The organism is Chryseobacterium sp. MYb7, from assembly GCF_002979455.1.
In the GTDB taxonomy this organism is placed as follows: Bacteria; Bacteroidota; Bacteroidia; order Flavobacteriales; family Weeksellaceae; genus Chryseobacterium.
Window position 1 is genome coordinate 1 of the sequence record NZ_PCOU01000030.1, and the last position, 57,671, is coordinate 57,671.

The following is a 57,671-nucleotide window of genomic DNA, read 5'->3' on the forward strand; positions in this document are numbered from 1 at the left end:
ATTACCCGTAGATTTATAGCCTGATATGGCGCACGAAAGTGCAGCAAGGTTAGCTCTTTGTGAAAGTTTTTATCGATTAAAATGCAATAAGCTTAAGGCATGATGCCTAATGCTTAAAGCTATATACCTTCTTTAGGGTGGTTTTAGCGGTGGGGCTCACCTGTTCCCATTCCGAACACAGAAGTTAAGCCCACCAGCGCCGATGGTACTGCGAAAGCGGGAGAGTAGGCCGCCGCCAGTTTTTATTTTATTTTTAAAAAATCCTTTATCTGATGATAAAGGATTTTTTTGTTTTATACCTATACCAAAAACAAAAACAAAAATAAAAATAACCCCAAACAACCCAACTTCTCTCACTTCCAGCACCCAGCCTCCATCATTTATTCTCCATCCCATACCATTGTCACTCCGAAGAAGTCTGAATAAAGTTCTCCCATAGAATTACAATAGCAGAAATATAATTCATCGTAATTAAGATGCTTCATGAACTATGTTCGTAAACCTTTAGTTTATGCTCAGAATGACACTGCTAATACTAAGTGCTAAAAAAAGCCTTAGACATTTTACTGTCATTTAGCATCTAAAACTATCATCAATAAGCCTGGATTCCTGCGGTAATGGCACAATTGATAAGAAGGAGGTCAATACACTATTCATTCTATAGAAATCTGAAGTATTGAAAAGTCCGAATTGATAGCTTTTGTAGCTCTGCAACCTGAAACTCGCAATCTTGTAAAGCAACTCTGTATAACCCGCAACCCGGACCCTGTATTATTCAGTGTCTATCTTTTAAGCTCAAAAATGGCTTATCACATATAATAACTAGACTTTGTTTATCAAAAGTATTTAAAGAGCAAAAATCCATCTTATTTTAATCCAGAAGAAATAAAAAAACCGTCTCTATTAAAGAAACGGTTCAAATTTTATGACATTGTGATTGTAAAGATTACATATCGCTGTTTGTGTCCGGGCATTTGAAATCATCACTGCAGGTAGCACATACAATTACTCCGTTGCAATAATACATGCAGAAATCTTGTTCAGGAAGATTAGCACCTCCTGAAATGTTTTTTAATTGTCCTTTTTGTAGTTTTTTTAAATTTTTCATATTGTTTTAATTAAAAATTTGTAGGTATAGTAAAATTAAGTAAATATTTTTAATTGAATAGTGTTTATTTGTTTAAAAATAAAAATTTAATATAATTGATCCTTCTTATCGTTTTATGATCAATGATTTTTGTTTAAATGTTTGATTATTAAATGAATAAATGCTATTTTTAAACAAGCGTTATCCGAAAAGCTTATAGAGTAGGAAATACCAAAAACTTAAAAACTATGAAAAATCTAAAAAAATTGTCAAGAGAAGACAAAAGAAGTATTGTAGCAGGAATAGACTTTCCTGCTTATTGTTTTGAAGGTGGAGGACCAGGAGAAGGAGGCTGTTCTGCCGGAGAAATTTGCTCAGGTGGAAAATGTGTGCCTTACGGAGGTGGACCTGGGGAAGGAGGGAATCCTGGAGGCGGTGGAGATACGTATACCTGTATCTGCCCGTGGGGAACTTTCACTCAACCGACACCGTGTCCTGAATTTTATTGTATAACAGGATAGAAAAAAATAGATAATCATTAATTCATTCTCATAAAAATCTATTAATTCTCACAAGTAAACAATTATTGATTTTTATTTAATAAAAATTATTACTTTAGGCAAGCGTTATCCGAAAAGCTTACAGAGTAGGAAAAATTAAAACTATAACTATGAAAAATTTAAAGAAAATTGAGAGGAAAGAATTGAAAAGTATTTCAGGAGGAATTGATAAGTGTTACGATCTGAGGGATTCACCTGATGACCTTTGTCAGGAACTTAATGATCAAAATAATGGTTGTTACAAAATGAATAGCTGCACAATGTTATGTACACGCGTTTCCTGTTTAACTGGAATGTAATATAGTAAAAACGGCTGCCTCTAGTTTGAGACAGTCGTTTCTTTTTATTTTTTAATCAATCCCAGTTCGATCAATCTTTCATGCAGGAATTCTCCGGCAGTAGTATCTTCGTATAATTTTGGATTGTTTTCATCTACACAATTCTCAAGTGCATTTAAAGACATTGCACTGATTGGATGCATAAAGAAAGGAATTGAATATCTTGAAGTACTCCACATTTCTCTTGGCGGGTTTACCACTCTGTGGATTGTAGATTTCAATTTGTTGTTGGTATGTCTTGAAAGCATATCCCCAACGTTGATCATTAGTTCATCTGGTTCTGCAATAGCATCAATCCATTCTCCGTTGTGGTTTTGAACCTGAAGACCTTTCCCCTGTGCTCCCATTAAAAGAGTAATAAGGTTGATGTCACCATGAGCAGCAGCTCTTACAGCATCATCGGGTTCTTCAGTGATTGGCGGATAGTGAATTGGTCTTAGAATAGAATTTCCTTCTGCGATTTTGTCATCAAAATAAAATTCATTTAAACCAAGGTGTAATGCTAAAGCTCTTAGAACATACTGTCCTGTTTTTTCAAGCATTTGGAAGGCTTCTTTACCTACTTCGTTGAACTTTGGTAGTTCATCAACGATTACATTGTCGGGATACTCAGTTTTATATTTTGAATCATCAGACAAATATTGTCCAAAGTGCCAAAATTCTTTTAAGTCTCCCTTTTTGAAACCTTTTGCAGTTTCTTTACCGAATCCTACATAACCTCTCTGGCCACCAATTCCTGGAATCTCATACTTTTGTTTTGTTTCCACTGGCTGTTCAAAAAAGTTTTTAACCTCTCCATACAAATCATCCACTAGGTTGTCATCAAGAAAGTGGCCTTTTAAGGCTACAAAACCAATTTCTTCATAAGCTTTTCCGATTTCATTTACAAATTTCTGTTTGCGTTCCGGGTTGTCCGAAAGGAAATCACGCAGGTCTACACTAGGTATTTTATCCATTTTTAGAAATTTACGAATAGCAAAATTACATTTTTTTTAATTTAAATGATTTTAAAATCATTATTTATAAGTTAAATTTGCTGTATGAAAAAATATTCTTCTAAGAGAAGTATCCAAATACTTGCACATCTTCTTCAACAGTACGGAATTGCTGATATCGTAATTTCTCCGGGGTCAAGAAATGCTCCTTTGGCCATCCATTTTTCAGAGGTAGATAGTTTCAACTGTTACAGCATTGTAGACGAGAGAAGTGCTGCTTTCGTGGCAATGGGAATGGCAAAAAGTGAGAAAAAGCCTGTTGCCATTACCTGCACCAGCGGATCAGCGGTGGTAAATTACTATCCGGCGGTTACTGAGGCGTTTTATCAGAATGTACCACTTTTGGTCCTTACCGCAGACCGACCAACTGATTTTGTTGATATATTTGATGGGCAGACGATTAGACAGAAGGATGTTTTTCATCAACATTCTTACGGTGATTTCCAGCTTTTGGAAGACAGTAAGGAGAATGCAGAAGATATTAATTTCGATATTATTAAAAAAGCGATTGAACTTTGTTTTGAAAAGCAGGGTCCTGTACATATTAATATTCCTTTGGAAGAACCTTTGTATGAGCTGGTATCAGAACTTCCTACTTTTCCTACTGTGGAAAAAACAATCAAGCATAAAGAGTATGAAATTCCTTCCAATCTGATTGCGGAATGGCATACATCACAAAGAATTTTGCTATTGGTAGGAACAAGAGATTACAGTCCGGAGCTGGAAAATCAATTGACTCAATTGGTGAAAAACCACTCCGTAGTGGTATTGAGTGAAGCCAATTCAAATTTACATCATGAAAAGTTCTTCAGACATATAGACCGTTATATTTTCAACTTTACGGAGGAAGATTATAAAACATATGCCCCGGATCTGTTGATTACAATTGGGCAGAATGTGGTTTCCAAAAAGGTAAAACAATTCCTGAGAAGTGCACGTCCGAAACAGCACTGGCATCTTGATGAAGTGTGGCAGCCTGATACTTATTTCTCCCTTACAGAAAAGGTAGAGGTGAAACCGGAAGTTTTCTTCTCAAAACTGTTGAAATTTATCAATCTGGAACCTAGACCTTATTTTAATCTTTGGGATGTTTTAAGGGATAAAAAAGATGCTAAACACGAGCTGTTTTTGAATACCATTGAATTCTCAGATTTTTATTTTTTCAATAAGGCATCACAAACGATTCCTGAAAACTATAATATTCATTTCAGTAATTCTTCAGGGATCAGATATGCACAACTGTTTGATTTCGGAAAGAGAAAGATGTACTGTAACAGAGGAACCAGTGGTATTGATGGTTCTACTTCCACGGCAATGGGATTTGCCATCAAAAATGAAAACCCTACTTTACTGATCACAGGAGACCTGAGCTTCTTTTATGATATCAATGGACTTTGGAATCAATATATCCCACCATTTGTAAGAATTATGATCTTCAATAACGGTGAAGGAAACATCTTTAAAATCATTCCGGGACCTGGAAATGCAAATCCAAATACACTGGATGAGTTTATTGCTACAAAACATCGTAAGAATGCAGAATCTCTGGCAAAACATTTCGGATTCTCCTATGTTAGAGTAGAAGATGAGATTACATTAGACAGAGTTCTTGAGAATTTCTTCAAACCTGATGCACAGCCAAAAATCCTGGAAGTAAATACTCACGGGAAGAATAGCGCAGATGTGCTGAAGTCGTATTTTGAATTTATGAAATAGATTTAAAGATCAAGATATTCTTCATTCCCCGGCAGATTGATAATTCTGTCGATAGGATAGATAAACATATCATCGAAATCATTCAACGCATTAATGATCTGGAAATGGGTGAATTGTTTTATGTTCTGTAAAGTGATCTCCGTTTCTTTGATCTTTTTATGCTTTAAAAGATGTTGTCTTTGCACACCATTCAATAGATAGGTAGAAGGGGTAAACCAATCTTTTCCTTTTAAGAACAGAAGGTTAGAAAAAGAAGTGTCGGTGATATGATTATTTTTGACGATGATGATTTCTTCAGCTTTTGCTTTCATTTTCATCTTATCCAGCTCTTTTCGATCTTCAAATTTGAATGAATAATCAAAGCTGTTATTTTCTACCAGCTTGAAATCCTGTATTTCAGGAATCGCATAAGGAATCATCTGTGTCCTGATTCTTTTGTCAAGATCATAGGCAATTCTTAGCTTGAAAAGACCATCCTCATCATGCTGCAGATTTTTATAGATCTTAGCCAGATCAATAGAGTCTTCCTTCCCGAAATGGGAAAATGTTTGATTAACACGTTTCTGATGCAGATCCAATAGAAAAATCTCCTGATCTTCTACTTTAATGCTTTCAATGAATTGGGACATAGATTTTATTTTTCATTTCCTGATATTCGTCTTCTAATTTACTCATATGCGTTATACCGCCTCCGCTTTTGAAATAAAGTTGGTCTCCTTCTTTTTCTATAAAGCGTATCATTACACAACTGTCAACATTTTGGCCGTCAAACCAACCACAAACTCCTGTATAATATCCTCTGTCGTATCCTTCCGCATCTAGAATGATTTCCAGTGTTTTAGGTTTGGGAGCTCCTAAAATAGAGCCTGCGGGAAGCAACTTTTGCATAATACTTCCTACTTTTCCGTCAAATTCAGGTTTTATCATTCCTGAAATCTCAGAACTCATTGCATACAAATCCTTCTGCTGGGTTTTGATGAAGTCAATATGCTGGAACTGGTCCACTTTTACATCATCTGCCACCATGCTCAGATCATTCCGGAGCAGATCTACTACGGTGTAATGTTCTGCCTTTTCTTTTTTGTCATTCTTCAGAATTTCTGCTGCATTTTCAATAGAAGCATCAATGGTACCTTTCATGGGATAGGTTAAAATTTTTCCGTCAATGATTTTTACAAAAGTTTCAGGAGAAAAAAATACAAAAAAATCTTTATAAAATACTTTATACTTCGCATTTGAGTGATAAAAAATTTCTTCTAAGGTTAAATTCGTCTCTATTTTTGTCTTTCTAGTATAATTTACTAAATAAGAGTTTCCTAAACGAATATTTTTCTGAACTTTATCAAAGCCATCCTGAAAGCTTTCCAATGTTTCCGGAAATGATTTCCATACTACTTTTTTATCTAATTCTTGTGCTTCTTTTGTGTTTGAAAAGTATTGAAAATCAATAATTAAGCCTTTTTTTTCAATTTCATGTTCCTGATATATTTCAACATTCTCCGATAGAAAGTCGATGACGAAAAAATAGGGAACCTTCCGAAGAGAAAGCTCGTCCATTTCCATAAATTTTTGATGATTCACTGAAAACATTCTGCAAAAATACTTATTGATGTTTACTTTTGCATAAATTTTTTTATGATGCAGAACAAATATCCTCAGAAACCGGGAATTGATTTTATATTGAAGCAGGCATTTTTTTATTGGAATAAAACACTCGTTTTTCAGTTGATGTTTTCCATCGTCTTTTTTGCAATATTGCTGACTGCGGTTATGCTTTTCGGAGAGAAATATGACGTTTTTTCTTACAACAAAGAATTGCAGGAAGCCTTTCTGCAAGGAACTCAGGTTTATTTGAAAAAAATGGAGGCCATAACAGCTACGGAAAATTATCAGATGTTTACATTAGCGATTTGGGGAACCACAGCATTTCTGTATCCGTTGAATCTCGGAATGTTCCAGATCTACCGTAAGCTTGATCTTAAAGAAAATATCGTAATTGGAGACCTGTTTGCAGGATACAACGGGCTTAACTTTTTTAAGTATGTAGGGTATTTCCTTTTCTGGTTTTTTATTTACAGGTTCACCATTCCTACTGTCGTGCTGGCTGTGATTTGGGTTGCTGTAACACTATTTGTTGCTCCGCTGATGTTTTTTACCAATAAAAGAATCTTCGAGGCTATTTCTCTGAACTTTAAAGCTCTTAAAATGTATTTTGTAGAAATAATGGTATGTGTCATTGTTGCTTTTCTATTTAAATATCTAGGTTTTGCTCTGTTTTTGATTGGAGGACTTTTTACTTTTCCTTTTTGGAATGCTATGATTTACTCTCTTTATAAAACAGTTTTTTCGGAGAAAAGTTAAAATTTCATTCATATTTAATGTATTGTTTTGCCAAAAAAAACTAAATTTGGTAAAATCATTAAATATTTAAACTATGTCTGAATTTAACGAATTTGATCAGCAAGGCTCTGTACCAAACAGGGATACGGGATCAATTATTTCTCATGCTTTTGAAATGTACAAGGGCGTTTTCGGCTACGGAATCGTGGCCATGATTATTTACCTGATCGGAGGTACTGTTATTCAAATGCTTACAGGGTTTGATTCTGCATCCATGGTTGAAGAGATGAAATCTTCAGGAGGTGACTTTAATTATTGGAGTGCGCCTGGACTTCCTTTGTATATGGGAGCTTCCAGCCTTTTCGGACTTTTATTATCTCCTTTGTATGTAGGATTGATCTATATGGTGAATAAATACAATACTAAAAACCCGATTGAGTTTTCTGATCTTTTTATCGGATACCGCCAGAATTTTGTAAACATTTTGATTTACAGTCTTCTTGCATGGGTTATTTCGTCCATTGCTCTTGCATTGTGTGTTTTGCCTATCATTTTTGTATATCCCTTCCTTTTAATCGGATATCCGATTCTGTTATTTGAAAATGCATCAGCTACAGAAGCCTTATCAAAATCTTTCAATATTGCTAAAGAAAACTACGGAACGTTCTTATTAACAGGATTTTTAGGATTCCTGATCTCTATTGCAGGGGTTATCCTTTGCGGAATTGGGGTTATTTTAACTGCTCCGTTTATTATGATTGTAATGTACTCTACTTATTGTGCTTTCTTAGGAAAACCAAGACAAATTATGTTCGGTAAATAAAAATATAAAATACATGATGAATAAGGACAAACAAATAAGCAGTGTTGCGATAAAACAAATGTCATTATTGGCCATTATTTTGGTTTTGGCGGGACTGATCTGTTTTAATCTGGCATTGTTTATTCCTTCGGTTCTGGGGGCGATTACCATTTATGTAGTCTGCAGGAAATATAATTTTTATCTGCAGGAAGAAAAAAAATGGAAACCGTCACTGGCAGCCTTTGCATTAATGTTTGCAAGTCTTATTGTTCTTATTCTTCCGATCTATTTTATTGCTGATCTGATTATTGATAAACTGGGAAATGCACAGGCTTACATGGCTAAGTTCAATATTTTCCTGGATAAAATTCATTCTTATATTTTCTCTAAAACAGGATTTGATATTCTGAGCAAAGAAAATATGGCAAAATTGAAAGACAATGTAGGAAAGTTTTCTACATCTGCAGTCAGTGGTACATTCAATACGCTTACAGTAGTGATGTCTATGTATTTTATTCTTTATTTTATGCTGGAAAGACCAAGGCTCTTCGAAAAGATCCTGACCTCTTCCGCACCATTGAAGAGATCCAACATTTCTTTGATTGGCGATAAAATGAGAAAACTGATCATGGCCAATGCTATTGGTATTCCGGTTGTTGCCATTGGGCAGGGGATCGTTGCACTCATTGGTTACCTGATTTTTGGGGCACCGGGAGCAGCATTGCTCTTTGCATTAACGGCTGCGGCTTCTGTGATTCCTGTAGTAGGAACAGCAATCATATATGTTCCGGTGTGTATCTTTATGATTGCAGAAGGAAATACGGGGCAGGGACTGGGCCTAGCAATCTATTGCGTTGTAGTGGTAGGGCTTACGGACAATCTTCTTCGCTTTACCCTTTTAAAAAAGCTGGAAAATATTCACCCATTGAATACGGTGTTCGGAATTATCATGGGAATGAACCTGTTTGGATTTATGGGACTTATTTTCGGGCCTATTCTGATCTCTCTGACCCTTCTTTTGGTTCAGGTATACAGAAATGAATTTTCGGATGAAGAAACCCCTCCGGATCTTGAATTACCCGGGCAGGATGATATTAAGGAAAAATTAATTTAATTATATAAAAGTGGAAGGACTCAACCCGGAAATATTAAAAGAGATTTGTGTCATGAAAATGCCTTTCGGAAAATACGAAGGAACAATTCTGATTGATCTTCCGATCAGTTACTTAGAATGGTTCAATAAAAACGGAATGCCAAAGGGAAAACTGGGAATGCAGCTTTCAACAGTTTATGAAATCAAATTAAATGGACTGATGGATCTTTTGACTCCTATCAGGGCATCGGTAAGAAATGGATTGTAAAAAATAAAATACAATTATTCAGTATAAAGTTTCGGCGGCATCAAAGATGCCGCCGAAACTTTTTTATATCAATTCTTTTAAGCTTTCAAAGCTAGAATCTCATCTCTCAGCTTAGCTGCTTTAATGAAATCGAGATTTTTAGCTGCTGCTTCCATCTCTTTTTGCTTTTGCTCAATCATTTTCTCTATATCTTCACTTGCATAAGTTGCCTTTGTTTCAGCCACTTTTTGCATGATTTCTTTTTGAGTGTATTTCTGATCAGGAAAATCCTTACTTCTTCCAACAAGATTTTCAGAAATCTTTTTATTTAAAGCGGTAGGTTTCTTTCCATTATCTTTATTATACTGCATTTGTTTTGCACGGCGATATTCGGTTTCATCCAAAGTAGCCTGCATAGATTTTGTGATTTTATCGGCATACATGATTGCCTTTCCGTTTACATTCCTTGCGGCACGTCCTACGGTTTGAATCATGGATCTCCTGCTTCTAAGCATTCCTTCTTTATCAGCATCCAGAATGGCGACTAATGAAACTTCTGGTAAATCCAACCCTTCTCTTAATAAGTTGACACCGATAAGCACGTCAAAAAGGCCTAAACGAAGATCCTGCATGATCTGAATACGTTCCAACGTTTCAACGTCCGAGTGGATGTATCTTGTTCTGATTCCGAATTTGGTGAAGTATTTGGTAAGTTCTTCTGCCATTTTCTTCGTTAAAGTCGTAACCAGCACTCTTTCATCAGCATCAGATCTTTTCTGGATTTCTTCCATTAAGTCATCAATTTGATTTAATGAAGGTCTCACCTCAATAATCGGATCAAGAAGTCCTGTCGGTCGGATAATCTGCTCAATATATGCTCCTCCTGTTTTTTCCAGTTCATAGTCTGCAGGCGTTGCAGAAACATAAATGACCTGATTCTGAATGGCTTCAAATTCTTCAAACTTTAGAGGTCTGTTATCCATTGCTGCCGGAAGTCTGAACCCATATTCCACTAATGCTTCTTTTCTGCTTCGGTCACCACCATACATGGCATGAACTTGTGGAACGGTAACGTGGCTTTCGTCGATGACCATTAAAAAGTCCTTAGGGAAATAATCGATCAGGCAGAAAGGCCTTGTTCCCGGAAGGCGACCGTCCAGATATCTTGAATAGTTCTCAATCCCAGAGCAATAACCCAATTCTTTGATCATTTCAAGATCCAGCTCTGTTCTTTCCTGAAGTCGTTTTGCTTCCAATGGTTTTCCAACAGAACTAAAGAAATCAACCTGTTTTACCATGTCGTCCTGAATGTCTTTAATAGCACCATTTAAAGTCTCCTTCGAGGTTACAAAAAGATTGGCAGGGTAAATCTGTATTTGATCAAAATTATCTTCTACATTTCCTGTAACAGGGTCGAAACTTTGGATTTTTTCAATTTCATCTCCAAAAAACTGAATTCTGATCGCATTATCAGCGTAAGCTGGGAAAACATCAATGACATCGCCTTTCACACGGAATGTTCCTCTTTGGAATTCGTTGAGTGTTCTGGCATACAGAGCATTAACCAGTGAGTGCAAAAGTGCTGTTCTTGTCACTTTCTCACCTATCGCTATAGAAATTAAAGATTTGTGAAATTCCGTTGGGTTCCCGATACCATAAATACAGGAAACGGATGCTACAATCAAAACATCCCTCCTTCCTGAAAGAAGGCTGGCAGTCGCAGAAAGACGCAGTTTTTCAACCTCTTCATTGATGCTCAGATCTTTTTCAATATAAGTTCCTGTTGTAGCAATATAAGCTTCAGGTTGGTAGTAATCATAGTAGCTGACAAAATATTCCACGGCATTTTCCGGAAAAAATTCTTTAAACTCCATAAAGAGCTGTGCAGCAAGAGTCTTATTATGTGCCAGTACTAAGGTTGGACGTTGTACATTTTTTACAACATTTGCAACAGTAAAGGTCTTTCCGGAACCTGTTACCCCCAGAAGCGTTTGATATTTCTCACCGATCTCTATTCCTTCGGTCAATTTTTCAATAGCTTGGGGCTGGTCTCCCGTAGGTTTATATTCTGATTGAAGCTTAAAATCCATAGAAAAGAATGTATATAACAAAAATACGAAAGAAATTATTAGGCAGTATAATGTTTTGGAGATGAATATTTTGATAATAAAATTTTAACACATTGTAAGCGTTGAGAAAGGATTATTTATCTTTTTTCAGGATAATTTTTTTATTTATTTCTAAAGAATATTATTTTCAGACCAGATTTTATGGCATTATTTTTCCATTCATTGAGTACAAATCACCTAATCACAATACTATGAAAATCAATCAATTTTATATTCCTGTACTGACTCTTTTTCTTATTTTGTCATCATGCAAAGAAAACAAGGCGAATGCTCAGAAGACCGGAAACGCTGGAAGTGTTGAGACGGAGAATCCTAATTCTGACAACAAACCTGCTTTTAAGGGACAGACAAGAATCAATGCAGTGAAGACAACAACAACCTATAATGTGGAAATATTGAACAAAGATTTGGGAAGGCCCTGGGGGATAATCAATTTACCTGACGGAAGATTTCTCATTACAGATAAAAAAGGCTCTATGAATGTTGTTTCCACAGATGGAAAACAGGTGTCTAAAATAGAAGGTTTCCCAAAAGTAGATTCAAAAGGGCAGGGAGGAATGCTGGATGTAGCTCTTGATCCTGATTTTAAAACCAATAATATGATTTTCTTCAGTTTTTCAGAACCTTTTGGAAAAGGAAACTTAACCTCTGTGGCAAAAGGTAAGCTATCAGCAGATCTTAAAAATATTTCAGAGGTCAAAGTTATTTTCCGTGCCGAACCTTCTTACGACGGAGATAAGCATTATGGAAGCCGTCTTGCTTTTGATAAAGATGGACATTTATTTGTCAGTACAGGAGAAAGATCAGATAAAGTAACCAGAGTATATGCTCAGAAAACAGATAATTATCTTGGAAAGATTTTAAAAATTACAAAAGATGGTAAACCCGCTCCAGGAAATCCTTTTATAGGGAAATCAGGCTATAAACCCGAAATCTATGCTTACGGTGTCCGAAATCCTCAAGGTATGGCAATAGATCCTAATGGAAATCTTTGGGATGTGGAAATGGGACCAAGAGGAGGAGATGAAATCAATCTGATCCAACCTGGAAAAAACTATGGCTGGGGTGATGTAACCTATGGAATTGAATATTCCGGAGATAAAGTAGGAAAAGGAATTACCCGGAAAGAAGGTACCGAGCAACCTGTTTACTATTGGGATCCTGTGATCTCACCAAGCGGGATTACTTTCTATACAGGAAACATCGAGGAGTGGAAGGGAAATCTCATTATCGGATGTCTTAGTGGTGAACATATTGACAGAATTGTCATGAAAGATAATAAAGTAGTAGGAGAAGAACGTCTTCTTGCAGATCAAAAAGAACGCTTCCGGGATGTGCTGAATGGAATGGACGGGAATCTGTATGCAGTCACAGACAGCGGAAAGCTTTATAAAATCTCAAAAAAATAGAAAAAGCCTACAGAAATTCTCTGTAGGCTTTTGTATGAAAGCAGGTTTCCCTCATTTCTTAAAACTTAAAATTAAGTCTGGCAAAAACCTGTCTTCCGGCAAATCCCATCTGTACAGGATCAAAAATACCTCCGGATTCAGTATTCCCACTGGATACCTGAGTAGTCTGTAAAGTAGGATATCTGTTGAATAAGTTTTTACTTCCTAAAGTCAGATTCAGGTTCTTACAGAATTCGTAGCCGAAAGAAAGATCGGTTGTTACTTTTGGATTATAGAGCTGTTCTGTACCGTCATAGCCAATCAGGGTTACTTTATCAAACCTTACCATCTGCAGGTTTACATTAAATTTACTCAGCTTATAATTAAGGTTTAAATTAACTTTGGTTTTTGGAGCCGAAGCAAGGATGAATGCCTTTTCTCTCTCGCTCAGATAAATATCTTCTTTTCCAGCCAGCTGTTCTGAAGTATTTATTTTCGTAATTTCCATATCATTATAGTTACCAGCCAGAGTAGCAGTCAGTTTTCCGGAACCTATGTTTTCACTATAGCTTAAGATAAGGTCAACCCCTTTTGTTTTCGTATCAATAGCATTGGAGAAAAACTGTACCTGGTCAATAAATGGATTCTCTGCCTGAACCTCTGCCGGCAAGTCTGCTTGTGCAAAATATCCGGTAAGGACAATTCTGTCTTTCACACGAATATAATATCCATCTACGGTTGCCGTTAATTTTCCTGTATTGAAAGTAAATCCGGCACTTCCATTCACAGAGGTTTCTTGTTTCAATTGAGGAATTCCAAGACTGCTTGCCAGTTTGCTATCATTAGAAGCTAACTGAATCGTAACCAATTGACCGCCCTGAAAATTGGTAAACTGCTGGCTGTAATATTTCTGGGCCAGAGAAGGCGCTCTAAATCCTGTAGAAACAGATCCTCGGAAAGCAAACTGTGGCGTGATAGCATATCTTGTAGCAAATTTACCATTCAAAGTACTTCCGAAATCATTATAATTTTCAAATCTTCCGGCAATACTTATCATCCAGTTTTTTGTCACATCCAATTCAGTGTCTACATAGGCTGCAAAGTTGTTTCTGCTCTTGCCAAAATCAATAGAATAGCCGGGAAACCCTTGTGATCCCCCTGGACGATAACGTAGAGGATCAGAACCAGGAACTGTTACCCATAAATTTTGAGGAGTATCTTTTGTAACTACATTTCCATTGATATCATACATTGCATAGGAGGCTTCTTCTCCTTTGATGATATTAAATTTTTCATATCTGAATTCTGATCCGAAAGCAACGTTAAGTCCTTCCAATACTTTGAATTGTTTCACTGCGTTAAAACCGGTCGTATTCTGCAGCAGAGAATGTCCACCAGCATTAAAGCTTGTAGGAGATTTGATTCCTAAAGTAGCATTAATCGTATTATCTATCTGGTAGGTAAATCTGTTGTTGCCAAAAGCATTGTAAACATCTACATCCCAATCGGCAACCTTGAATTTTAAGCCATTGTCAAACGTGAAATCTGTAATACTGGTATCTTCAATCGGGTTGAATCCTGTAGGATAAACTTCAGGAATATTGCCGTCTGCATCCGGTGTTCTGGTCCAGGCATAAGCCTTGGTATTTCTGTGTGAAAAACCTTGACGGGAATAGAATTTCAGACCATCAGATAAAGGGAGCTCAATGTTTCCGAAAAAGTAAATATTTTGAGCTTTTGCATCCCCGAAACGCTGTCTTGGGGCTGTATATAGATCCGGATTTGCATTTCGGATAGCGTAATCTTTATTGATGAATTCTACGGTAAAGTTTCCAAAACCGCCTTTTGAACCTATTTTGGTTCCTAAATTTCCACTGAAATCAAAGGTGGTGCCGTCTACTTTGTGATCAGAAACCACATCATTGTTTCCTGGGCTTTTAAAAAGGTTCATACCTGTGAATAAGTTTCCTTCAAAACCGTTATTTCTGTCATTCAAAATAACATTAATTACCCCGGCGATAGCATCTGAGCCATATTGTGCAGAAGCTCCGTCACGAAGCACCTCCACTCTTTTTATGGCACCAATCGGGATGGTATTCATATCGTATCCCGTATTTCCTCTTCCTTTGGTTCCGAAAAGGTTGATCAGTGAAGACTGATGGTATCTTTTTCCATTTAACAAAAGTAAGGTCTGATCGGGACCAAGACCTCTTAAAGTGGCCGGATCTACGGCATCAGCACCATCAGATCCTGATTGTTTATTGGAATTGAAAGAAGGTGCAGAAAACTGTAAGAGCTGGTTGATTTCAACCTGTCCCGTTGACTGGCTTACCTGTTTAATATCTATAATGTCTATAGGAACGGGTGTATTTACCACCGTTCTTTTTTTATTTCGGCTTCCGGTAATGGCTACTTCGTCAATCTTTGATTCTTTCAAAGTATCCTTTACCTGTTGGGCATAGGAAAGGGTAGTAGCTCCAAGGAAAAAAATGCTGATGTATTTTATTCTCATAATGATAATTTTGAGTGATGATTCGATCAAAATTATCATTATTTATTTTTAAATCAATATGAAAGTTAAATATTTAGTATGAAAATCTTAATCTGGTGTTAATTTGTGCTAATTTCGAAAAAATAATAATCTATTGTTTGAATTTGATTAAAATTTTTAACATTAAAAGCTGGTAATGATTCTGTTAATTCCTTCTTCTAAAATTTCCTGGGAAGTCGAAAAGCAAATTCTGATATGTCCTTCTGCTCCTTTTCCAAACCATCTTTCTGAACCGGGAACAATAGCTACTTTTCCTTGTTTTAAGACATGCTCAGCAAATTTATCGCTGGACATTCCGTTTTCAATCTTTGGAAACAGTACAAAAGTGGCCTCAGGAAGATTGGGCGTTACAATTTCTGAACGGCTTAATAATCTAAAAGCAAGGTCTCTGTTGTTCTGTAAGTGGGCTAAAAACTCTTGGTACCAAGGCTTTGACCTTTCCAGTGCTACACTTCCGGCAATCTGAGATAAAGTGGAAACCCCTTCTATAGTTGAGTTAAAATTGGATTTCTCAGTAAAATCTTCAAGAATATCCTGATCATTGCACAGTACCGCTCCGATTCTTAATCCCGCTATTCCGAATGATTTTGAAAAGCCATACACGGTAAAACTTTTTTTCTTAGCCTTCTCCGAGACAGAAGAATAAGTATGGAAATCTTTTTGGTCATAAATAATATCACTCCAGATTTCATCACTCATTACCCAAAGATCATGAGCAGATGCTATTTCTGACACTTTTATTAAAACTTCTTTAGAATAAACTTTCCCAAGCGGATTGTGTGGATTGCATATGCTGATCAGTTTAGTCTTGGGATTGATTAATGAAACAAGTTTTTCAAAGTCAATTTCTCCTGTTATCGTATCAACAGGGCAGAGCATTACTTTTCCGCCTGCTGTTTCTACAGATTTTTTGAAGAGAAAATCTACAGGGTCCAGAATAATGGCTTCATCTCCGGAGTTAAGAACATAGGAAGCTATCAGAAACATTCCCTGAGCAGCACTGTTAACTGCCAGTACATTTTCAGGTGAAAAGCTTCCGTGTTTTTCTTGATTGAAATGATCGGCAACGCTTTTCTTAAATTCCGGAATTCCGGAAAACGGTCCATAGCTGAGGTAGCCGTCTTTCAGGTATTCAATAATTCCCTGTTCAATTTCGGGAGCGGTTCTGAAATCCGGATCAGCTGCTGTAAGAGGAATGATTCCGTCTTCCAGGGTAGCCCATCTTCCGTTATAGGCCTTTCTTTTCAGGGCTTCAAAGTTGATATCGTTGTTGGTGAACATATTTATTTATAGGATATGGGGATAATATTTTCTGTTTGTTGGCTTAATGGAAGTAAAAACTGGTTAAGCAATATTCTCCCATTGCTGATGTGAACTTCAATTTCGGGTTTTCTTTCTTCTTCATACTTACTGAAAGCTTTGTGTATATTGTCTTCTTCAACTAAATATTTCGTTAATGAGAAAGAGTCTTTCAATGCTGAAGTAACTCCCTGACTTGTAAATGGAATCAGTGGATGTGCTGCATCACCGATAAATACAAAGTTTTCATGATAAAAAGGATTGAGATTTTCTAATTCATAAACACTCCATAAATGTACATTTTTATAGTTTGATTTTTGTATGATTTCCGGGACTAAAGGATGCCAGTTTTCAAAAACTTCAAGCATGTATTTCCTTAAATTCTCCGCTGAACATTCATTAATCATGTATCTTTGGTTATCAAACTGTGAATACCAAAGAAGGGTGTCATCAGAAAGTTTAAGGATTCCGAAAGTAAGACCGCCTTCTTTATGATGAAATTTTATAAAGTCATTTTCAATAGAATCTGCAATTTCTTTATTTTGAATGATGTTAACCACTTCGCTTTCCTGTACTACTCTCATGGATTCATCCTTAAAAAAATGTTTTCTGATTCTGCTTCTGGAACCATCGGAGATGACAGCGATGTCTGCATCAATGTACGTTCCGTCAGAAAGCTTCAGCTTTCCGTTATGTTGATCATCAGGAATAATGGTTTCTTCGTAGGTAATCTTTTCCGGAGAAATGTTTTGTGCCAGCAGATCAATCAATGAATGTCTCGAGATGGCAAAAACATTGTCCAGTTCCTTTTCTGCCAGAATTTTTCCCGTATGGGAATACTGGGCGTATTTTTTCAGAAAACTTCCATGTCTATGAATAAGATTCGGATCAATTATTTGATAAAGATAATCCATCCCATCCTTCGGAATGAGAAAGCCGTGACCTGCCAGATCTTTCTTTTTTCTCCTTTCGTAAATGTGATAGTCAATTTGGTGCTTTTCTAAGTAATTCGCCATGCTTAAGCCGGAAATACCGGCGCCCACGACAGCAATTTTCTTCATTTCGGAATAATGTATTTTTCAGGTTGGTTTTTTAAGTATTTTTTAGTCTCCTTTAAATAAATACAAAATTAAAATTAAAAACATTCACTATTTCAAAAAATGGATTAATTTGATTTTGGTTTTATGAAAAATAAGATGAAAAGCATAATATATCATTTATGATAAAAAAATATGAATAGTATATATTTATTTTTAAGGCCTGTTTATTTGTAATATGTGAATGATTGTAAGTGGGTTACATAAGAAATGCTGGTAAGATTATAAAAATATAAAACAGATCTTGTTTAATGAGCTTTTGAACGATCATGCATAAAAAAACCGGAAGAAATTCCGGTTTTATGATTAAGCTTTTTCAAGCTGAACAGTAAAGTGTCTTAAGATTTCCGGTTCCCAGGTGATTTTATATCCTTTTGCTATTTCGTCACGTCTTTCATATACGTTTTTGATGGCTGCAGCAATATAATCCATGTGGTTATTGGTGTAGGTTCTTCTAGGAATTGCCAGACGTACCAATTCTAATTTCGGGTATCGGTTTTCTCTTGTAGCAGGATCTCTGTCTGCCAGTAAAGTCCCGATTTCTACAGTTCTGATTCCTGCTTCCTTATAAATTTCAAGCCCTAATGTCTGTGCTGGATATTCTTCACGGGAAACGTTTGGAAGGAAGTTTAAAGAGTCGATGAATACAGCGTGTCCTCCAATAGGTTTCTGAACAGGGATTCCGTATTCAATCAGTTTATTCCCTAGATATTCAACCTGAGAGATTCTGCTTTCAAGATAAGCAAATTCAGTAGCTTCATCAAGACCTACTGCCAATGCTGCCATATCTCTTCCAGCCATTCCTCCATAGGTAATAAACCCTTCATAAATGATCGTGAAATTAGAAGCTTTTCTGAAAACTTCTTCATTATTCAAAGCAATGAATCCTCCGATATTTACTAAACCATCTTTTTTAGAACTCATGGTCATTCCGTCTCCGTAAGAGAAAATTTCCTTACAGATTTCCTTAATGCTTCTGTTTTCCTGTCCTGCCTCTCTTTTTTTGATGAAGTAAGCATTCTCTGCAAATCTTGCCGAATCAAAGAATACAGGGATTCCGTATTGGTCAGAAAGTGCTTTTACAGCTTTCATATTTTCCAGAGAAACAGGCTGTCCCCCCGAAGAGTTACATGTAATGGTAATTAAACAGAAAGGGATGTTTTCTTTAGGATGGCTTTTGTAAACTTCTTCCAGTTTTTCAAGGTTGATATTTCCTTTGAAAGGGTGAAGGTCATTAATATCAAAAGCTTCATCTATTGTACAGTCGATGGCATGTGCCTTTCTGATTTCGATATGTCCTTTTGTGGTGTCAAAATGCGAGTTTCCGGGAACTACGTCACCTTCTTTTACCAATACTGAGAAAAGAACATTTTCTGCAGCTCTTCCCTGGTGAGTTGGTAATAAATATTTGAATCCTGTGATTTTTTCCACAGTTTTCTGTAATTGTTCAAAAGAACGTGATCCTGCGTAGCTTTCATCACCAGTCATCAAAGCAGACCATTGTCTGTCAGACATTGCTCCGGTTCCGGAATCGGTAAGGAGGTCGATGTAAACATGTGAAGATCTTAAATTGAAAAGGTTATAATTAGCTTCTTTAAGCCATTGCTCTCTTTCTTCTCTGGTGGATTGATAGATTTCTTCCACCATTTTAATGCGGAAAGGTTCCGCGTACGGTAAATTCATGAGTTAAGTATGTTTTAAATTGTTTGTAAAGAAAATGTGCTTGAAAATAATTTTTCAAAATTCATCAATGTATAATTAAGACGGAAAAGGGGATTATTCCGGAGCCTTAAATATATTTTCATCAGAATGGAATCCGGCTACACCGCCGCTCACTGCAAACTTCATAGCAGAAGCCGCTGTCATTCCCACTACAGGTTTGATGTTTTTTTCTTCAGTAACAATTACCCAGCCCGAGATGGCGTACGAGTGGGGAAGGTATACCGCAACGTAATTATGCTTGTCAACGTCCGACATTTCTTTTTGGGTTAAAAAGCCGATTCTCCAGATTTCCGGATTCTCGTTGGTTTTTACCCATACAGGATCGTTGAATTTTTTCTTGTCGCCTACGAATGAAGACATTACGTCTTTCGTAGGAGTGTAAATATGTTTTACTCCCGGAGTTTTCTCCAGTAAGCTGTCCATCGTGTCGAAAAAGAATCTTCCAACCACGAATTTATTTCCCAAATATCCTAAAATAGCAGTAAACAGAATAATAGAAACGAATACAAGCCCGGGAATTTGTTTGGCCAAAGAAGGAACAAGATTGTCAATCGCACTTACAATATACCAGATTACAAAAATGGTAAGTCCGATAGGACCAATGATAACTAATCCCTGAAAAAAGTTTTTCAGGAATAAATTGGCGATATTTTCAAAGCTTGGCTTCTTCAATGTATATTAATCTATATTCTTTATTATTTTTATTTTAACCGTGGATCGTTTCTTTATTTCCGTAGGACTTAATAATGCTGGCTTCATATTCCAGCCATTCTTCCCATCGTTTGTTTACTTTTTCCGGATCTCCGAGCTGTCTTGCAAATCCTATGAAAGTAGTATAATGATTGGCTTCAGAAATCATCAGTTCTTTGTAGAAAACTTTAAGCTCTTCGTCTTTGATATTTTCGGTAAGAACCTTGAATCTTTCACAACTTCTGGCTTCAATCATAGCTGCAAAAAGCATTTTGTCTACGATGAGGTCTTCTCTTGTTCCCTGTACGATAAATTTCGCCAGTTCATTCACATAATCATCTTTTCTTGCTCTTCCAAAAGTAAAACCTCTTTTCTTTATGATCTCATGAACCTGATTGAAATGATCCAGCTCTTCCTGTGCAATCGCAAGAAGTTCGGTCACAATTTCAGGATATTCCGGAAGCATTGTAATCAATCCTATGGCGTTGGTAGCTGCTTTTTGCTCACACCAGGCATGATCTGTCAAAATTTCTCCGATGTTTCCTTCTGCAATATTTGCCCACCTTGGATCGGTAGGTAGTTTCAACTTAAACATGTTGTAAAATTTCTGTAAATTTAAACAAATTGAGGTAAGAAATGTGACTTTATTTCAATTTGATCATTAAAGTGCTAAGATGCGGTCTTTCTTCTTAGGAATTCCAGAATCTTCCAGCCTGAAGTATCTACTTTTTTCAGGCCTGCAGAAATAATGAAGGCTAAAATGATATTAATTCCATAAATAAAGACCATCAAAAGCCACCACGGCATATTTTCTTTTAACGGAACTACCAGGAAATAGACTAATGAAGAACTGATTCCCTGTGCAAAGTAGAAGAAAATGGCATTTTTTCCGATATGGGTAATGAAATTTTCTTTTGTGATTTTCAATCGGTTATAAAGAACGAATAAGGTCACCAGAGAAAATAATGCCCAGATGATATAAGGTATTTTTGGCGGGAATTTATTTTTATTGATTTTATAGAAGATATCTCCTCCATAGTACCAGAACATCCATATAAGGGCTGCTCCCACAAGTCCGTAGAATATAGGGGTTGCTTTGGTGGGAATTTTTTTTCCACGCAATGTGTGCCCGATTAAAAATACAGCAAGATAGAAAGCAACATATCCTACTTGTCCCGTTGGATAATATTCCGGGAAAATGTTGAATAATAGGGTTAAAGCAATGCAAAGTCCAATAAACCAATTAATATGTTTTGGAAAGAATCTTAAGATAAGAACTCCGAAAACAGTGAGTATATAATACACTTTAAGATACCAGAAACTTCCCATCACTACCGGAAAAGTATCAGCATTGGTGTATTGATGAAGGTACCAGTTCCCCAGGTTTTCCCATTGAGGATAGATAGAAATACTGGTCGTGGAATATTTGGATCCAAATGTTGAATAAAAACTCTGTAGCCATTCCATAGAAAAGAAGGTGAGTCCAAATACTTTAAAGAAGTAATCTAAAAAGAACAGGAAGGTCACAAAAATCATATAAGTGATCTGCAGTTTCAGAAGGCGGTACAATGTTTTTTCAATATTGGCTCCGGAAGTAATACCACTGAGCGCATAAAATAAGGCGACATCAAAGACCAGAGAGAACACCCTTACTTCTGCGGGAATATAAAACTGCCCAGACCAGAATGCTGTATGGATAAATATGATGGAAAGTGTTGCCAGCCCTTTGGCGAAATCAATATAGAGATCTCTGTTCATTGTAGTTACTTGAAGGTTCTTTTGTTATTTTTTCAAAAATACAAACAAATTGATTTTTTAAAACATAAAAAGACGTTTAAAAATAAAAAGGGGCGGAACATACTGCCCGCCACCTTTCTTAAATATGCTAAAAATGAATGTTTCCGTTTATTTAAGATGTTTAAATTCTTCTGCAGAAATTTCTCCTGACTGAATTTTTCTCAGCTCATCAATATATTGACTCATGTATGCGTCAATTTCAGGATTTACTGTGTTCTTAGCTATCTTATAAGTTCCGTTTAATACTCCCTGATAATAATAGAAGAAGTTGTAATCGAAATTGGATGCGTTCAGGTCATACTGTCCCAAAAGGAATCCTAAACGAACAGCTGATCTTCTCTGTGCAGGTGTTCCGTGGTGTCCGGGATTAGTGGTCTGGTAATCTCCGATACTTTGAGCAAATTCGTAAGCAGCAGCAATTTCGGAGAAGTTTGTTTTGTTGTAACCGTTTGGTCTTCTCAGATAGTATCCTGCGAATCCGTCTGCCTCAAGTTCGTTGGGTCTTGCTGTGTTTTCGCTTACTGAAGGAAGTCCGAAGATATACTGCAGCTGATGTCCATACTCATGAGCAAGGATCATCGCATTGACAATATCACCGCCTTTTGCTTTTGCATCATAATAGATTGCATACCCATAATAAATTCTTCCATTACCATATGAGATGGCATTATAGGTAGAATTAAAATTGCTAGGGTCGTTCACAAATCGCAGAAGAGGGTTGCTTCTTCCCCACATGCTTGCAATTTTAGTCATTTGTGCATTCATAAAATTGGTGTCTGTGGAGTTTTGAAGTCCGGTCACTAAAACAGAACTGTTGCTCCAGTTGTTGTCTACGTAAGAGCATTTTTTTTCAAGATCTCCCGGCTGATCAATTTTTGCGTTCAGTGTTTCTGTCTGAGGTTGAACATTGTTGTCCATTTGGTCATCACTACATGCTGTCAATGAAGATACAGCAATGGCACCTGCTAGTAAGCAGAGATTAAAGTTTCTTTTCATATATAAATTCAATTTGGTAGAACGAAGGTAATAAATTATCTCTTAAGTGTGAGTACATTATTAAAAAAAATTATTCAAAACATAGTGAATAGGATTTTATTTAAAAAAACATTGCTTTGATTGTAAGCTAATTAGAAATTTATATGTATATTTGCACCTCGAAATAACTAAAAATTTATAAACAATGTTTGCAATTGTAGAAATAGCAGGGCTTCAATACAAAGTTGAGCAAGACCAGAAGTTGTTTGTAAACCGTTTAAAAGGAGATAAAGGAGGAAAAGTTTCTTTCGATAAAGTTCTTCTTACTGTAAACGGTTCAATCACTGTAGGCGCCCCAGCTGTAAACGGAATCACTGTGGAAGCAGAGATCCTTGACCACGTAAAAGCTGATAAAGTAATCGTTTTCAAAAAGAAAAGAAGAAAAGGTTACAAAGTGAAAAACGGTCACAGACAATCTTTAACTCAAATCGTAATCACTGGTATTACTGGTTTTGAAGGTGGAGCTAAAAAAGCTGCTGCTAAAAAAGAAACTGTGAAAGGTGAAGTTCTTTCAGATAACGCAACTGTTAACTTTGGTGAAGATCACGAATTGAACTATCACTTAAAGAAAAACAACTTGTCTCAGTCTAAAGAGAACAGAGAAACTTTAATTACTTTAGGTAAAGCAGTTAAAGTGGAATTAGAAAAAAATATTCTTACCCATGAAGAAGTAGATGCTGCTATCATCAAGAATATTGATCAATTTAAAGCACTTAATAAATAATCCAGTAATAAAATGGCACACAAGAAAGGAGTCGGTAGTTCCAAGAACGGTAGAGAGTCTCACTCTAAAAGATTAGGTGTGAAGATTTTCGGAGGACAAGCAGCTATTGCCGGAAATATTATTGTTAGACAAAGAGGTACTCAGCACCACCCAGGTGATAACGTGGGAATCGGTAAAGATCACACTTTGTTTGCATTAGTAGATGGTAAAGTAGTTTTCAGAAAGAAAGCAAACAACAGATCTTTTGTATCTGTAGAACCAAACGCATAATTTTTAAGCGTTTTATAAAAATTAAAACCTCAGTTTTTACTGAGGTTTTTTTTGTTGGGTTTCATAGTATTCATTTATTTGTGAAATATTTTATATTTGTCAACTGACCATTTATGAATCAGTTGCGAAAGCCGAAAAGCATAAAGAGTAGGCAAATATTAAAACAAAATATCTATGAAAAATGTAAGAAAATTAACCAGACAGAATTTAAAAAAAGTAACCGCAGGAGTGGCAGCGGTCTGTCCTTCTATGTTTCAGTCCTGTGATGAATGGTGCAGATGGTCTCTATGGCAGAAATCACACTGCATGCTTTCACAACCCTGTACAGAATGCTTTGAGTAAATAATAGTAACCCAAATTTCTTTGAGATTTCGGATAAAGCTGAACATTTAAATAGGTTCAGCTTTTATTTTAAGTTAAAAAAGCTAAATAATATCTTACGGTAGTGAAATATTTATATATTTGTCCGTAATCAAATAAAAAACCATTGCGGAAGCCGAAAAGCAGAGAGAGTAGGCAACAAATAAAACTAAATATAATCATGAAAAATTTGAAAAAATTAACAAAGAAGAACCTTAAAGAAATTAATGGGGGAGCTGCTTTAGGACTGTGTCCGCCAAAACCAATCAGATCATGTGATATCTGGTGCGGTATGACACCGGAACAAAAAATGCGCTGCCTTCTTGATGTAGAAGAACCATGTGAGTGCTTTTAATTATCATCTCTGATTTTTATAAACTAAAAATAAAAGTTCGGCGGCTTCAAAGAAGCCGCCGAACCTGTTTTATATTCTTTTTAGAATCCTACCTGGAATCCTGCTTTAACCCCGAATTTGGAGATATCCGGTCTGTCAAGATAATTTCCTCTCCAGTTGAAATCTACCCTGAAGATTCTAAGGTTTCCGATACCTATATTTTCAATTCCGAATCCATATTCATAATAAATATGTTCGCTTGGTGCAGAATATCTAAAACCTTCTACGTTAATCGCCTTAGAAGCATCACTGAGCGTTCCGTAGGCTCCTCTGATAAATGCAACCTCTCTAAGTTTCAGCTTTTTAATTAATGGAATATAAGAAAGAATCTTCCCGTTAAAATGGTGTTCCAACTGAAGTGTAGTATAAGCATCAGCCACAAACTCATAATAGTTAAGTTGAGAGAATGTATTCGGAACCAAACCATATGAAAGGTTTGCGGGAATGATATTCTGTATTGCCAAAGGAACTGTATTGAAGTTCTTTCCTGCTTCAAGATTAACTACTAATTTACCCATACTTCCAATCAAAAACGGCTTGTTAAACATAAACTGTAGTTTGTCATAATTGAAATCTGCATTGAATAGTCCTTCAATACCTCTGGTATATCTTAAAACAATGGTTGGTGCCAAGTTTCTAGCCTGGTAACGGTCAATACCGGTTTGGGAGAATTTTGCTCCTGGTTTTGCGATTAAACTGATGGTAACGTGAGAATCATTAACCGTTTGTCTCAGCTGCCCATCCTTATAATACATCAGGTTGAATTTCTCAGGAATGGCAGACTTAATACTCTGCATTACTCCATCCACTCTTATCTGGAAATTTTTCCAAGGTTCAATAGCTGCAAAAACATTCGTTTGGTTCACAGAACTTAAGGAAATATTTTCTCCTCTTGCAAAAAAGGTACTGGAAGACAAAGAACGTGATGCAACGCCATCACCGGAGGTAAGCTGCCCTCCAAGCTGAACAATGTCTCTGCTGGTTCCTGCTCCAATCATAAAACGATTGAGTCTGTTGAACATATATCGTGCTTCAACACCATATTTGAATTGCTGGTCTTTGAATCCGTAAGCCGTGTAAAACTGAACTCTCCAAGGATCATTTAATCCAAAATAGGATCTTGCTCCTAACCTTATTCTGTTTCCTTCTACTTCATTTCTTCCGTAAATTGAAAAAATAGGACCGATATCTACCCCTTTGAAAGCGTTATAATAACGGGAACCAAGTGTTTCAACCAGTTTTACCATTCTGTTGAATTTCGGGGTTTGCTGAAGTTGGTTAAGCATGCTGTAAACGCCTTGTTCTGCTTTAGATAAAGTATCAGGTCTGGCTTTTGTCCAATAGGCGTCATCTTTATCTGTAAACTTGTCCTCATATTCTTCCTCTGTACGTTTGAAAACTTTTGGATCAAGAGGTTTGTTGAATTCATAGTCGGAATAATCTACCGATCTTTTGGCTATAATACTTTTGGATCCTTTCTTTTTTGAAAAAGGACTCATTTCAAATTCTGTAACTAGCTTTTTAGGAAGAAATGTTTCATCATCAGGATTGTCATATTCCACCTGCGTATAAACACTGTTAATGAAATTCACACCAATTTTCTGTGTTGATTTTAAGGTTGCCCCCAATACAGCATAGGTATCAGTGTCAATGTACAGATTTCCCTGGAATGCAAGAACATCTTTTCTTTTAGGCTGATATCTTATTTGAAAAGCTTTCTCACCGCGGATGGTAATAGTATCCATCAGGTTGTAATCATATGTTCCGAATCCATCACTTCCTACCGGACTCTGGAATCCGATGTCAAAGTAATTCAGCGTATTATCGTAGATATTAATATCACGGTACAGGTTTTTAGCTGAAACGGTAATCACCTGATTGTCCTGGAAGCCCGATGTTTTCTGGGCCACCAATGTTCTTTTGCTGTCCTTGTCCGGTTTGTTTTTACCATAATTCTCATAAACAGCTTCATTCAGGAAAATTGGAAGACCCAATCTTCCACTTGCGGTAGAATCGGCATAGCTGAAAATAAAATCCAGTTTATTGAAAATCTTTTTCTTCATGAAAGCACTGTCCAGATTGTTAAGATCAAACTGAGTCTTTTCATACTCTTTGTAGGAATAGGTATCAAATTTCTCCAGACCGTTGTTTCTTTTACGTGCCCAGACTTTCTGCATGATAGCGTAAGCCGGATTTTCTTTTTTGTTCTTGTATTTTGTCTTACCACTTTGAAGGACAATTTCCTGAATGTCACTTACTTTAGCCTGTGATAACTGTACAAAAATATTTTCAGCATTTTCAGAGGTAATATCAAGCGTTTCAGTAGTGTAACCTTTTCTGGAAAATTTTAACTTTTGAATGATGCTGTCTGACTGAATAGTAAAATTACCTGAAGTAGTCGTCAGGGAAGGTGTTTTATCATTGTTGATAAAAATATCAACTTTATTGAGTTCTTTATTGTTTTTTTCGTCAACTATCTTGCCGCTGGCCCGGTTTTGAGCGCATACAGAGCTGGAGAGAATCAGGAAAAAAAATAAAAGATAGTGTTTTTGGGAGTTATTGTTTAACATCATTCGTTTCTTCAGGCAATTAGCATAAACAAAAAGCATGCAGTTTATTAAAAAAATAGGTAAAAAAATAAAATATTTTTATTCTAAAGTATAAAACGGCAAATGTAGCGAAAATTATATATGTATGGGTTAAAAATTAATTGGGAAATTGTAATGCTTAAAATATAATAATCAGGGAATTAAAAGAAAGGTTGAGTTCCTGGTTTTAGAAATATTTTGCTGCTGTTATGAAGGGTTTATAAAAAGAAAAAGACTTACATTTTGTAAGTCTTTTTTGCTCCTCCTGCTGGGCTCGAACCAGCGACCCTCTGATTAACAGTCAGATGCTCTAACCAACTGAGCTAAGGAGGAATTTCCTTTGTTTTAAGTGGTGCAAATATAATAGGAATATCCGTACCAAGCAAGTTTTTATTCTTGAATATTGAACGAAAAAAGCTATTGGTTTATTTTTCAATAAATTAAATTTTAAATATTTTTTGTGATGAGCAGGAGATTATTCATGATTTCATATTTTCCTGCCTGTAGGCTTTGGGGCTTTTCCCACGTTGTGTTTTGAAAAATTTATTAAGATGACTCTCATCCGTGAATCCCAGTTCATCAGCAATCTCTGAAATTCTGTTGCTGCTGTGTTTTAAACGGTGCTCTATTAATGTCGTTTTATAATTATTTACATAAGACTGCAGGGTTTCACCACTATGTTTTTTAAAGTATTTACCTAAATAATTTTCAGAAAATCCGAACTCTTTACAGATATTTTCAGTTCGTATTTTTTCAGGTTCATAGATATTGGCCTGGATATAATTCAGAATACTAATGATTCTTGATTCAGAAGCTTCATCTATCTTCTGAGGCAGATATTTCGCAATATTGCGGGCAACGATAACGATAAGTGTATTAATGAGTTGTGTGGTTATGTCACTGTGGTACACATCTTTATTCACGGCTTCCCGAATCAGAGCTTCTACGATAGGTCTTACTAGTGTTTTGTCCGTCTGGTTTTTTAAAATACATCCCGGTTTGTGGTTGGCATTTTCAAGAATAAATTCCAGGCGTTTGATATTTTCTTTCGAAATCTTATCATTTTTCAAATAAATATTACTGAATCTCAGAAAGAAAAACCGGGTTGTAGTATCAATCCAAAACTGGCTGCAATCCTGAGGTGTCAGAAGAAACATATGATTATTCGAATAAGAAAAGCTGTGCTTATTAATGCAATGCTGGCCTGTTCCTGATAAAATGAAGACCAGTTCAAAAAAATTCTTTCTGCTTTCCTTATCAGGGAATGTTTCTAATGTTTCAAAATGAATACTATAAGGTTCATATAATACGTCTCTGTTCATCACTTTTATTGTATATACTAGGCAAAATTATACAAAAATAACGAGCTTTTGTACTGGTAATTTGCTAATTATCAGTATAATTTTGCTCTATTCAATTTTGGAATTATAGAATATGATTAAAAAATTATTCAATACAATAGTAGTAACGGCATTGTTTACTTTTCTGAAAGCTCAGCAGCCTGTAGACAAAATTTTCCATTATTCTTCTATGGATGCTATGAGAAATGGGGTATATACCGGAGATCTTACGGTACAAGATCTTAAAAAGAAAGGAGACTTCGGCTTGGGAACTTATAATCTTCTTGATGGTGAACTCATTGCATTGGATGGAAATGTTTATAGGATTGCTTCAGATGGCTCAGTTGAAATTGCGGATAATAAAAGGCTGGTTCCTTTCGGATCATTTACCTTTTTTAAAAAAGATCATCTTATTACGCTGGAGAATATTCAGACAACAGATATGCTGATGAAGAAACTGTTGGAGGTCCTTCCGTCTTCCAATCGTTTTTATGCTGTAAAAATAGAGACCACTTTCATGAATGTGACATTAGGCGGAGCAGAAAAAGTTCATGAAAAAGATACAACGGGGATTGCTGTTTTGATGAAAACCCGTCCGCTGTATAAAAAACAAAATATAAAAGGAACGCTTGCAGGATTTTATAACCCCTCTTATATTGGTGGTTTGGATCTCTCTCCGTTTCATTTCCACTTTTTATCTGAAGATAAGCGAGTTGGTGGTCACTTAATAGAAGGCACTTTCGACTCTGCAAAAATTACCGTACAGTTTGATGAAAAAAATGCTTATGAGCTTATTTTGCCCGGCAAAAGTAATGACGGTTATCGGCGTCAATGGAAATCTTCAGAGCCAAGTGCTCAATATTAATAATAAGTATATAACTATTTGATATGCAAATAAAAAACAAAAGATTATTGTCTCTGCCTTCAATGGCATTTATGTTTTTTTTCAATTCAGTTCAGGCACAACAGAAAGTGCTTCAGACAGATTTTAATAAAGGAATCTGGGAGCAGGTAGATAAAGGGCTAAAGCGCAAATGGGTATCTGGTACAGAAAGTACATTTGCTTTCTGGAAAATGGATAAAGATGCTCATGTTGCTCCTCATAACCATCCGAACGAACAGGTGACCTACATTACTAAAGGGAGTGTAAAAGTACTCATGAATGGTAAAGAATATATTGTGAAGGCCGGCGGTGTGCTGGTGATACCTGCAGGTGTTACGCATGAGTTTTTCTGCCTTGAAGACGGTACTGAAGATCTGGATTTCTTTACTCCGGTACGTAAAGACTGGGTAGAGGGATCGGCATCTTATCTTTCAAAAGAAGGGAAAGAACTTGAAATTGTTGCACAGTTTAATGATACCAGACCGGGAAATGTTGCGGTAAGCCATAACGGGAGGGTATTTGCAACGATGCATCCTTTGTCAGACCCTAAACAACAGTTAGTCGAAATTATTAATGGCAAGGCAAAGCCTTTTCCATCTCCCGAATTCCAGAAAAATGGTCAGCAGCCTAATGATAATCAATTTGATACTCCGCTTGGAGTCATCACAGACAAAGAAAACCGCCTTTGGATGATTGATATGGGATTGGGTCTCGGTAAGACACGTCTGTGGTGTTTTGATCTTAAAAAGAACAAAGTGGCAGAAAAGATAGAGCTACCGGCCGATATTGCGCCGAAAGGGAGCTTCATTCAGGATGTTGCGATAGATGAAAAGAATGGCTGGGTCTACCTTGCTGATATTGCCAACCCGGGGATTATTGCTCTGAATTTAAAAACGAAAAAAGCCAGAAGATTTAGTGGGCATCCGGCTTTACAGACAGAGGATGTAGATATGATTATTGATGGAAAAGTCATTGATTTTGGTGGAAAACCATCGCGTGTGGGTGTTAATCCTATTACACTATCAGATGACAGGGAAACATTATTTTTTGGCTCTATGAACGGGACGGCATGGTATGAAATTCCAGCCAGACTTTTCAGAGAAAATAAAGATGATAATACAATAGGGAATTCCATTAAGAAATTTGGAGAAAAACCAGTGAGTGATGGTGTAGCTACAGATAAACAAGGGAATCATTATATTACAAACCTTGGAGGTCATGGTATAAGTAAGCTTGATAAAAATGGGAAACTTACCGGGTTGATTAAAGATCCTAAGCTACAATGGCCAGATAATATTGCAGTCACAGATGATGGTTATCTGTATATTTCAGTGAACCAGCTTCATACAACAACCGCCTTTTCCGGACAGCCGGATGCCGGAAAACCTCCTTATTTTATATATCGGGTGAAATTATAGCCTTAAAATTTCTTATCAACATTCATCACATAAAAATATTTAACGCAATGAACAAAGAATTTAAGTCAGTAGCAGTACTGAAGTCTAAACCGGTGAAAAGAGAAGAATTGAAAAATGCTTTGCTGCAGCTCATAGATCCTACCCGAAATGAAGCCGGCTGTATTTATTATATTCTTTTTGAAGATAAAAAATCCCCCGGAACTTTCTATATGTGGGAAGCCTTTAAAGATGACAAAGCTTTTGAATTTCATACCCAGACAGAGCATTTTAAAAACTTCGCGGGACAGATGCATAAATGGATGAGCGAACCAATACAGCTGATTGAACTGGAAAGAATTTCAGGCGGGTAAAATAGTTGTCATTATAAAAACTGTCTTTAATCAATTACAGGTTTTAATATTAAACAAAAAGATCTACAGAAATGCAGATCTTTTTATTTTTTATACTTCCGAAATTTTATTTCTTTAAATCTTTAAGTATTTCCTGAACAGCTCTTTCCAGCTGTGGATCATTGTTCTGAAGACGGTCCATGAACGTGTTTTTAACATAAATATCAGGTTTCACTCCTGTTTTTTCAAGATTCTGTCCGTCCAAAGTATAAGTTCCCCAAGAAGGTAATCTGTAAGAAGATCCGTCTACCAAACCTTTAGCTGAAGTGAAAATAATCCATCGATAAGTATCCTGACCAATGATTTTACCCAGTTTCAATGCTTTAAATCCGGCTGCAGTCATTTCGGCGTCACTTAACGAAGCCTCGTTAATCAAAAGAACAATAGGTTTTCCGGAAGGGGCAAAATTAGGCTGGGTAGTTATTTTTCCTTCACGGTATTTCCACTGTAAATAAGGTCTCTGAGAAAGGAAATTTAATACTTTATCATGAACATTTCCCCCGGTATTGTAACGAAGGTCAAGAATTACAGCGTCTTTTCTGTTTTCCTGTTCTACCATATCCAAAAGGAAGCGGTCAAGCTCATCAGTAGACATGTTTTTCATGCATGAATAAGCAATACGGTTGTTGCTAAGCTTGTCAACACGCTGGTGATTGTTGAAGATCCAATCATCGTAAAGCAATCCTTTTAATTCTCCATTTGAAATCGGATGTACTTTGGCAGTTATGTTTTTGCCATCACGAGTGAACGTAAGAACAAGCTCATCCTGTTTTTTCGGACTTGTAAAATACGTTTCGATATTTTCATTGGTATCAACCTTTTTTCCGTTGACAGAAACCAATTGGTCACCAGGTTTGATGTCAACTCCTGAACGGTAAGCCGGAGATTTTCTCACAATACTTTCTACCGTGTAAGGTTGTTCTTGTTTGAAGGTAATTCCTGTTTCATTTGTGAAATAGTTCAGATACATTGTTTCTTCTTTTCCGGTGGATGAAAATCCGGTGTGTGAAGAATTAAGTTCCCCTAAAAGATCATTCAATAAAATTCGCAGATCATTTCTGTTGTGTACATACGGAAGATATTTCGCATACTGTTCTCTTTTTGCTTTCCAGTCAATACCATGGAATTTTTCATCGTAGAAGTTTTCCTCCACACCTGTCCAGGCTTCAGCATACATTTGAGTGAATTCAGACGCCAGATCTTTATCAAAACTATACTGGATGCTTATTTTTTCAGGTTTTAAAGCTGCTACGGTTGTTTTATAGATGTTACCTTCTATCAGTGCGAATAGGTTTTTCTCATTTTTGGTTAAATAATAAGCTGCTTTATCAAACACTTTTTCAGATTTAGCGGGCTCAAAATCAGTGAAGACCTTTTTAAACAACTGCCTTTTTCCATTATCCTGATTGGAGTTGAAAAGAAGAACCTCTTTCTTATCATCATTGAAAACTGCTGGATCATCCTGATATCCATATCGGTCAGTAACCAGCTCAATTCTGTCCAGAGTATCATCGGGATTTACTTTCAGCTCTTTGATTACCGGCTCTTTTTCTTCCTTTTTCTCTTTATCCTTGTCATCCTTTTTTTTGGCTTTCTTGTCTTTGCTTTTCGCTTTATCTGAAGATTTTTCATCCTTCTTTTCTTCAGTGAAAAGATTATCGAATTTCTCGGATTTAAACGGTTCATCAAACCAATCCAGAGCCATACGGTAAATGTTCGACTTCTGCATGCCTAAAGGATAAGACGGGTTGGTTCTGTCGCTGGCGAAATAAATATACTTGTCATTAGGAGACCACACAGGATCTTCCTCTGAAACACCCGTGTTGGTAAGGTTTAAAGTCTGTGCTTTTTTGATATTATAGATGAAAATATCAAGCTCGAAGTTTCTTTTTGCAGAGAACAGTACATATTCATCATTAGGCGAAAAAGAAGGTCTGGAATTTTGGAATGCCCAGATTTCATCTTTGACGATGGTTGTAGATTTGAAACTTTTTAAATCCAATAATCTTACTTCATCCCTTCCGCTTAAGTAAACTGCTTTTGTAAGATTACTATTCAACGTGATATTACGGTTGTTGCGTAAATCTTCCGTTAATTGTTTTGGCTGGCCTTTTCCGTGTGCCTGAATAGTAAACCAGTTTTGATAACCGTTATACGTTTGGCTGTAAAGCAAAGTGCGGTTGTCTTTCAGCCATTTTACTTCCATTGCACGTTCTTTTCCATCAGAAACCTGTTGTGCAAATTTTCCTTCAATATCTGAAACGAATATAATACCACGGCTTATGAACGCCATTTTTTTACCATCCGGAGATACATCATAATAGGAAATATTGTTTTCCACATTGAAATTCTGTGCTTTTTCCAGTGTTTTATTGGTATTCAGATTGATATTGAGAGGAGTGGTGCTTTTCGAAGCCACATCATAAGTGTAAAGCTGATAGTCCTTTTCAAAAATAACTTTCGATCCGTCTGCTGAAACAAACGGCTTTTTAATAGAAGTGTCAAATTGCGTTAAAGCAGTCTTTTGACCATTTTCGAGTTTATAAAGATTGTATTCTCCATTATTCTCATCAGAAATGAAATAAATTATCCCATTTTTATCTACACTTGGATTAAAATCTTTTCCTTCGTAGTTGGTGTACTGTTTGAAAGAATTGCTTTTGGGGTTATATCCCAGAATATCAGGATTGTTTTCTCCTTTATAGCGCTTACGCTGTACCTGATGAGCGCTTTCTGAAGAGCTTGTGAAAAGATATTCTCCTGCAGGCGTTTCTACAAGGCCATTGGTGTTGTTGAAATAATTATTGAAAAGCTTTTGAGGTGTTTTTCCTTCAATTGTAGTTTTAAAACTTCCGAAATTATTATTTCTGCTGGAAGTAAAATAAATCGTTTTACTGTCCCATGCCCAGCTTTCCATTTCGTCTCTTCCAGTATGGAAGGTTAGCTGCTTGATTGTTCCTCCTCCTGCGGGCATTACATAGACATCATAATTTCCATATTGATTAGAACTGAATGCCAGCCATTTCCCATCCGGAGAAAGACGTGGATTGATTTCTTCTCCGTCCAGGGCAGTAATTCTTGAAGCATTTCCTCCATTGGAATCTGCTTTCCAGATATCACCATCGTAAGCAAAGTAAGCTGTTTTTCCATCAGGACTCAATGATGGACTTGATAAAAAATAAGACTTTTCCTGCGCCGAGATTCCTATAATAGAAAATGCTGTTAATAACGAAATAATAGTTTTCTTCATGGTACAATTGGGTATTTATACAATACTATATATTGGTTTTATTATTTTTAGTCTTTGTAGAGAAGTATTCATTTGGTAAGAATTTTCTCAATATCGATTACTTTAAAAAAGAATAGTCGGATGATTAAGGAAATCGTTACATGAAAAGTGCCTGAAAGGGTGGATGATATTCAATAAAACAGATCAATACTTCATAAAAACTTAAGATAAAATACAAATATCTGTATTTCTGAGCTCATTGCCATGAAATTGCTCACATTAAAGCACAAAAAAAGACTTACATTTCTGTAAGTCTTTTTGCTCCTCCTGCTGGGCTCGAACCAGCGACCCTCTGATTAACAGTCAGATGCTCTAACCAACTGAGCTAAGGAGGAATGTCCTTTGTTTTAAGTGGTGCAAATATAGGACGAATATTTATACCCTACAAATATTTTTAAGAAAAATTTTTAAAAAATTATAAAGTTCCTGCAAGCCATTTGAAAATATCACTTCCGAAGATCAGTAACATCAAGCCTAACAGGAAGATAACCCCAATCATCTGTGCGTTTTCCAAAACTTTTTGCGGAACTGGTTTTCCTACAATCATTTCATATAAAGTAAATAAAACGTGCCCACCATCAAGTCCCGGAATCGGAATAAGGTTCAGGAATGCCAGCCATACGGAAAACATTGCTGTAAAGCTCCAGAAAGCAACCCAATTGATCTTAACGCTTCCATCCGCATCTTTATCTACAGGCATATTCTTTACAATGGCAATAGGACCTCCTACATTTTTATATCCTTGAACTTTAGAGTTGAACATGATTTTGAACTGCTTAACCTGTGTTGTTAGTGCTTCAATAGTTCTTGTAAATCCTCTTGGAATAGCCTCTCCGAAGGAATATTTTTTATTCGTTACAATATCTTTTGCGATACTTTTCGTGTCAATTGCGATACCCAGTTTTCCGTTTTTATCAACAGAAACTGCTGGTAAGGTCTGTAGAGCTCCGTTTCTTTCTACGTCTACAGAAACTGTTTTACCTTTATTTTCACTTAAAAGAGTGCTTACTTCATCAAAGAATGCTGCTTTCTTACCATTGATTCCCACAATTTTATCTCCTTTCGCAAGACCAGATGTCTGGGAAGAAGAAGGAGTAGCTAATGATTCAATAATCATAGAAACTCTTGGAGTAATGTATAGCTTAGCTTCTCTCTGTTTAAGAACATCTGCTACACCATCTGCATTTACAGGGAAGGTAACTTCCTGCCCGTTTCTGTTTACAGTAACATGATCTCCTAAAAGAATATTGATTGAAGTATTTTCAAGTCTTTCTGCAGGTTTTCCGTCTACACTGATGATTTTGTCACCATTCTGGAATCCCATTTTCTTCCCTGCCGAAGTGGCTTCAATACCATTGTTGAATTTTGTAATATCTGTATACGTTTCTCCGTTGAAGAAAGACAGACAGCTGTAGATTAACCATGCAAGGAAAAAGTTTACCGTAACCCCTCCTAACATAATGATCAGTCTCTGCCAGGCCGGTTTTGATCTGAACTCCCATGGTTCTGCCGGTTTTTTCATTTGGGCAGTGTCCATACTTTCGTCCACCATTCCTGCAATTTTCACGTATCCTCCAAAAGGAAGCCATCCTATACCGTATTTAGTTTGTTCAGGATGTTTTCTCCAGTCGTTGTCAGGAAGTTTTGATATATCGATAGGAACTTCTTCCTTCTTTCCGTTCACCTCTATTACTTCAGAATCCGGCAGGTTCTTGGATAAAAACTTGTACTGCCATTTCCCGTTGATTTTCTTCATGGAGAATATGGAAAAGTAAGGATCAAAAAACAGAAAAAACTTCTCTGCTCTGGTCTTGAACCATATTGCTGGTAAAAAATGCCCAAGCTCATGAAGAAGGACAAGTATAGAGATGCTCAGAATGAACTGAAAAAGTTTGATTGCTATTTCCATTAATAAATTTTAGATTTTAATTTGCAAAGGTAACAATTATCAAAACTATGCCAAATAAAAAAGCTCCCCGAAACGAGAAGCTTTGTCATATTTAAAGACGATTTGATTATAAATTGAAAGAAACTCCAAGGCTGCCATTATTACCAACTTCTGCGAATACGCCTATTTTCTCTGTGAAGAAATACCGAGCTCCTATGTGAGCGCCCACTCCGAAGTCTTTCCCAAGAACTCCAAGGTCTACTCCAGGGTAAATATCCCATTTTGAAGGTAGATTTAAAGCTTCCTGCAAGTGGAAGTTCAGTCTTCCGAACACAAAAACACGATTATCCTTATCGTTGTTTTTATAATTGTCAAAGTAGCCGTTAATTCCAGCTCCTACTGAAATAAGTTGATTGAGTCCATAGTCATAAGTTCCCGTTACTCCGGTTCCATATCCCCAGGCACTCAGCCCCAGTTGTATTTTCTGATCTCCTTTTCCTGTCCAGGCCTGAGCATTGGCCATAGCACCAAAAAAGAAGATCGTCACCATAAAAAACAATTTCTTCATAAATTTCTAATTTTTAAGGATAGTAATAAAAAATATTTCTATCAAAAATGGAACCGAAAGAATGACAGTACTCTAAAAATGGAAGACTTTAATAAATTATTAAGAAATAAAGCTTAGTTTTTACGGCCAAAACTCATTTTTAAGCCATTTAATTCTCTTTTTGTAATCATAAAAACAGTATTTTTATACGTCAGATTTGAAATAATTAAAAAAGAATAAAAGATGAAAGTTGTAGGGCTTAATTTAGATATCATCTGGAAAAATAAAGCGGAGAATTTTAAACTCATAGAAAACGAACTGCAAAATGTGGAAGCAGATCTGTTTCTTCTTCCCGAAATGTTTTCAACAGGTTTCTGTATGGATGCTTCAGAAGTTTCAGACAGAAATAGCGAATCTCTGGAGTTTTTGAAAAGGATCTCAAAAGAAAAAGATGCAGCATTCTGCGGAAGCGCTCCTGTAGAACAGAACGGAAACTTTTATAACAGAATGTACTTTATAAAACCGGATGGCGAAACCTCTTTTTATGATAAAAGACACCTGTTCTCCTTTTCCGGAGAAGATAAGGTTTATACGCCCGGGAAAGACAGAATAATTGTTGAATATAAAGGAATACGCTTTCTGCTTCAAGTGTGTTATGATCTTCGTTTTCCTGTTTTTGCAAGAAATAATGATGATTATGATGCAATTTTATACGTTGCCAACTGGCCTGAGAAAAGAGTAGGAGCATGGGAACATCTGTTGAAAGCCAGAGCTATTGAAAATTTATCTTTTGTGTTTGGTTTGAACAGAATTGGGACCGATGGGAATGACCTGTTTTATCAGGAAAGTTCTCACTGCTTCTTTGGGGATGGAAAAGAAATTTCCCAAAAACAAGGTAATCTTATATTTGCAGAATTATATATGGAGGAATTGAAAGATTTTAGAAAACATTTCCAGTTTTTGAATGATAGGGACAGTTTCTTAATCCAACTATAAATAAAAAAGGCTGAAATTCAAATGAACTTCAGCCTTTATTTTTATCTAAACATATTGCTGCAGAAGGTTCGTTAATGTATTCACATCATGAACACCGCTTTCCTTCCATAGCATTTCTCCTTTTTTGAAAATTGCCAGTGTAGGGACTCCACGCACTCCATACTGTGCTGCCAGTGCAGGATATTGGTCTACATCTACCTTGATAATTCTGGCTCCTTCGCCGATATTTTCCTTTACTGTATTTAATACCGAAGACTGAACCTTACAAGGCTGGCACCATGTTGCGAAGAAATCAATCAGTACAGGTCTTTCGGAATCTATGATTTCCTGAAATTTTTGTGACATAGTTTAGTTTTTTATGATCTTAAGATGTTTTGGATTGACAAACAAAATCAGTAGTCGGGAATTTTTCTGTTTTTTTGATACCGTTAAATCCTCCTTCTATTTCTGTAAAGTTTCTGATTCCGTGTGAGTTAAGAATACTTGCTGCAATCATGCTTCTGTACCCACCTGCGCAGTGCAGGAAGAAATGTTCAGAATCATCAATGGTACGTGCCCAGTCACTAATGGTGTCCAATGGCTTGTTGTACGCATTGTCAATGTGCTCTGCAGAATATTCAGTCAGTTTTCTTACATCAACTACTGTAGCTTCTTTTGTAAACTGCTCTGCAAATTCAGCCGGAGTGATTCTTTTAACCTCGTCAGTTTCCATACCTGCATTTTTCCATGCTTCAAAACTTCCTTTCAGATATCCTATCACATTATCAAAGCCTACTCTGCTTAGTCTGGTGATCACTTCCTCTTCAGTGCCTTCATCAGTAACTAATAATAGAGGATGCTTTACATCTACAATAAGAGTTCCTACCCATGGGGCGAAATCTCCTTTCAGTCCTATATTGATAGAGTTGGGAACAAATCCTTTATGGAAATCCGCAGCTCCTCTTGTATCTAAAATTAATGCTCCTGTTTCCTCTGCCAAAGCTTCGAAATCTTCAGGTGTAACAGGTTGCAACCCTTTGTTCATTACAACGTCCAGACTTTCATAACCGCCTTTATTTAAAGCGACATTCATTCCGAAATATTTCGGTGGAGCTGTTAAACCATCAAGAACTTCTCTGATGAAAGATGCTTTATCAGGTTGATTAAGAGCGTAATTCGTCTTTTTTTGGTTTCCTAAAATGTCTACCGTTTCCTTCTGCATATTTTTTCCACAAGCAGATCCGGCACCATGAGCAGGATAAACCGTAATACTGTCATCCAATGGCATGATTTTGTTCTGAAGGCTATCGTACAGAATTCCCGCAAGATCTTCCTGAGTAAGATTAGTCGCTTTTTGTGCAAGATCCGGTCTTCCTACGTCTCCTAAAAATAGGGTGTCACCTGTAAAAATTGCAGTTTCAAGACCATTTTCATCTATTAAAAGATAAGTGCTGCTTTCCATGGTGTGTCCCGGAGTGTGCATTACCTTTATTTTTACTTTTCCGATCTCAAAAATCTGATCATCTTCAGCAATAATGGCGTCAAATTCCGGAGCGGCAGTAGGACCGTATACGATCGGAGCACCTGTTTTCTTGCTTAAATCCAAATGCCCTGATACGAAATCAGCATGGAAGTGAGTTTCAAAAATATATTTTAAAGTGACATTGTCTTTTTCCAGACGATCCAGATAAGGTTTTACTTCTCTTAAAGGATCTATAATCACTGCTTCATTCTCTGATACAATATAATAGGCACCCTGAGCCAGACAGCCCGTATATATTTGTTCAATTTTCATTGGGGTCTTTTTTTAATGAGTTAAAGATACAAAGTATTAGATAAATTCTAAATGAAATGTTAAATCCCATTGATAGTTTCTTTCAATACTTTGTTAAACGTACGTTTAGTATATCTTGTTTTTTAGCAAAAAGAATGCCTTATATAGAGACAATAGGTAAATGCTGTTTTATATCATGTTCTCTTACTAAGCAAAATTTTTTGAAAACTTTTTTAGTCTATGTTATAAAATATTTTGTACAAGACTTCATTGGTGTTTTCTGTAATATTCTTATCTGTTTTGAATTGGAGATATTCATCTTTTTTAGCTTCCCCTTCATCATAATGGATCAGTCTATTGTATTTGTCATAGAGATAATCTTTAATTTTTCCGTTATCCGCTATCTTTATTATTTCAGCAAAATATTTTTTGGTGTCTTCATGCATTGGCCAGTCTTTTTCATGGTCTTTATAGAATTCTATCATTTTCTCTGTGGCAAAAATTTCAGAATAGATATTCATATCATTGAAGCCTGTCAGAAGTTCTTTTTTTTCAGAATTTTCTCCCAGCCACTTTATTTTTGCCTGAGCAGCAGTAATCACTGCATTGATCATCATAGAATCTCTTTTAATAGTCGGGGACAAGATAATATCTGGTGTGTGGCTTATGGGAAGTGGCTTTTTAGAGGCTATATCCAGTAACCCAAAATACGTTTCAGCTTTAGTTTTAAGATCTGCCAGCTGATCAGAGGTCATCTCATCACTTGAAACCCTTATTTTAAAACCCCAGCCTCCACATTCATAAATAGAAAGAAGAGATTTCTTATCTGTATATTTTACGCCTTTAAAAAAGTCACTTTCACCCATTGCATGATCGAATATGGAATAGATATAATTTACTTTTACCTTATCATTGGCTGTACTTCCAAACATAGGTTTTAAATCTACACCTTTATTAGAATTCTGATTAAGAACCGTTTCATACACAGAAAATTCATCTCTTAGAAGTTGGTTGTCAACAGATTTTTTAGGATAGACATATAAGGTGAGAACTGTTTTAGATTTTTTGCTGCTCTGTTGTACATAACTTATTACAACATGTTTATTCTGTAAGTCGTAAGAAAATATGGCTTCTCTTTGAAAACCAGACCATAAGGACGGGAAGACGGCAGATGTTGGTAGATGCGTATAATCTCCTTTTATCTGCAAGTCGACAGGCTTATTTCGTTTCTGGGAAAAAATCAGAAAGGAATAAAAAGCAAAAATAACGAGTAAAATTTTCTTAAATGAAATCATCTGTGGTATATATGTTGTTGTGAGGGCTAAATTAAAAATAAAATGGGTGAACTTAGAACATAATTTAATCACTAATATTATTTTATTTACACAAATCTTTACAAAAAATTTTATATTTATAAGTTTAAAAAAGCGATCAAATGGCAGACAAAACACAATTTATTGAAGAACTCAACGCTAGATACACTCCAAAAGGAGAGCATATTATATTAGGAAAAGGAATGCTTGATGGTGAAGTGGTCACAGAAGTAAACGTAACCATTCCTCTGAAAACAATTAACCGTCATGGTCTTATCGCCGGAGCTACGGGAACTGGTAAGACAAAAACACTGCAGGTATTTGCAGAACAGCTTTCTCATGCAGGAATTCCATCTTTGGTGCTGGATATCAAAGGAGATTTTTCCGGAATTGCAGAAGCAGGAGAAATGAATCCCATTATTGAAGAAAGATATGCTAAAACACAGCTTCCTTATACTCCGCAAGCTTTTCCGGTAGAATTAATGAGTATTTCCGGGGGTGAAGGAGTGAAATTAAGGGCTACTGTTACGGAATTTGGGCCTGTTTTACTCAGCAAAATTCTTGAACTAAATGATACCCAGCAAAGCATCATGTCTATCGTCTTCAAATACTGTGATGATAAAGGACTTCCATTGATTGATCTTAATGATTTGAAGAAAGTCTTGCAGTATGTAACAGATAATGCACAAGGAAAAGCAGAGCTTGCGGCTAATTATGGATCCATTGCATCATCATCTCTTGGAACGATTTTGAGATCTATTGTGGCCTTGGAACAGCAGGGGGCAGCAGGTTTTTTTGGTGAACTAAGCTTTGATGTTCAGGATTTACTGGAAACAAGAGACGGAAAAGGAGTCGTAAATATATTAAGGGTAGCAGATATTCAGAATAAGCCACAGCTTTTCTCAACCTTTATGCTTTCACTTTTTGCGGAAATTTATATGACGTTTCCGGAAGAAGGAGATAGCGGTAAGCCAAAGCTGGTTCTTTTCATAGATGAAGCGCACCTGATTTTTGATGAAGCGTCCAAAGCCCTTCTTTCTCAGATTGAAACCATGGTAAAACTGATCCGTTCCAAAGGAGTGGGGATTTATTTTATTACCCAGATTCCAGGGGATGTTCCTGAAAATGTTCTTTCCCAATTAGGACTGAAGATACAGCACGCACTAAGAGGATTTACAGCAAAAGATAAAAAAGAAATTACCAAAGCTGTTGAAAACTATCCTACCACAGAGTATTACAATGCGTCCAGTTTGATCCAGAATTTGGGAATTGGAGAAGCGTTTGTCACTGCTCTTGATGAGAAAGGAATTCCTACACCATTAGTACATACTTATCTGATCTCTCCGGAATCAAGAATGGATGTTTTGAGCTCGGCGGAAATCTCAGATTTGACCTCAAAATCTGCACTTGTTGCAAAATATGAACAGGCAATTGACCGAGAATCTGCTTATGAAATGCTGACCAACAGAATGGAACAAGCTGCACAAAACCCAACTCCTACCCAAAAGGCAAGACCTGTAAAAGAAGAACCGGGAATGTTTGAACAGGTATTACAAAGTAAAGCAGGCCGTACTTTTACCTCTACATTAATGAGAGAAGGTGCAAAAGCTATTCTCGGAATGTTCGGTCTGGGAGGCAGAAGAAGATAATTTTGAAAGATAATCTGCTATATTTTGTTATATTTTTTGTTATTTTAGCAGGTTATCTTTACATAACAGTAAACAATAAAACCGGATTTTATTGGGGAATAAGACATCGGTTTTCAATATAAATGACAAAACAGCAGTTAACACACATTCAATGTATTCAATTATAGATATAGAAAGTAATGGTGCAGGTTATAGAAATGAATGCATTATAGATATCGCCATTTACAGATATGACGGTCAGAAAATTACGGACCAGTTTATCTCTCTGGTAAACCCGGAAGGTGATATTACCCCTTTTGTACAGAAACTGACCAGTATTACCCCAAAAATGGTCAAAACTGCTCCAAAATTTCATGAAATTGCCAAAAGAGTTATCGAAATAACTCAAAATACAACATTGGTTGGCCATAATATTGATTTTGATTACAGAATGCTTCGCCAATCATTCAAAAGGCTTGGTTATGATTTTAAAATCAATACTTTAGATACAATTCCGTTGGCGAAAAAGCTAATTCCCGATGAGGTAAGCTATTCATTGGGAAAACTGGTAAAATCACTAGGAATTCCTTTGACCAATCATCATAGAGCTGAAGGTGATGCCAGAGCTACATTAGAACTTTTCAAGCTTTTGATTTCAAAAGATGTAGAAAATGAAATCATTCAGAAACAGCATGACGAGTCTAATGCAAAAAGCTATATCAATAAGATCAAAGAACTTACACAGGATCTTCCGAATGATAAAGGTTTTGTCTATTTTCAGGACGAAGGAGGACGTATCATGTTCTCGGATTATGTTCAGGATATCAACAAATTTTCTAAAAAAGTTTTCAATTCCAAATCAAAAAAATGGGAACAGATTCAGAAAGATGTTGAGCAGATTAATTTTGAGCTTACCGGCACAGATATTATTGCTAAACTGATTCTTAATTCCAAGAATATTAAGAAGAAAGAAGTTTTACCTTTCGGGCTGTATTTCAGGAATAATAAATATGTAGTTGAGAAAAATACGCTCAATAAAACCGAAAAACCAGTTTTAAAATTCAGATCATTTACGCAAGGGACAAAAGCTGTTCAGTTTATTGGCTCCCAGGAAGAATTTAAAGATTTTTCCGTGCTGAAAGATAAAATTGAATTCAGGAAAAGGAATGAATTGTGGCTGGGGCAGGGAAGGAAACTGGGTGAAAAGTTATTTTTAATCATAGAAAACGGAAAAGTGGTTTCTTTTGGTTTTTATGAGTTGTTTACACAGATCCAGACCATCAGTAAGCTTGCTAAATTAAAAATTGACCTTCCGTTATCTTCCACAGATCTGAATAATGAACTACAGCTGGCACTGCTTCGAAGCGATTTTGAAACACTGCCGTTACCGAAATGATATAGGAATTAGCACTTTACAAATTGATTTAAAAGAAGACGCTTTTCAAATCAATTTTCAGAAAATGAAAAATAAATAGTATTTTTGCAAAAAATAAATAGAAGCAATGCAAAATTTTAAACAAATTAAAACTGGAAAAAAGGGAGCTGTAAGGTTCTCTAAGGTTTGGAATATTTAAAAGAGTTGTCTTGCATAAAAAATAATCAATGCGGCAGACTCTTTTTATAAGAATCTGCCTTTTTTTATGTTAAAATGAAATTATGAATTCAAAAGAATTATTAAAGATTGCCAATGAGTTTGGCACCCCGGTGTATGTTTATGATGCAGAATCCATCAAAGTTCAATACGAAAAACTTACATCTTCTTTTTTAAAACATACAAAGTTCTTCTATGCAGCGAAGGCGTTGACAAACATCAATATCCTTAAGTATGTCAAGAATCTGGGCGCTTCTTTGGATTGTGTATCCATTAATGAAGTTAAGCTTGGACTAAAGGCGGGATTTCCAAAGGAAAAGATATTGTTTACTCCCAACTGTGTTGATCTGGCTGAAATAGAAGAAGCAATGACTTTCGGAGTTCATATAAACATTGATAACATTTCTATTCTTGAGCAATTCGGGAATAAATACGGAAATACCTATCCGATTTTAGTAAGAATCAACCCGCATATTTTTGCAGGCGGTAACTATAAGATTTCTACAGGACATATCGACAGTAAATTCGGTATTTCCATTCACCAGGTTCGCCACATCGAAAGAGTGATGAAAAGTACAAACCTGAATGTTGAAGGGCTTCACATGCATACAGGAAGTGAGATCAAAGATCCGGATGTATTCCTGCAGGCTTTGGATATCATGCTGGAACTTTCTGAGCATTTCCCGAATCTGAAATATCTGGATATGGGAAGTGGTTTCAAAATTCCTTATCAGGATAGCGAAGAAGAAACTGATGTAAGAACATTAGGTAAAAAAGTAGAAAAAGTGATTTCTGAGTTTTCAAAAACTACAGGAAAAAAATTCGAATTATGGTTTGAACCTGGGAAATTTCTGGTTGGAAAAAGCGGATATTTATTGGTGAAAGCTAATGTGATCAAGCAGACGACAGCTACGGTTTTTGTTGGAGTGAATTCAGGATTTAATCATTTGATCCGTCCAATGTTCTACGATTCTTATCATATGATTGAGAACTTATCCAATCCAAAAGGAGCAGAAAGAATTTATACCGTAGTAGGAAACATTTGTGAAACAGATACCTTCGCATGGGATAGAAAACTGAATGAAGTAAGAGAAGGAGATATCCTTGCTTTCCACAATGCGGGAGCTTATGGTTTTGAAATGAGTTCCAACTTTAATTCAAGATTAAAGCCTGCGGAAGTATTGTTCTTAGACGGAAAAGCACATTTGATCCGTAAAAGAGATGAGTTCGAAGATTTGTTGAGAAATCAGATTGAAATAGTAATGTAAATCTGAAACATAATATATAAACAGCCGCCCTTTTGGGTGGCTGTTTTGTTTTTAAATCGTTTCTCATTAATTGAAATCTTCTAGTGTAAAAAACACCAGGTTTTATGATAAAATTACAAAGTTTTAACATTGAAATGGGACTGTGTTTTCAACTTTATTAGCTAAATTTGATAGAAATAGGAAGATTATTATCCTTCTCAGTCCTATTTTCACCAAAAAAACCACCAAAACAAAGTAATTATGGCCAAAAACATAGCAGAGCAAATTGTTGAAATGCTCGAAAATGCCAATGTGAAAAGAATTTATGCAGTAACAGGAGACAGTCTCAATCATCTGAATATTGCGGTTAAAAAAAGCAGTATTCAGTGGATTCATGTAAGGCATGAGGAAGTAGGAGCTTATGCTGCGGCTGCAGAAGCGGAGCTTGATGGTTTGGCAGTCTGTGCCGGAAGTTGCGGTCCTGGGCACGTTCATTTGATTAATGGAGTTTATGAAGCGCACCGCTCCCATGTCCCAATGCTGGTGATTGCCTCCACTATCCCCAGTGATGAAATGGGGATGGATTATTTCCAGGAAACCAATACAATAAAACTCTTTGATGATTGCAGTTACTACAACCAGATGATAACAAGACCGGAACAGGTACAGAGAACTGTTCAGACAGCTATTCAGCATGCTATTTCCAAAAAAGGAGTGGCTGTAATAGGTCTTCCCGGGGATGTTTCTGAGCTGGATGCCGAGGAAGGTTCTACTTCCACTCAAATCTTTAAAACTAATCCTGTTATAAGACCATCAGATCATGAGCTGAAAAGCTATCAGAACTAATCAATAAAAGCAAAAAAGTAACCCTATACTGTGGAATAGGCGCCACTGAAGCCCGTAATGAGGTGATCGCTTTGTCTGATTTATTAAAAGCTCCGGTAGGATATTCTTTCCGTGGTAAAATGGCTATTCAACCCAATAATCCTAATGAAGTAGGGCTTACAGGATTATTAGGATTCCCCTCAGCTTATCACGCCATGCATGAAGCAGATCTTGTAATCCTTTTGGGAACGGATTTTCCTTATCAAAAATTCATGCCTGTAAAAAATAAAATAGTCCAGATTGATGAAAGCCCTGAAAGATTAGGAAGAAGAGCGAAACTGGAACTTGGGCTTGCAGGGGATGTCAAAGAAACCATTAAAGCATTACTTCCCTTGTTGGAAGAAAAGACTGATGTTCATTTCCTGAACGAACAACTGGCATTTTATGATAAAGTAAAAGAAAATCAGTTGGAGTATGTAAAAGACTTTGGGAAAGAAAACGCTATTCAGCCGGAATTTGTTGCTCATACTTTAGATAAACTTGCTAAGCATGATGCTATTTTTACAGTAGACACCGGAATGTGCTGTGTATGGGGAGCCCGTTTTATTACAGGAACAGGAGAAAGAAAAATGCTGGGATCATTTAATCACGGATCAATGGCGAATGCAATGCCAATGGCAATAGGAGCGTCCTTGGCTCATCCTGAAAAACAGGTGATTGCCCTATGTGGAGACGGAGGATTATCCATGCTGTTAGGAGATATGGCGACTATTTTTCAGTATAAGCTTCCTGTAAAACTGATTGTATTCAACAACAGAACCCTGGGAATGGTAAAACTGGAGATGGAAGTGGGTGGAATGCCCGATAACGAAACTGATATGATCAATCCGGACTTTGCAATGGTAGCACATGCGATGGGATATCCCGGAAAGAATGTACACCTTCCGGAAGATGTGGAAGATGCCATTAAAGAATGTTTAGACCACAATGGCCCTTATCTTCTGAATATCTTTACCAATCCTAATGCACTGGCTCTTCCTCCCAAAATTGAATTTGATCAGATTATGGGAATGACCAAGTCTATGGCGCAGCTGATGCTGGGCGGCAAAATGGATGAGGTTTTTGAAACCGTGAAGAGCAATTATAAACATATTAAAGGATTGTTGTAAGGTAAAAAGTAAATGAATTTCAGATATACGCTGAAATTCGGAATCTATATTTTAAAACTTCATACTTTGTGTGAAGTTTTTCTTTTTTATAAATGAGTTAAATATTTACCTTTGTTTATTATTAGTAAACAAAACTATGAGAACGATATTTTTATTTTTAGCCTTGTGCGTAATGAATTTTTCATTCGCTCAGGATCAGGAAGACCGTGATGATTCTTTTATCAGAGAAAGTAATAAAAATGTTCTGAAAATAGATATTAAAGAACCTTTTATGCAGGTTGCTGTAAAATGTAATGATTTCAAACCGGCATCGTATGAAGGTGGGGTTACTGCTTATAAAACCATCCTGAACAAGTATATGTATGCCTATCTGAATTCAGATTTCTATGCTCTTACCGGTGATTTTACTTTTACACTGGTACTTGATGCTAAAGGAAAAGTTGTGGATGTGAAAGGAATGCCTAAAGTTCAAAACAGTGAAGTCTTTTTTGATGATATGCAGTATGTCGTAAGAAGAATAAAGAAAAACTGGACTCCTGCTTCTTGTAACGGACAGCCAGTAGCTTCACAAATCAAAGTTAAGATGAACTTCTCCTCAATGTCTGTAGATGTCGATTAATACCATGAAAAAATATCTTTTAATTTTACCTTTGCTGTTAATCAGTTTTAAAGGTTTTTCACAACAGACAGCTGCTGTTCAATATCAATATCAGAATGATGCAGATTTTAAAAAAGCAGAATTCCCGGGAGGTGAAGATGCCTTTAGAAAAGAATTTCTGAAAATGGTGTATGCCTATATTGATGTAGCTTTATATGCCATCAAAGGAGAAGTAACCTTCATATTTAATATTGATCCGAAAGGTAAAATAGATAAAGTGGATATTCTCCCTAAATTCAAAAACAGCGAAACTTTTATTGATGATATGAAGTTTGCTGCTAAAAAGGTAAAAGGGAAATGGACACCCGCCACTAAAAATGGGGTTCCTTTTGATTATAAAACCATCATGAAAATAAGGTTTGATAACAATACCTATGATCATGATTAAGAAATTTTTGTTGCTCATCATTTTCTTTACAACAAAATTAATTTTTGCTCAAAATGAAGTTTTGGATAAATATCCTTATGGGCAAGATTTTTATGCTGGTGGGTTAAATCAACTAAATAAGGAAATGGTAAAGGTTGTTAAAGAACTAAAGTTGTTGCCTTGTGAAAAAAGTGAAGAACGGTATAATGTAAAGATTCTTGTATATGAAAATTCAACCATCAACTATGTTAAAGATTTTGATATTGTAGATATTCAAAAAAATAAATGTGCATTTAATTTCAGTCGTAAAATTATTCCCCATCTCAAAAGATGGATGCCGGCAAAAGTGAATGGGAAATTTATTGGAGCAATTACCAAAATTGAAATAAATCCTTTTTATTTAGTGAATTCCAAAGATGATCCAAGTAAAAACAAAAAGGAAAACCCAACTTTTAAAAAAGGAATAAAAGCTTTTGGATTTGAAATTAAGTCCATTTTTGAAAGATATATAAAGAAAAATGAGGATAAAAGAGCCTTGTTGACATTTGTTGTCAATGAGAATGGTGAAATGGTGGATTTCGAGATTGAAGGCGATTTTTTTGACTATGAAAAGAAAGATATCATCAATAGTCTATCTAAAATAAAAGGAAAATGGAATCCCGCTACATTTAATAATATTCCAATTAGAGCTAAAATTAGGCAACCTATTTTTCAACAATTTGATCTTCAGATAGAGTTGGAAGATCAGAATAAAATAATGGATCAAAATTTTCATAATAACAGTTACAGATAATCTCCTGACATTCTGTCACAATATTTTGTATCTTTGCAAACTTATTTGTTCGTAATTTAATATTGCGGACCTTAAATTCATCATCGTGCAGGAAAAATATATAGACGAAACAAAACAGGGTGAAGCTTTTGCTATTGCAGAAAGACCGGAGAATTCTAAAAAGCTGTTTTTAGAAAGCTATGGTTGTCAGATGAATTTCTCTGACTCTGAGATTGTTGCATCTATCCTTAATGAACAGGGATATAATACAACAATGAAAGTAGAAGAAGCAGACCTGATTCTTTTAAATACATGTTCTATCCGTGAAAAAGCAGAACAAACTGTAAGAATGCGTCTTTCTCAGTTCAAAAATCTTAAAAAAGAAAAACCGAATATGACGGTAGGAGTTCTGGGATGTATGGCGGAAAGATTGAAAACTAAATTCTTAGAAGAAGAACAACTGGTTGATCTTGTTGTTGGTCCGGATGCTTATAGAGACCTGCCTAATCTTTTAAAAGAAACCGATGATGGAAGAGACGCCATCAATGTAATTCTTTCCAAAGAAGAAACTTATGCAGATATTAATCCTGTTCGTTTAGGAGGAAATGGAGTTACAGCTTTTGTTACCATTACCAGAGGGTGTGATAACATGTGTACATTCTGTGTAGTTCCTTTTACAAGAGGAAGAGAAAGAAGCCGTGATCCACACTCTATCATAGACGAATGTAAAGATCTTGCCAATAACGGATATAAAGAAATTACCCTTTTAGGACAAAACGTAGACTCTTACCTTTGGTATGGAGGAGGTCCTAAAAAAGATTTTGCCAAAGCTTCTGAAATGCAGAAAGCTACAGCCGTTAATTTTGCCCAGCTTCTTGATTTAGTGGCTAAAGCTGTTCCTGAATTAAGAATCAGATTCTCTACCTCAAATCCTCAGGATATGAGTCTGGATGTATTCAAAATGATGGCAAAACACCACAACATCTGTAAATATGTACACCTTCCTGTACAAAGTGGAAGCAATAATATGCTTGAAGCAATGAACAGACAACATACCCGTGAAGAATATCTGGATCTGATTAAAAAAGCGAAGGAAATTGTTCCGGAAGTAGCTTTTTCTCAGGATATGATCGTTGGATTCTGTAACGAATCAGAACAAGATCATCAGGATACCCTAAGCTTGATGAGAGAAGTAGAGTATGACTACGGTTATATGTTCGCGTACTCAGAAAGACCGGGAACTCCGGCTCACAAGAAAATGGAAGACAATATTCCGGCTGATGTGAAGCAGAGACGTCTTGCTGAGGTGATTGCCCTTCAGGGTGAACTCTCCAACCAAAGGATGAAGTCTTACGTAGGAAGAGTACACGAGGTTTTGATTGAAGGAATTTCCAAGAAGAATAAAAACCAATGGAAAGGAAGAAACTCCCAGAATGCAGTATGTGTCTTCGATAAGCTAGAAGGACAGAAAATAGGTGACATTGTGAACGTTTTTGTACATGACAATACACAAGGCACACTTTTAGGGAGAACTGTGGAATAAAATGAAGTGGTGATCAAAGCAGTTTATCTTTTTGCAATGCTTTCGTTTGCTCTGGTATCCTGTCAGACAGAAAAGAATGTAAAAAAATACCCTGCCACAGTAGGAGATATCGAATTTGATAAAACACTGGATGATGCTGATTTTAAAAGATGTGGCTCAAAACAATGGGGACATTTCAGCTTTCAGTATTATCAGGGTGCAAAGGAATTTAGCTACAAAGGCGAAAAGATTGCGATCACTGAAAAACTTAAAAAAGAAAATATATATTCTGAAAAGAAGATCAACGGTTATATTACCGTAAGATTTTTAGTAAATTGTGAGGGAAAGACAGGCCTCTTCAGATTACAGCATATGAGCCCGGATCTGAAAGATACTGTACTGGATGAAGAATTAGAAAATAAACTGTTACAGTTTACAAAATTCCTCGATGGCTGGATGCCGAAAGAGATAAAAGGTTTAAAAGTAGATTACTATCAGTATATAACCTATAAAATTGAAAATGGAAAAGTTTCAGAGGTATTACCTTAGCTTTTTGTTACTTATCGTTTACACCAATACTATTGCACAGGTCAACTGTAATGCAGTAGAGGGTGAGAACTGCAAAAAAGCGTGTGAGTTATACAGCTGGGCTTCAGATTTACAAGGCTATGCAGAATCTCAGGAATGCTTTGACAAAGCTATCGAGCTGTGTCCTGATTTCTCCCATGCTTATATGGAAAAAGCCGTTCCATATCTTAAAAACGGAGATTTTGTAACCTGGAAAATTTTAATCGATAAAGCAGTTGCTTTAAACCCCCAAATGCATCTTGGCTACAGAGGCTGGACGAAGTTTCAGTTTTTAAGAGACTATAAAGGGGCTATTCAGGATTTAGAAGGATTAAAAAAATATTATCCTAAAGACTTAGGAAGATCTCAAAACGGAGACTATAGCCTGGATGTAGTAAGAGCTATGTCCTACAGTGCTTTAGGGCAGAAAGTAAAAGCAGCCGGTATTATAGAAAGGCTTCTGACCACCAGAGGTTATGTGAAGGGAATGTTTGATCATTATCAGCTTGGGGTGACCTATTTCGAGCTGGGAAGGTATGACAAAGCCCTGGAAAATTTTGAAAAACAAAGCAAAGAGTACAACTTTGCTGAGAATATATACTTTAAAAGTAAAGTTTCTAAGATCAGAAACAAAGATTATTTAGATTTAAAAATGTTAGCCCTGCAAACGTATGATGAAGGAAAGACCATGAAAGATGTCTACACTCATCACTTCAACAAAGTCTACAGAAAAGAGATTGAAGCACTGTAGAAGAGTAACATTAAATCAATAATCAAAAATTTACTTATGAGCAACGAGTTACAAAACATAAAAAACCGTTTCGGAATTATCGGAAACTTTCCGGCACTCAACCGGGCCCTGGAAAAATCTATTCAGGTAGCACCTACAGATATTTCTGTATTGGTGATAGGGGAAAGTGGGGTAGGAAAAGAATTTATTCCGAAAATTATCCATTCAGAATCCAAAAGAAAACATCAGCCTTATATCGTAGTAAACTGTGGAGCAATTCCGGAAGGAACTATCGATTCTGAGCTTTTCGGACACGAAAAAGGAGCCTTTACCGGTGCTACCGCTACAAGAAAAGGATACTTTGAAGTAGCAGATGGTGGAACCATATTTTTGGATGAGGTAGGAGAACTGCCACTACAGACGCAGGTTCGTCTTTTAAGAGTTCTGGAAAGTGGTGAATTTATGAAAGTGGGATCTTCACAGGTACAGAAAACCAATGTGAGAATTGTAGCCGCTACCAACGTTAATATGATGAAAGCAATCCATGACGGAAGATTCCGTGAGGATTTATATTATCGTTTGAATACCGTTCAGATAGATATGCCTCCTTTGAGAGAAAGAAAAGGAGATATTCATTTATTATTCAGAAAGTTTGCCATAGACTTCGCAGAAAAGTACAGAATGCCTGAGCTTGAGCTAGAGCAAAGTGCAGTTCATTATATAGAAAGTTATTCTTTTCCAGGTAACGTACGCCAATTAAGAAACCTGGTAGAGCAGATGACCGTGGTGGAAAGAAACAGAAATATAACTGCTGAAAAACTTGCCGAGTATATTCCTATGGAAACACACCTGCCAATGGTGGTGAATACCCAGAATACTCCTAAACAGAGCGATTTCGGAAGTGAGAGAGAAATCATGTATAAAATTCTGTTCGATATGAGGAATGATATTAATGATTTAAAATCCTTAACTTCGGAATTGATTAAGAACAGAGGAACAGCAGATCTGAGCAACCATGAGAAAAATCTGATCAACAGGATTTATACCCCTGAAACTCAGCCACAGGTAAATACCGGATCTTTAGTGTATTTTGAAAATAATAATGATGCACCGGTAGTGCAGACCCCTACCATTATTTCTACTCCTGACGACAGCTATGAAGATATTGAAGACATCGAAGTGGAAGAAAACAGACCGGAATCACTTTCCTTACAAAACAATGAAAAAGATTTGATTATCAAAGCTTTGGAGAAGCATAAAGGACGTAGGAACAGAGCGGCAGATGAACTGGGAATTTCACAAAGAACTTTATACAGAAAAATAAAACAATATAACCTGGAAGATTAAGCAAAACATAGATAATGAAAGTAAATTTAACGCCTAAGCCGATCAATTTTAAACTCGGAGAATATATTAATAAAGGTTTCGAACTTTTAAAGAAAGATTTCGGGAATATTTTTATAGCATGTTTAGTATGCTTAATCATGTCTATTATTCCATTTTGTGGACTGCTTGCAATGGGTAATTTATTCAAATACCTTCAAAGGCTGAACAGAAACCAGCCGGCAAGTCCAGGAGATATCTTTGATTTTAAAGACTTCATGCCTTATTTTATGTTGCAGTTAATTGTTTTCGGAGGGGTTATATTACTTTACATTCCAATGATTATTATTATGACAGTATCAGGTGCCATGTCTGAAGGTCATCAGCCTAATCCGATGATTATGTTTTTAATATTCCCTTACATTTTTCTGATGTTCGTTGCGATATATTACTTCGTATTGAAAGGGTTTTATATCATTCCTTTAATTAGCCTTAAAGGAATCACAGAAATAAAAGAAGCGTGGAATATTTCAAAAATAATGACCAAAGGAAATCTATTGTCTATTTTCCTTTTCTCGTTAGTGGTGAGCATCTTAGCTCAGATTGGTATTGTGGCTTGCGGGATAGGACTTTTCCTTACAATACCGTTTTTATACACTGCAAAATATTTTGCTTATGAAGATGCTATGCAACAAATTGAGTATGATGAAATTACTGAAATTGGAACTAAAAATGAATTTTAAAATTAAAAATATCAGTCTGAAACAGCCATTACTGACGGTAATGCTTTTTGCATTGCTGGGTGTATTGAACTCATGTTACAGCTTTACGGGCTCGTCTCTTACGGACGAGAAAACAGTTCAGATCAATGAATTTCCGAATAATGCACCGCTTGTAAACCCTGCATTATCCCAACAGTTTTCTACAGCAATACAAAATAGATTCCTTCAAAGAACAACTTTGAAAGGAACAAAAGAAAATCCTGATATCCTGATAGAAGGAGAAATCTCAGATTATTCAATTACTCCTACCACAGTCAGCTCCAATACTGTGACCAATCCATCGGGCGGAGTGGTTCAGCAGGGGCAGAATAAACTTACGATTACAGTGAAGGTACACTATGAAAATAAAATTCATCCGGATGCAAGTTTTGACAGAACGTATAGCGATGAAGCTGCTTTCAACAGTGATGTCTCACTAAGTCAGATCGAAGACCAGCAGGTAAAGCTGGTGACAGATAGAATTATTAACAAGATATTTAACGACATTGTAGCGAATTGGTAAGATGAATCCCAGAGTTTTAGAATTAATAAAAAATCCGAAGAAGATTCAGTCAGAAGACCTTGGCCTTTTGAAAGAAGAGATTCACACTTTTCCTTATATTCAAAATATCAGGGCGCTCCATCTGTATGGGGTACACCTGTATGAAAAAGAAAATTATCAGAAAGAGCTTTCTACCACAGCGGCCTATACCACTGATAAGAAAATTTTATATCAGCTGATCAACGGAAAGATCAGAGAGGAGATCAAACCTGAAATTGTTGAAGACAAAGCTCCGTCTCAAACAATTGAAAAACCCTCCCAATATGCACCAAAAGGTAAATCTTTCCCTATTAAAAGAGAAGAAGAAGCTTCTTTGGAGAAACAGGGAGAAAGCCAGGAAAATGCATGCGTATTGCCCGCTTCCCATGAAATTAAACATATTTATGTAAACGGTGAACGAAACAGAATTTTATTCGAAGGAGAAGAAAACTTCCTGGATGAGCAAAATTCTGAAACAATAGATATTGAATCTACGCTGGAATCAGGCACCTTGGTAACTCAAAAGGCCGAGCCCGCAGTAGAACAACCTGTTCAGGAATCTCAAGAAGAGGTACAGACTGAAGTAGAGGAGAACGCAGGAGAGGACTTCACACCGGAAACTATCATTGATGAAGATCAGCTTTCATCTGAGAAAGAAGAAGAGAAGATTGAAGAAGAGGAAAATATCAGTTTCCATGAAGAAGCACCTGTATTATCAACAGAAAATATTGAAGAAACAATAGCTGAAGAGACTGCAGTTACAGAAGCAAAAGATAATGAAACAGCATTTGTCTCTGAAGAAGAACTTCCTGCAAAAGAAGTATCAGATGCAGAAGTAAGCTTCCACGGTACAGACTCATTCATGCCGGATGTAAAAATCCAGGCCAATAACGAAGAAATTTCTGAAACGGCTGAAGTCTCTCAATCCAGTGTAAATAAACATGAGGATGAGATGAGAAGACTGATTGAAGAAGTGGAGAAAAAAATGAAGGAGGCAAAACCTGTTTCTCAAGAAGAAAAGGTAGAGCTGGAAGCTGTTGAATATCATGTAATTAGCTTTGCGGAGACTCAAAATTTCCATTTTTGGTCAACGAGTGAAGATAAGCCTGAGGAAATCAAAGAAGAACCGGTACAGGAAGAAATTGTTGTGAATCAATTGCCTGTAGAAGAGGAGATTAAGGTTGAAGTTCCTGAGGAAAAAGAAGAAGAAAAGGAGGGAACTCCCGAAGTTCAGTCTGCATGGAGGCCTATGAGTGTGGAATCCAATCTACCGGATTCTTTAATAAGCAAATCAACAGAAGTATCAACCCCTGAAATAAAAGCTCCGGCAGCAGAAGTCATTCCTGAACCGGAAATCCTAAATGAAGAATCTAAACCGGAGGAAACAGTTGAAGCTGTTAAGGAAGAAGTCTTATCTGTAGAAGAAACAGAAACTGTTCAATCATTTGGAGAAGAGAAGGCTGTTGCAGAGGTTGGGAAAGAAGATGCTCCTGTGATGAATGTTTCTTTCTTCGGAAACGATATTTCTACCCTTAAGGTTGAAGAAAAACAGACTGAAAATAAAGAAGAGGCTGTAGAAAAAGTACAGGAGGTTACCATGAAGAATACCACTCAGGCAATAGCAGACAGTAATGTTCCAGGTTTTATCAATACCTGGCAAAGCTGGCTTAAGATTGGCAGAACGGAAGAAATTGTAAAAGAGAAAACCGAAATCAAAGAAAAGGCCATTGAAACCTTTATTGAAAATAACCCTAGAATCAGCCAGTTAAAAGAAGAAAGTACCTATGTTGTAAAAGAAAAGAACGATGATATCTCGCATTTGATGACCGAGACATTAGCCAATCTTTATTTTGAGCAGAAACTCTATACAAAAGCAATAAAAGCGTTTGAAATATTAATTAAAAAGAGTCCTGAGAAAAAAACGTATTTTGAATCTAAAATTCAGGATATTAAGGATTTTAGAAGTAAAAATTAAAAAGAAAAAGGTACTGCTTACAACAGTACCTTTTTTATTTTATAGATCTACAGGTTTATCCTTACTGCCTCTTAACTTTTTCAAGGCTTTCCGCCCAAAAACAATAACAAGTATTAAAATAATTACGGCAAAAATTGCTGCAATCACTGGAGCTGCCATCGCAAGAACAGACATAAGACCAGCACCTGCTGTTTCTGTTGTTCCTACCACAGAATTACCTAATCCTCCGGTTGTAGCGGTAGATGCGGCCCGTATTCCTGCAAATCCTGAGCTGATAGTAGCTGCTGTACCTCCACCTGCAATTAATGCCATCGCCCACTGCGGGAAAGTTCCCAGTTCGGTAAACTGGCTGGCAAATAATATAGACCCTGCTACCGTTGCCATAGGAATGGATATTGTATCCAGCAAATGATCAATAAATGGAATGTAATAAGCAAGGATCTCAGCTACTGTGGCAATTCCTGTTGTTATCAATGTTGGAAGCCCTGCAAGCCACTCAAATTGCTCATTCATCGGAATCCAGTTGAAATAAGAGGCAAGACTCACAATAAACATTGGGAGAAATACCCGGAATCCTGTAGCCGCGGCTAATCCAATGCCGATAAATGCACTAATGACATAAGAAAAATAGGGAATATTGTCTAACATATTAATTTTCAGATTTAATGTTTTCCTAAATTACAAAAAGTATATGAGATTTGGAGTGTTGTTGATTTCAGAGTTCCAGATACGGGATCTGGAGTACGGGTTTTTGAGGTTTGCTATTTGTGATCTACTGTAGAGTAAAAAATATTTTATACATACTTATCTGTGCGATCTGTGGAAAATAAAAAAATCTGCAAGAAAATGTCTCACAGATCTTTATTATTTTACTATTATTCTATTAGAAAGATGGTTACTTTTTCTGCGCTTCACAAAGCTTTATAAACTGCGCTTCCACATCCTGAAATTTCGGAG

The 57,671-nt window shown here is 36.3% G+C and carries 52 protein-coding genes, 2 tRNA genes, 1 rRNA gene and 1 pseudogene (1 of these 56 running past the window's edge); 31 read left to right on the forward strand and 25 right to left on the reverse strand.

Features of this window, described 5'->3' with window-relative positions:
- Positions 1-133 precede the first annotated feature (133 nt).
- Positions 134-241, forward strand: a 5S ribosomal RNA gene (gene rrf, locus CQ046_RS19520).
- A 705-nt stretch (positions 242-946) separates the two neighbouring features.
- On the opposite strand, the gene CQ046_RS23705 is transcribed toward rrf, so the two are convergent.
- On the reverse strand, positions 947-1,108 hold the full coding sequence (locus CQ046_RS23705) for a bacteriocin-like protein (protein ID WP_165790557.1): 162 nt from the start codon (positions 1,106-1,108) through the stop codon (positions 947-949).
- Positions 1,109-1,335: 227 nt separating this feature from the next.
- On the opposite strand from CQ046_RS23705, the gene CQ046_RS19525 reads away from it, so the two are divergent.
- Positions 1,336-1,608 (forward strand): bacteriocin-like protein, encoded by a 273-nt coding sequence (locus CQ046_RS19525; protein ID WP_105703876.1) that lies wholly within the window; start codon positions 1,336-1,338, stop codon positions 1,606-1,608.
- Between the two features lie 149 nt (positions 1,609-1,757).
- Positions 1,758-1,946: a bacteriocin-like protein gene (locus tag CQ046_RS24080; protein ID WP_410493694.1), complete on the forward strand. Its 189-nt coding sequence runs from the start codon at positions 1,758-1,760 to the stop codon at positions 1,944-1,946.
- A gap of 44 nt (positions 1,947-1,990) precedes the next feature.
- Here CQ046_RS24080 and CQ046_RS19530 read toward each other — a convergent pair whose 3' ends face one another.
- Positions 1,991-2,941 carry an isopenicillin N synthase family dioxygenase gene (locus CQ046_RS19530; RefSeq protein ID WP_105684016.1) on the reverse strand — a complete coding sequence of 317 codons (951 nt, stop codon included), beginning with the start codon at positions 2,939-2,941 and terminating at the stop codon, positions 1,991-1,993.
- A gap of 84 nt (positions 2,942-3,025) precedes the next feature.
- Between CQ046_RS19530 and menD the strand changes: the two genes are divergently transcribed.
- Positions 3,026-4,696 carry a 2-succinyl-5-enolpyruvyl-6-hydroxy-3-cyclohexene-1-carboxylic-acid synthase gene (menD, locus tag CQ046_RS19535; RefSeq protein ID WP_105703877.1) on the forward strand — a complete coding sequence of 557 codons (1,671 nt, stop codon included), beginning with the start codon at positions 3,026-3,028 and terminating at the stop codon, positions 4,694-4,696.
- Between the two features lie 2 nt (positions 4,697-4,698).
- Here menD and CQ046_RS19540 read toward each other — a convergent pair whose 3' ends face one another.
- The gene (locus CQ046_RS19540) at positions 4,699-5,325 is read right to left on the reverse strand and encodes an aminotransferase class IV (RefSeq protein WP_105703878.1); all 627 of its coding nucleotides are present in this window, start codon (positions 5,323-5,325) and stop codon (positions 4,699-4,701) included.
- Complete coding sequence (locus CQ046_RS19545) at positions 5,309-6,286, reverse strand: aminodeoxychorismate synthase component I (RefSeq protein ID WP_105703879.1); 978 nt, start codon at positions 6,284-6,286, stop codon at positions 5,309-5,311. Before CQ046_RS19545 ends, CQ046_RS19540 begins: the two co-directional genes overlap by 17 nt.
- 48 nt (positions 6,287-6,334) lie before the next feature.
- Here CQ046_RS19545 and CQ046_RS19550 point away from each other — a divergent pair, with 48 nt between their 5' ends.
- The 4 genes from CQ046_RS19550 to CQ046_RS19565 all read left to right on the forward strand — a co-directional run bounded on the left by CQ046_RS19550 (position 6,335) and on the right by CQ046_RS19565 (position 9,199).
- Positions 6,335-7,057, forward strand: a complete 723-nt coding sequence (locus tag CQ046_RS19550) for a hypothetical protein (protein ID WP_228406997.1) — start codon at positions 6,335-6,337, stop codon at positions 7,055-7,057.
- A gap of 73 nt (positions 7,058-7,130) precedes the next feature.
- Positions 7,131-7,859 (forward strand): beta-carotene 15,15'-monooxygenase, encoded by a 729-nt coding sequence (locus tag CQ046_RS19555; protein WP_105703881.1) that lies wholly within the window; start codon positions 7,131-7,133, stop codon positions 7,857-7,859.
- 13 nt (positions 7,860-7,872) lie between these two features.
- Positions 7,873-8,952 (forward strand): AI-2E family transporter, encoded by a 1,080-nt coding sequence (locus CQ046_RS19560; protein WP_105703882.1) that lies wholly within the window; start codon positions 7,873-7,875, stop codon positions 8,950-8,952.
- 10 nt (positions 8,953-8,962) lie between these two features.
- Positions 8,963-9,199, forward strand: coding sequence for a DUF3820 family protein (locus CQ046_RS19565; RefSeq protein WP_105703883.1), 237 nt, complete (start codon positions 8,963-8,965; stop codon positions 9,197-9,199).
- 77 nt (positions 9,200-9,276) lie between these two features.
- Here the strand turns inward: CQ046_RS19565 and uvrB are convergent, their stop codons facing one another.
- Positions 9,277-11,268 carry an excinuclease ABC subunit UvrB gene (uvrB, locus tag CQ046_RS19570; protein WP_105703884.1) on the reverse strand — a complete coding sequence of 664 codons (1,992 nt, stop codon included), beginning with the start codon at positions 11,266-11,268 and terminating at the stop codon, positions 9,277-9,279.
- 230 nt (positions 11,269-11,498) lie between these two features.
- Between uvrB and CQ046_RS19575 the strand changes: the two genes are divergently transcribed.
- Positions 11,499-12,716 (forward strand): PQQ-dependent sugar dehydrogenase, encoded by a 1,218-nt coding sequence (locus CQ046_RS19575; protein ID WP_105703922.1) that lies wholly within the window; start codon positions 11,499-11,501, stop codon positions 12,714-12,716.
- A gap of 58 nt (positions 12,717-12,774) precedes the next feature.
- On the opposite strand, the gene CQ046_RS19580 is transcribed toward CQ046_RS19575, so the two are convergent.
- The 8 genes from CQ046_RS19580 to CQ046_RS19615 all read right to left on the reverse strand — a co-directional run bounded on the left by CQ046_RS19580 (position 12,775) and on the right by CQ046_RS19615 (position 22,847).
- A complete protein-coding gene (locus CQ046_RS19580) occupies positions 12,775-15,207 on the reverse strand; it encodes a TonB-dependent receptor plug domain-containing protein (protein WP_105703885.1) in 2,433 nt (810 codons plus the stop codon).
- A 162-nt stretch (positions 15,208-15,369) separates the two neighbouring features.
- Complete coding sequence (locus tag CQ046_RS19585; RefSeq protein WP_105703886.1) at positions 15,370-16,527, reverse strand: pyridoxal phosphate-dependent aminotransferase; 1,158 nt, start codon at positions 16,525-16,527, stop codon at positions 15,370-15,372.
- Between the two features lie 2 nt (positions 16,528-16,529).
- Positions 16,530-17,606 carry an FAD-dependent monooxygenase gene (locus tag CQ046_RS19590; RefSeq protein WP_105703887.1) on the reverse strand — a complete coding sequence of 359 codons (1,077 nt, stop codon included), beginning with the start codon at positions 17,604-17,606 and terminating at the stop codon, positions 16,530-16,532.
- A gap of 342 nt (positions 17,607-17,948) precedes the next feature.
- On the reverse strand, positions 17,949-19,325 hold the full coding sequence (locus CQ046_RS19595; protein WP_105703888.1) for a tryptophanase: 1,377 nt from the start codon (positions 19,323-19,325) through the stop codon (positions 17,949-17,951).
- 93 nt (positions 19,326-19,418) lie between these two features.
- Positions 19,419-20,036, reverse strand: coding sequence for a DUF502 domain-containing protein (locus CQ046_RS19600; RefSeq protein ID WP_047377240.1), 618 nt, complete (start codon positions 20,034-20,036; stop codon positions 19,419-19,421).
- 34 nt (positions 20,037-20,070) lie between these two features.
- A complete protein-coding gene (locus tag CQ046_RS19605; RefSeq protein ID WP_105703889.1) occupies positions 20,071-20,649 on the reverse strand; it encodes a tRNA-(ms[2]io[6]A)-hydroxylase in 579 nt (192 codons plus the stop codon).
- A gap of 74 nt (positions 20,650-20,723) precedes the next feature.
- A complete protein-coding gene (locus CQ046_RS19610) occupies positions 20,724-21,812 on the reverse strand; it encodes an acyltransferase family protein (RefSeq protein ID WP_105703890.1) in 1,089 nt (362 codons plus the stop codon).
- A gap of 147 nt (positions 21,813-21,959) precedes the next feature.
- Positions 21,960-22,847 carry a metalloprotease gene (locus CQ046_RS19615; protein ID WP_105703891.1) on the reverse strand — a complete coding sequence of 296 codons (888 nt, stop codon included), beginning with the start codon at positions 22,845-22,847 and terminating at the stop codon, positions 21,960-21,962.
- Positions 22,848-23,031: 184 nt separating this feature from the next.
- Here CQ046_RS19615 and rplU point away from each other — a divergent pair, with 184 nt between their 5' ends.
- From rplU to CQ046_RS23715, 4 genes are all read left to right on the forward strand, one after another.
- Positions 23,032-23,610, forward strand: a complete 579-nt coding sequence (rplU, locus tag CQ046_RS19620) for a 50S ribosomal protein L21 (RefSeq protein WP_105703892.1) — start codon at positions 23,032-23,034, stop codon at positions 23,608-23,610.
- A gap of 12 nt (positions 23,611-23,622) precedes the next feature.
- Positions 23,623-23,880 (forward strand): 50S ribosomal protein L27, encoded by a 258-nt coding sequence (gene rpmA / locus CQ046_RS19625; RefSeq protein ID WP_027372929.1) that lies wholly within the window; start codon positions 23,623-23,625, stop codon positions 23,878-23,880.
- A gap of 174 nt (positions 23,881-24,054) precedes the next feature.
- A complete protein-coding gene (locus CQ046_RS23710; protein ID WP_165790558.1) occupies positions 24,055-24,222 on the forward strand; it encodes a bacteriocin-like protein in 168 nt (55 codons plus the stop codon).
- 199 nt (positions 24,223-24,421) lie between these two features.
- Positions 24,422-24,595 carry a bacteriocin-like protein gene (locus CQ046_RS23715; protein ID WP_165790559.1) on the forward strand — a complete coding sequence of 58 codons (174 nt, stop codon included), beginning with the start codon at positions 24,422-24,424 and terminating at the stop codon, positions 24,593-24,595.
- An 80-nt stretch (positions 24,596-24,675) separates the two neighbouring features.
- Here the strand turns inward: CQ046_RS23715 and CQ046_RS19635 are convergent, their stop codons facing one another.
- From CQ046_RS19635 to CQ046_RS19645, 3 genes are all read right to left on the reverse strand, one after another.
- On the reverse strand, positions 24,676-27,204 hold the full coding sequence (locus CQ046_RS19635; RefSeq protein ID WP_228406998.1) for a DUF5686 family protein: 2,529 nt from the start codon (positions 27,202-27,204) through the stop codon (positions 24,676-24,678).
- A 277-nt stretch (positions 27,205-27,481) separates the two neighbouring features.
- Positions 27,482-27,555: transfer RNA gene (locus tag CQ046_RS19640), tRNA-Asn, on the reverse strand.
- 146 nt (positions 27,556-27,701) lie between these two features.
- Positions 27,702-28,544 carry an AraC family transcriptional regulator gene (locus CQ046_RS19645; protein ID WP_105703895.1) on the reverse strand — a complete coding sequence of 281 codons (843 nt, stop codon included), beginning with the start codon at positions 28,542-28,544 and terminating at the stop codon, positions 27,702-27,704.
- Positions 28,545-28,656: 112 nt separating this feature from the next.
- Here CQ046_RS19645 and budA point away from each other — a divergent pair, with 112 nt between their 5' ends.
- The 3 genes from budA to CQ046_RS19660 are packed head-to-tail and all read left to right on the forward strand — an operon-like array spanning position 28,657 to position 31,213.
- A complete protein-coding gene (gene budA, locus CQ046_RS19650) occupies positions 28,657-29,427 on the forward strand; it encodes an acetolactate decarboxylase (RefSeq protein WP_105703896.1) in 771 nt (256 codons plus the stop codon).
- A 23-nt stretch (positions 29,428-29,450) separates the two neighbouring features.
- Positions 29,451-30,863 (forward strand): L-dopachrome tautomerase-related protein, encoded by a 1,413-nt coding sequence (locus CQ046_RS19655; protein ID WP_076597837.1) that lies wholly within the window; start codon positions 29,451-29,453, stop codon positions 30,861-30,863.
- Between the two features lie 47 nt (positions 30,864-30,910).
- Entirely contained in the window at positions 30,911-31,213 is a 303-nt protein-coding gene (locus CQ046_RS19660) for a putative quinol monooxygenase (RefSeq protein ID WP_105703897.1), read from the forward strand.
- Positions 31,214-31,319: 106 nt separating this feature from the next.
- Here the strand turns inward: CQ046_RS19660 and CQ046_RS19665 are convergent, their stop codons facing one another.
- The 4 genes from CQ046_RS19665 to CQ046_RS19680 form a co-directional block, all read right to left on the reverse strand.
- Positions 31,320-34,502 carry a S41 family peptidase gene (locus CQ046_RS19665; RefSeq protein WP_105703898.1) on the reverse strand — a complete coding sequence of 1,061 codons (3,183 nt, stop codon included), beginning with the start codon at positions 34,500-34,502 and terminating at the stop codon, positions 31,320-31,322.
- Positions 34,503-34,802: 300 nt separating this feature from the next.
- Positions 34,803-34,876, reverse strand: a tRNA-Asn gene (locus CQ046_RS19670).
- A gap of 80 nt (positions 34,877-34,956) precedes the next feature.
- The gene (gene rseP / locus CQ046_RS19675) at positions 34,957-36,450 is read right to left on the reverse strand and encodes an RIP metalloprotease RseP (protein ID WP_105703899.1); all 1,494 of its coding nucleotides are present in this window, start codon (positions 36,448-36,450) and stop codon (positions 34,957-34,959) included.
- Between the two features lie 106 nt (positions 36,451-36,556).
- Complete coding sequence (locus tag CQ046_RS19680) at positions 36,557-36,997, reverse strand: DUF6646 family protein (RefSeq protein WP_105703900.1); 441 nt, start codon at positions 36,995-36,997, stop codon at positions 36,557-36,559.
- 222 nt (positions 36,998-37,219) lie between these two features.
- Between CQ046_RS19680 and CQ046_RS19685 the strand changes: the two genes are divergently transcribed.
- Positions 37,220-37,972, forward strand: a complete 753-nt coding sequence (locus tag CQ046_RS19685) for a nitrilase-related carbon-nitrogen hydrolase (protein ID WP_105703901.1) — start codon at positions 37,220-37,222, stop codon at positions 37,970-37,972.
- Between the two features lie 45 nt (positions 37,973-38,017).
- Here the strand turns inward: CQ046_RS19685 and CQ046_RS19690 are convergent, their stop codons facing one another.
- The 3 genes from CQ046_RS19690 to CQ046_RS19700 form a co-directional block, all read right to left on the reverse strand.
- Positions 38,018-38,317 carry a thioredoxin family protein gene (locus CQ046_RS19690; RefSeq protein ID WP_047424552.1) on the reverse strand — a complete coding sequence of 100 codons (300 nt, stop codon included), beginning with the start codon at positions 38,315-38,317 and terminating at the stop codon, positions 38,018-38,020.
- 19 nt (positions 38,318-38,336) lie between these two features.
- Positions 38,337-39,746, reverse strand: coding sequence for an MBL fold metallo-hydrolase (locus CQ046_RS19695; protein ID WP_105703902.1), 1,410 nt, complete (start codon positions 39,744-39,746; stop codon positions 38,337-38,339).
- A gap of 212 nt (positions 39,747-39,958) precedes the next feature.
- Positions 39,959-40,933, reverse strand: a complete 975-nt coding sequence (locus CQ046_RS19700; RefSeq protein WP_123906653.1) for a hypothetical protein — start codon at positions 40,931-40,933, stop codon at positions 39,959-39,961.
- A 227-nt stretch (positions 40,934-41,160) separates the two neighbouring features.
- On the opposite strand from CQ046_RS19700, the gene CQ046_RS19705 reads away from it, so the two are divergent.
- From CQ046_RS19705 to CQ046_RS19770, 14 genes and pseudogenes are all read left to right on the forward strand, one after another.
- Positions 41,161-42,687 carry a helicase HerA-like domain-containing protein gene (locus CQ046_RS19705; RefSeq protein ID WP_105703904.1) on the forward strand — a complete coding sequence of 509 codons (1,527 nt, stop codon included), beginning with the start codon at positions 41,161-41,163 and terminating at the stop codon, positions 42,685-42,687.
- Positions 42,688-42,838: 151 nt separating this feature from the next.
- Positions 42,839-44,062 (forward strand): PolC-type DNA polymerase III, encoded by a 1,224-nt coding sequence (locus CQ046_RS19710; RefSeq protein ID WP_105703924.1) that lies wholly within the window; start codon positions 42,839-42,841, stop codon positions 44,060-44,062.
- Positions 44,063-44,322: 260 nt separating this feature from the next.
- Positions 44,323-45,525, forward strand: coding sequence for a diaminopimelate decarboxylase (lysA, locus tag CQ046_RS19715; RefSeq protein ID WP_185126214.1), 1,203 nt, complete (start codon positions 44,323-44,325; stop codon positions 45,523-45,525).
- A 240-nt stretch (positions 45,526-45,765) separates the two neighbouring features.
- Positions 45,766-47,498: pseudogene (locus CQ046_RS19720) on the forward strand (thiamine pyrophosphate-dependent enzyme).
- A 136-nt stretch (positions 47,499-47,634) separates the two neighbouring features.
- On the forward strand, positions 47,635-48,117 hold the full coding sequence (locus tag CQ046_RS19725; protein WP_228406999.1) for a hypothetical protein: 483 nt from the start codon (positions 47,635-47,637) through the stop codon (positions 48,115-48,117).
- A 4-nt stretch (positions 48,118-48,121) separates the two neighbouring features.
- The gene (locus CQ046_RS19730) at positions 48,122-48,544 is read left to right on the forward strand and encodes an energy transducer TonB (RefSeq protein WP_165790560.1); all 423 of its coding nucleotides are present in this window, start codon (positions 48,122-48,124) and stop codon (positions 48,542-48,544) included.
- A complete protein-coding gene (locus CQ046_RS19735; protein ID WP_105703908.1) occupies positions 48,537-49,316 on the forward strand; it encodes a hypothetical protein in 780 nt (259 codons plus the stop codon). The genes CQ046_RS19730 and CQ046_RS19735 overlap by 8 nt, the downstream gene beginning before the upstream one ends.
- A gap of 85 nt (positions 49,317-49,401) precedes the next feature.
- Positions 49,402-50,838, forward strand: coding sequence for a tRNA (N6-isopentenyl adenosine(37)-C2)-methylthiotransferase MiaB (miaB, locus tag CQ046_RS19740; RefSeq protein WP_105703909.1), 1,437 nt, complete (start codon positions 49,402-49,404; stop codon positions 50,836-50,838).
- A gap of 9 nt (positions 50,839-50,847) precedes the next feature.
- Complete coding sequence (locus CQ046_RS19745; protein ID WP_123906654.1) at positions 50,848-51,366, forward strand: hypothetical protein; 519 nt, start codon at positions 50,848-50,850, stop codon at positions 51,364-51,366.
- A complete protein-coding gene (locus CQ046_RS19750; protein ID WP_105703911.1) occupies positions 51,338-52,135 on the forward strand; it encodes a tetratricopeptide repeat protein in 798 nt (265 codons plus the stop codon). The genes CQ046_RS19745 and CQ046_RS19750 overlap by 29 nt, the downstream gene beginning before the upstream one ends.
- 36 nt (positions 52,136-52,171) lie before the next feature.
- The gene (locus tag CQ046_RS19755; RefSeq protein ID WP_105703912.1) at positions 52,172-53,461 is read left to right on the forward strand and encodes a sigma-54 interaction domain-containing protein; all 1,290 of its coding nucleotides are present in this window, start codon (positions 52,172-52,174) and stop codon (positions 53,459-53,461) included.
- 14 nt (positions 53,462-53,475) lie between these two features.
- Positions 53,476-54,180 carry a hypothetical protein gene (locus CQ046_RS19760; protein ID WP_105703913.1) on the forward strand — a complete coding sequence of 235 codons (705 nt, stop codon included), beginning with the start codon at positions 53,476-53,478 and terminating at the stop codon, positions 54,178-54,180.
- Positions 54,170-54,721, forward strand: coding sequence for an LptE family protein (locus CQ046_RS19765; protein WP_105703925.1), 552 nt, complete (start codon positions 54,170-54,172; stop codon positions 54,719-54,721). Before CQ046_RS19760 ends, CQ046_RS19765 begins: the two co-directional genes overlap by 11 nt.
- Before the next feature lies 1 nt (position 54,722).
- The gene (locus CQ046_RS19770) at positions 54,723-56,714 is read left to right on the forward strand and encodes a hypothetical protein (protein ID WP_105703914.1); all 1,992 of its coding nucleotides are present in this window, start codon (positions 54,723-54,725) and stop codon (positions 56,712-56,714) included.
- Positions 56,715-56,753: 39 nt separating this feature from the next.
- Here the strand turns inward: CQ046_RS19770 and CQ046_RS19775 are convergent, their stop codons facing one another.
- Both CQ046_RS19775 and rnpA read right to left on the reverse strand, forming a co-directional pair.
- Positions 56,754-57,362, reverse strand: a complete 609-nt coding sequence (locus tag CQ046_RS19775) for a DUF4126 domain-containing protein (RefSeq protein ID WP_105703915.1) — start codon at positions 57,360-57,362, stop codon at positions 56,754-56,756.
- Between the two features lie 247 nt (positions 57,363-57,609).
- A protein-coding gene (gene rnpA, locus CQ046_RS19780; RefSeq protein ID WP_105703916.1) for a ribonuclease P protein component crosses the window boundary here: on the reverse strand, positions 57,610-57,671 show its 3' portion. 310 nt of this gene lie beyond the right edge of the window; the window shows 62 of its 372 coding nt (coding positions 311-372); its start codon lies beyond the right edge, outside the window — the gene reads right to left on this strand; its stop codon occupies positions 57,610-57,612.

Excerpts from the sequence above, each read along its gene's own strand:
- CQ046_RS19775 (WP_105703915.1), bottom strand. The coding sequence starts at position 57,362 with ATGTTAGACAATATTCCCTATTTTTCTTATGTCATTAGTGCATTTATC.
- CQ046_RS19665 (WP_105703898.1), bottom strand. The coding sequence starts at position 34,502 with ATGAAGAAAACTATTATTTCGTTATTAACAGCATTTTCTATTATAGGA.
- rpmA (WP_027372929.1), top strand. The coding sequence starts at position 23,623 with ATGGCACACAAGAAAGGAGTCGGTAGTTCCAAGAACGGTAGAGAGTCT.
- CQ046_RS19710 (WP_105703924.1), top strand. The coding sequence starts at position 42,839 with ATGTATTCAATTATAGATATAGAAAGTAATGGTGCAGGTTATAGAAAT.
- rseP (WP_105703899.1), bottom strand. The coding sequence starts at position 36,450 with ATGGAAATAGCAATCAAACTTTTTCAGTTCATTCTGAGCATCTCTATA.
- CQ046_RS23715 (WP_165790559.1), top strand. The coding sequence starts at position 24,422 with ATGAAAAATTTGAAAAAATTAACAAAGAAGAACCTTAAAGAAATTAAT.
- CQ046_RS19610 (WP_105703890.1), bottom strand. The coding sequence starts at position 21,812 with ATGAACAGAGATCTCTATATTGATTTCGCCAAAGGGCTGGCAACACTT.
- CQ046_RS19575 (WP_105703922.1), top strand. The coding sequence starts at position 11,499 with ATGAAAATCAATCAATTTTATATTCCTGTACTGACTCTTTTTCTTATT.
- lysA (WP_185126214.1), top strand. The coding sequence starts at position 44,323 with ATGAATTCAAAAGAATTATTAAAGATTGCCAATGAGTTTGGCACCCCG.
- CQ046_RS19635 (WP_228406998.1), bottom strand. The coding sequence starts at position 27,204 with ATGTTAAACAATAACTCCCAAAAACACTATCTTTTATTTTTTTTCCTG.
- budA (WP_105703896.1), top strand. The coding sequence starts at position 28,657 with ATGATTAAAAAATTATTCAATACAATAGTAGTAACGGCATTGTTTACT.
- CQ046_RS19690 (WP_047424552.1), bottom strand. The coding sequence starts at position 38,317 with ATGTCACAAAAATTTCAGGAAATCATAGATTCCGAAAGACCTGTACTG.
- CQ046_RS23705 (WP_165790557.1), bottom strand. The coding sequence starts at position 1,108 with ATGAAAAATTTAAAAAAACTACAAAAAGGACAATTAAAAAACATTTCA.
- CQ046_RS19545 (WP_105703879.1), bottom strand. The coding sequence starts at position 6,286 with ATGTTTTCAGTGAATCATCAAAAATTTATGGAAATGGACGAGCTTTCT.
- CQ046_RS19590 (WP_105703887.1), bottom strand. The coding sequence starts at position 17,606 with ATGAAGAAAATTGCTGTCGTGGGCGCCGGTATTTCCGGCTTAAGCATG.
- CQ046_RS19585 (WP_105703886.1), bottom strand. The coding sequence starts at position 16,527 with ATGTTCACCAACAACGATATCAACTTTGAAGCCCTGAAAAGAAAGGCC.
- CQ046_RS24080 (WP_410493694.1), top strand. The coding sequence starts at position 1,758 with ATGAAAAATTTAAAGAAAATTGAGAGGAAAGAATTGAAAAGTATTTCA.
- CQ046_RS19615 (WP_105703891.1), bottom strand. The coding sequence starts at position 22,847 with ATGAAAAGAAACTTTAATCTCTGCTTACTAGCAGGTGCCATTGCTGTA.
- CQ046_RS19645 (WP_105703895.1), bottom strand. The coding sequence starts at position 28,544 with ATGAACAGAGACGTATTATATGAACCTTATAGTATTCATTTTGAAACA.
- menD (WP_105703877.1), top strand. The coding sequence starts at position 3,026 with ATGAAAAAATATTCTTCTAAGAGAAGTATCCAAATACTTGCACATCTT.
- CQ046_RS19735 (WP_105703908.1), top strand. The coding sequence starts at position 48,537 with ATGATTAAGAAATTTTTGTTGCTCATCATTTTCTTTACAACAAAATTA.
- CQ046_RS19755 (WP_105703912.1), top strand. The coding sequence starts at position 52,172 with ATGAGCAACGAGTTACAAAACATAAAAAACCGTTTCGGAATTATCGGA.
- CQ046_RS19580 (WP_105703885.1), bottom strand. The coding sequence starts at position 15,207 with ATGAGAATAAAATACATCAGCATTTTTTTCCTTGGAGCTACTACCCTT.
- rplU (WP_105703892.1), top strand. The coding sequence starts at position 23,032 with ATGTTTGCAATTGTAGAAATAGCAGGGCTTCAATACAAAGTTGAGCAA.
- CQ046_RS19605 (WP_105703889.1), bottom strand. The coding sequence starts at position 20,649 with ATGTTTAAGTTGAAACTACCTACCGATCCAAGGTGGGCAAATATTGCA.
- CQ046_RS19555 (WP_105703881.1), top strand. The coding sequence starts at position 7,131 with ATGTCTGAATTTAACGAATTTGATCAGCAAGGCTCTGTACCAAACAGG.
- CQ046_RS19595 (WP_105703888.1), bottom strand. The coding sequence starts at position 19,325 with ATGAATTTACCGTACGCGGAACCTTTCCGCATTAAAATGGTGGAAGAA.
- CQ046_RS23710 (WP_165790558.1), top strand. The coding sequence starts at position 24,055 with ATGAAAAATGTAAGAAAATTAACCAGACAGAATTTAAAAAAAGTAACC.
- CQ046_RS19695 (WP_105703902.1), bottom strand. The coding sequence starts at position 39,746 with ATGAAAATTGAACAAATATATACGGGCTGTCTGGCTCAGGGTGCCTAT.
- uvrB (WP_105703884.1), bottom strand. The coding sequence starts at position 11,268 with ATGGATTTTAAGCTTCAATCAGAATATAAACCTACGGGAGACCAGCCC.
- CQ046_RS19770 (WP_105703914.1), top strand. The coding sequence starts at position 54,723 with ATGAATCCCAGAGTTTTAGAATTAATAAAAAATCCGAAGAAGATTCAG.
- CQ046_RS19560 (WP_105703882.1), top strand. The coding sequence starts at position 7,873 with ATGATGAATAAGGACAAACAAATAAGCAGTGTTGCGATAAAACAAATG.
- CQ046_RS19680 (WP_105703900.1), bottom strand. The coding sequence starts at position 36,997 with ATGAAGAAATTGTTTTTTATGGTGACGATCTTCTTTTTTGGTGCTATG.
- CQ046_RS19550 (WP_228406997.1), top strand. The coding sequence starts at position 6,335 with ATGCAGAACAAATATCCTCAGAAACCGGGAATTGATTTTATATTGAAG.
- CQ046_RS19655 (WP_076597837.1), top strand. The coding sequence starts at position 29,451 with ATGCAAATAAAAAACAAAAGATTATTGTCTCTGCCTTCAATGGCATTT.
- CQ046_RS19525 (WP_105703876.1), top strand. The coding sequence starts at position 1,336 with ATGAAAAATCTAAAAAAATTGTCAAGAGAAGACAAAAGAAGTATTGTA.
- CQ046_RS19660 (WP_105703897.1), top strand. The coding sequence starts at position 30,911 with ATGAACAAAGAATTTAAGTCAGTAGCAGTACTGAAGTCTAAACCGGTG.
- CQ046_RS19540 (WP_105703878.1), bottom strand. The coding sequence starts at position 5,325 with ATGTCCCAATTCATTGAAAGCATTAAAGTAGAAGATCAGGAGATTTTT.
- CQ046_RS19760 (WP_105703913.1), top strand. The coding sequence starts at position 53,476 with ATGAAAGTAAATTTAACGCCTAAGCCGATCAATTTTAAACTCGGAGAA.
- CQ046_RS19765 (WP_105703925.1), top strand. The coding sequence starts at position 54,170 with ATGAATTTTAAAATTAAAAATATCAGTCTGAAACAGCCATTACTGACG.
- CQ046_RS19530 (WP_105684016.1), bottom strand. The coding sequence starts at position 2,941 with ATGGATAAAATACCTAGTGTAGACCTGCGTGATTTCCTTTCGGACAAC.
- CQ046_RS19725 (WP_228406999.1), top strand. The coding sequence starts at position 47,635 with ATGAGAACGATATTTTTATTTTTAGCCTTGTGCGTAATGAATTTTTCA.
- CQ046_RS19685 (WP_105703901.1), top strand. The coding sequence starts at position 37,220 with ATGAAAGTTGTAGGGCTTAATTTAGATATCATCTGGAAAAATAAAGCG.
- CQ046_RS19730 (WP_165790560.1), top strand. The coding sequence starts at position 48,122 with ATGAAAAAATATCTTTTAATTTTACCTTTGCTGTTAATCAGTTTTAAA.
- CQ046_RS19705 (WP_105703904.1), top strand. The coding sequence starts at position 41,161 with ATGGCAGACAAAACACAATTTATTGAAGAACTCAACGCTAGATACACT.
- CQ046_RS19750 (WP_105703911.1), top strand. The coding sequence starts at position 51,338 with ATGGAAAAGTTTCAGAGGTATTACCTTAGCTTTTTGTTACTTATCGTT.